The sequence below is a fragment of the Burkholderia sp. BCC1988 genome (assembly GCF_905339895.1).
Classification (GTDB): Bacteria; Pseudomonadota; Gammaproteobacteria; order Burkholderiales; family Burkholderiaceae; genus Burkholderia.
This window is the reverse complement of the sequence record NZ_CAJPHA010000033.1, coordinates 1-57,083: the sequence shown is the minus strand read 5'-3', so window position 1 is coordinate 57,083 and position 57,083 is coordinate 1. Positions and strand designations below refer to the sequence as shown.

General features: G+C 65.1%; 49 protein-coding genes and 1 pseudogene (1 of these 50 running past the window's edge). 23 read left to right on the top strand and 27 right to left on the bottom strand.

What is annotated here, in order from left to right:
- Positions 1–30, bottom strand: the beginning of a protein-coding gene (locus U4012_RS32850) for a TRAP transporter substrate-binding protein (protein ID WP_321803815.1). 957 nt of this gene lie to the left of the window's left edge; the window shows 30 of its 987 coding nt (coding positions 1–30); the start codon lies at positions 28–30; the stop codon falls past the left edge of the window.
- Between the two features lie 558 nt (positions 31–588).
- On the opposite strand from U4012_RS32850, the gene U4012_RS32845 reads away from it, so the two are divergent.
- Entirely contained in the window at positions 589–783 is a 195-nt protein-coding gene (locus U4012_RS32845; protein WP_124489389.1) for a hypothetical protein, read from the top strand.
- Between the two features lie 142 nt (positions 784–925).
- Here the strand turns inward: U4012_RS32845 and U4012_RS32840 are convergent, their stop codons facing one another.
- From U4012_RS32840 to U4012_RS32830, 3 genes are all read right to left on the bottom strand, one after another.
- Entirely contained in the window at positions 926–1,606 is a 681-nt protein-coding gene (locus tag U4012_RS32840; protein WP_044847167.1) for a GntR family transcriptional regulator, read from the bottom strand.
- Between the two features lie 243 nt (positions 1,607–1,849).
- On the bottom strand, positions 1,850–2,557 hold the full coding sequence (locus tag U4012_RS32835; protein WP_321803812.1) for a pirin family protein: 708 nt from the start codon (positions 2,555–2,557) through the stop codon (positions 1,850–1,852).
- An 83-nt stretch (positions 2,558–2,640) separates the two neighbouring features.
- Positions 2,641–3,405 (bottom strand): SDR family NAD(P)-dependent oxidoreductase, encoded by a 765-nt coding sequence (locus U4012_RS32830; protein WP_321803810.1) that lies wholly within the window; start codon positions 3,403–3,405, stop codon positions 2,641–2,643.
- Between the two features lie 139 nt (positions 3,406–3,544).
- On the opposite strand from U4012_RS32830, the gene U4012_RS32825 reads away from it, so the two are divergent.
- The 7 genes from U4012_RS32825 to U4012_RS32795 all read left to right on the top strand — a co-directional run bounded on the left by U4012_RS32825 (position 3,545) and on the right by U4012_RS32795 (position 10,555).
- Positions 3,545–4,462, top strand: a complete 918-nt coding sequence (locus U4012_RS32825) for a LysR family transcriptional regulator (protein WP_044847164.1) — start codon at positions 3,545–3,547, stop codon at positions 4,460–4,462.
- Positions 4,463–4,675: 213 nt separating this feature from the next.
- Positions 4,676–5,080 carry a nuclear transport factor 2 family protein gene (locus U4012_RS32820; RefSeq protein WP_321803807.1) on the top strand — a complete coding sequence of 135 codons (405 nt, stop codon included), beginning with the start codon at positions 4,676–4,678 and terminating at the stop codon, positions 5,078–5,080.
- A gap of 122 nt (positions 5,081–5,202) precedes the next feature.
- Positions 5,203–6,126 carry a recombination-associated protein RdgC gene (locus U4012_RS32815; RefSeq protein ID WP_044847162.1) on the top strand — a complete coding sequence of 308 codons (924 nt, stop codon included), beginning with the start codon at positions 5,203–5,205 and terminating at the stop codon, positions 6,124–6,126.
- Between the two features lie 285 nt (positions 6,127–6,411).
- Entirely contained in the window at positions 6,412–7,137 is a 726-nt protein-coding gene (locus U4012_RS32810; RefSeq protein ID WP_321803805.1) for a hypothetical protein, read from the top strand.
- Positions 7,130–7,429 carry a hypothetical protein gene (locus U4012_RS32805; RefSeq protein ID WP_321803803.1) on the top strand — a complete coding sequence of 100 codons (300 nt, stop codon included), beginning with the start codon at positions 7,130–7,132 and terminating at the stop codon, positions 7,427–7,429. Before U4012_RS32810 ends, U4012_RS32805 begins: the two co-directional genes overlap by 8 nt.
- The gene (locus U4012_RS32800; protein ID WP_321803800.1) at positions 7,419–9,260 is read left to right on the top strand and encodes an AAA family ATPase; all 1,842 of its coding nucleotides are present in this window, start codon (positions 7,419–7,421) and stop codon (positions 9,258–9,260) included. The genes U4012_RS32805 and U4012_RS32800 overlap by 11 nt, the downstream gene beginning before the upstream one ends.
- Before the next feature lie 5 nt (positions 9,261–9,265).
- Positions 9,266–10,555: an McrC family protein gene (locus U4012_RS32795; RefSeq protein ID WP_321803798.1), complete on the top strand. Its 1,290-nt coding sequence runs from the start codon at positions 9,266–9,268 to the stop codon at positions 10,553–10,555.
- A gap of 349 nt (positions 10,556–10,904) precedes the next feature.
- Here the strand turns inward: U4012_RS32795 and U4012_RS32790 are convergent, their stop codons facing one another.
- The 3 genes from U4012_RS32790 to U4012_RS32780 all read right to left on the bottom strand — a co-directional run bounded on the left by U4012_RS32790 (position 10,905) and on the right by U4012_RS32780 (position 15,916).
- The gene (locus tag U4012_RS32790) at positions 10,905–14,105 is read right to left on the bottom strand and encodes a hypothetical protein (protein ID WP_321803796.1); all 3,201 of its coding nucleotides are present in this window, start codon (positions 14,103–14,105) and stop codon (positions 10,905–10,907) included.
- Between the two features lie 121 nt (positions 14,106–14,226).
- Positions 14,227–14,823: a hypothetical protein gene (locus tag U4012_RS32785; RefSeq protein ID WP_321803794.1), complete on the bottom strand. Its 597-nt coding sequence runs from the start codon at positions 14,821–14,823 to the stop codon at positions 14,227–14,229.
- Between the two features lie 691 nt (positions 14,824–15,514).
- Positions 15,515–15,916 carry a hypothetical protein gene (locus tag U4012_RS32780; protein WP_124489393.1) on the bottom strand — a complete coding sequence of 134 codons (402 nt, stop codon included), beginning with the start codon at positions 15,914–15,916 and terminating at the stop codon, positions 15,515–15,517.
- A gap of 462 nt (positions 15,917–16,378) precedes the next feature.
- Between U4012_RS32780 and U4012_RS32775 the strand changes: the two genes are divergently transcribed.
- Positions 16,379–17,749 (top strand): MFS transporter, encoded by a 1,371-nt coding sequence (locus tag U4012_RS32775; RefSeq protein WP_321803793.1) that lies wholly within the window; start codon positions 16,379–16,381, stop codon positions 17,747–17,749.
- 157 nt (positions 17,750–17,906) lie between these two features.
- Here U4012_RS32775 and U4012_RS32770 read toward each other — a convergent pair whose 3' ends face one another.
- Both U4012_RS32770 and abaF read right to left on the bottom strand, forming a co-directional pair.
- The gene (locus U4012_RS32770) at positions 17,907–20,666 is read right to left on the bottom strand and encodes a UPF0182 family protein (protein WP_321803791.1); all 2,760 of its coding nucleotides are present in this window, start codon (positions 20,664–20,666) and stop codon (positions 17,907–17,909) included.
- Between the two features lie 367 nt (positions 20,667–21,033).
- On the bottom strand, positions 21,034–22,413 hold the full coding sequence (abaF, locus tag U4012_RS32765; RefSeq protein WP_124572023.1) for a fosfomycin efflux MFS transporter AbaF: 1,380 nt from the start codon (positions 22,411–22,413) through the stop codon (positions 21,034–21,036).
- Between the two features lie 589 nt (positions 22,414–23,002).
- Here abaF and U4012_RS32760 point away from each other — a divergent pair.
- Entirely contained in the window at positions 23,003–23,944 is a 942-nt protein-coding gene (locus U4012_RS32760; RefSeq protein WP_124523839.1) for a dihydrodipicolinate synthase family protein, read from the top strand.
- A 125-nt stretch (positions 23,945–24,069) separates the two neighbouring features.
- Here the strand turns inward: U4012_RS32760 and U4012_RS32755 are convergent, their stop codons facing one another.
- The 4 genes from U4012_RS32755 to U4012_RS32740 form a co-directional block, all read right to left on the bottom strand.
- The gene (locus U4012_RS32755; protein ID WP_321803787.1) at positions 24,070–25,443 is read right to left on the bottom strand and encodes an MFS transporter; all 1,374 of its coding nucleotides are present in this window, start codon (positions 25,441–25,443) and stop codon (positions 24,070–24,072) included.
- 240 nt (positions 25,444–25,683) lie between these two features.
- A complete protein-coding gene (locus U4012_RS32750) occupies positions 25,684–26,025 on the bottom strand; it encodes an NIPSNAP family protein (protein WP_044847155.1) in 342 nt (113 codons plus the stop codon).
- Between the two features lie 14 nt (positions 26,026–26,039).
- Entirely contained in the window at positions 26,040–27,851 is a 1,812-nt protein-coding gene (locus tag U4012_RS32745) for an FAD-dependent oxidoreductase (protein WP_321803833.1), read from the bottom strand.
- An 84-nt stretch (positions 27,852–27,935) separates the two neighbouring features.
- Positions 27,936–28,772, bottom strand: coding sequence for an SDR family NAD(P)-dependent oxidoreductase (locus U4012_RS32740; protein ID WP_415750426.1), 837 nt, complete (start codon positions 28,770–28,772; stop codon positions 27,936–27,938).
- Between the two features lie 183 nt (positions 28,773–28,955).
- Here U4012_RS32740 and U4012_RS32735 point away from each other — a divergent pair, with 183 nt between their 5' ends.
- Entirely contained in the window at positions 28,956–29,855 is a 900-nt protein-coding gene (locus U4012_RS32735; protein WP_321803785.1) for a helix-turn-helix domain-containing protein, read from the top strand.
- Positions 29,856–29,936: 81 nt separating this feature from the next.
- Here U4012_RS32735 and U4012_RS32730 read toward each other — a convergent pair whose 3' ends face one another.
- The 3 genes from U4012_RS32730 to U4012_RS32720 form a co-directional block, all read right to left on the bottom strand.
- Entirely contained in the window at positions 29,937–31,109 is a 1,173-nt protein-coding gene (locus tag U4012_RS32730; RefSeq protein ID WP_044847152.1) for a 4-hydroxybenzoate 3-monooxygenase, read from the bottom strand.
- 145 nt (positions 31,110–31,254) lie between these two features.
- Positions 31,255–31,509 (bottom strand): hypothetical protein, encoded by a 255-nt coding sequence (locus tag U4012_RS32725; RefSeq protein ID WP_044847151.1) that lies wholly within the window; start codon positions 31,507–31,509, stop codon positions 31,255–31,257.
- 718 nt (positions 31,510–32,227) lie between these two features.
- Complete coding sequence (locus U4012_RS32720) at positions 32,228–32,962, bottom strand: TetR/AcrR family transcriptional regulator (protein WP_321803781.1); 735 nt, start codon at positions 32,960–32,962, stop codon at positions 32,228–32,230.
- A 52-nt stretch (positions 32,963–33,014) separates the two neighbouring features.
- Between U4012_RS32720 and shc the strand changes: the two genes are divergently transcribed.
- Complete coding sequence (shc, locus tag U4012_RS32715; protein ID WP_321803779.1) at positions 33,015–35,075, top strand: squalene--hopene cyclase; 2,061 nt, start codon at positions 33,015–33,017, stop codon at positions 35,073–35,075.
- 433 nt (positions 35,076–35,508) lie between these two features.
- On the opposite strand, the gene U4012_RS32710 is transcribed toward shc, so the two are convergent.
- Positions 35,509–35,745 carry a hypothetical protein gene (locus U4012_RS32710; RefSeq protein WP_321803776.1) on the bottom strand — a complete coding sequence of 79 codons (237 nt, stop codon included), beginning with the start codon at positions 35,743–35,745 and terminating at the stop codon, positions 35,509–35,511.
- Positions 35,746–36,138: 393 nt separating this feature from the next.
- On the opposite strand from U4012_RS32710, the gene U4012_RS32705 reads away from it, so the two are divergent.
- Positions 36,139–36,438: an H-NS family nucleoid-associated regulatory protein gene (locus U4012_RS32705; protein ID WP_044847198.1), complete on the top strand. Its 300-nt coding sequence runs from the start codon at positions 36,139–36,141 to the stop codon at positions 36,436–36,438.
- A 293-nt stretch (positions 36,439–36,731) separates the two neighbouring features.
- Here the strand turns inward: U4012_RS32705 and U4012_RS32700 are convergent, their stop codons facing one another.
- Positions 36,732–37,646, bottom strand: a complete 915-nt coding sequence (locus U4012_RS32700; RefSeq protein WP_321803774.1) for a LysR substrate-binding domain-containing protein — start codon at positions 37,644–37,646, stop codon at positions 36,732–36,734.
- 149 nt (positions 37,647–37,795) lie between these two features.
- On the opposite strand from U4012_RS32700, the gene U4012_RS32695 reads away from it, so the two are divergent.
- The 5 genes from U4012_RS32695 to U4012_RS32675 all read left to right on the top strand — a co-directional run bounded on the left by U4012_RS32695 (position 37,796) and on the right by U4012_RS32675 (position 42,560).
- Positions 37,796–38,920, top strand: a complete 1,125-nt coding sequence (locus U4012_RS32695; protein ID WP_321803772.1) for an FAD-dependent oxidoreductase — start codon at positions 37,796–37,798, stop codon at positions 38,918–38,920.
- Positions 38,913–39,212 (top strand): (2Fe-2S)-binding protein, encoded by a 300-nt coding sequence (locus U4012_RS32690; protein WP_124668320.1) that lies wholly within the window; start codon positions 38,913–38,915, stop codon positions 39,210–39,212. The genes U4012_RS32695 and U4012_RS32690 overlap by 8 nt, the downstream gene beginning before the upstream one ends.
- Entirely contained in the window at positions 39,209–40,645 is a 1,437-nt protein-coding gene (locus tag U4012_RS32685) for an NAD(P)/FAD-dependent oxidoreductase (RefSeq protein ID WP_321803769.1), read from the top strand. The genes U4012_RS32690 and U4012_RS32685 overlap by 4 nt, the downstream gene beginning before the upstream one ends.
- 49 nt (positions 40,646–40,694) lie before the next feature.
- Positions 40,695–41,483, top strand: coding sequence for an ABC transporter substrate-binding protein (locus U4012_RS32680; protein WP_044847144.1), 789 nt, complete (start codon positions 40,695–40,697; stop codon positions 41,481–41,483).
- Between the two features lie 135 nt (positions 41,484–41,618).
- Entirely contained in the window at positions 41,619–42,560 is a 942-nt protein-coding gene (locus tag U4012_RS32675; RefSeq protein WP_044847143.1) for a LysR family transcriptional regulator, read from the top strand.
- Here the strand turns inward: U4012_RS32675 and U4012_RS32670 are convergent.
- Both U4012_RS32670 and U4012_RS32665 read right to left on the bottom strand, forming a co-directional pair.
- Complete coding sequence (locus U4012_RS32670; protein WP_257773282.1) at positions 42,553–42,867, bottom strand: NIPSNAP family protein; 315 nt, start codon at positions 42,865–42,867, stop codon at positions 42,553–42,555. The two genes, U4012_RS32675 and U4012_RS32670, sit on opposite strands and share 8 nt — an antisense overlap.
- Before the next feature lie 68 nt (positions 42,868–42,935).
- Positions 42,936–44,099: an iron-containing alcohol dehydrogenase gene (locus U4012_RS32665; RefSeq protein WP_321803764.1), complete on the bottom strand. Its 1,164-nt coding sequence runs from the start codon at positions 44,097–44,099 to the stop codon at positions 42,936–42,938.
- 225 nt (positions 44,100–44,324) lie between these two features.
- Between U4012_RS32665 and U4012_RS32660 the strand changes: the two genes are divergently transcribed.
- Positions 44,325–45,638 (top strand): MFS transporter, encoded by a 1,314-nt coding sequence (locus tag U4012_RS32660; protein ID WP_321803762.1) that lies wholly within the window; start codon positions 44,325–44,327, stop codon positions 45,636–45,638.
- An 85-nt stretch (positions 45,639–45,723) separates the two neighbouring features.
- A pseudogene (locus U4012_RS32655) lies at positions 45,724–45,935 on the top strand (transposase); the annotation flags it as partial.
- Between the two features lie 107 nt (positions 45,936–46,042).
- Here the strand turns inward: U4012_RS32655 and U4012_RS32650 are convergent.
- Positions 46,043–46,942 carry a LysR family transcriptional regulator gene (locus U4012_RS32650; RefSeq protein WP_321803829.1) on the bottom strand — a complete coding sequence of 300 codons (900 nt, stop codon included), beginning with the start codon at positions 46,940–46,942 and terminating at the stop codon, positions 46,043–46,045.
- A 91-nt stretch (positions 46,943–47,033) separates the two neighbouring features.
- Here U4012_RS32650 and U4012_RS32645 point away from each other — a divergent pair, with 91 nt between their 5' ends.
- Positions 47,034–47,975: an EamA family transporter gene (locus U4012_RS32645; protein WP_415750312.1), complete on the top strand. Its 942-nt coding sequence runs from the start codon at positions 47,034–47,036 to the stop codon at positions 47,973–47,975.
- 312 nt (positions 47,976–48,287) lie between these two features.
- Positions 48,288–48,734 carry a DUF6196 family protein gene (locus U4012_RS32640; RefSeq protein ID WP_044847195.1) on the top strand — a complete coding sequence of 149 codons (447 nt, stop codon included), beginning with the start codon at positions 48,288–48,290 and terminating at the stop codon, positions 48,732–48,734.
- A 424-nt stretch (positions 48,735–49,158) separates the two neighbouring features.
- Here the strand turns inward: U4012_RS32640 and U4012_RS32630 are convergent, their stop codons facing one another.
- Positions 49,159–50,178 (bottom strand): aldo/keto reductase, encoded by a 1,020-nt coding sequence (locus U4012_RS32630; RefSeq protein WP_321803758.1) that lies wholly within the window; start codon positions 50,176–50,178, stop codon positions 49,159–49,161.
- A 100-nt stretch (positions 50,179–50,278) separates the two neighbouring features.
- Between U4012_RS32630 and U4012_RS32625 the strand changes: the two genes are divergently transcribed.
- Entirely contained in the window at positions 50,279–51,187 is a 909-nt protein-coding gene (locus U4012_RS32625; RefSeq protein WP_321803756.1) for a LysR family transcriptional regulator, read from the top strand.
- 420 nt (positions 51,188–51,607) lie between these two features.
- Here the strand turns inward: U4012_RS32625 and U4012_RS32620 are convergent, their stop codons facing one another.
- The 5 genes from U4012_RS32620 to U4012_RS32600 form a co-directional block, all read right to left on the bottom strand.
- Entirely contained in the window at positions 51,608–53,191 is a 1,584-nt protein-coding gene (locus U4012_RS32620) for an aldehyde dehydrogenase (NADP(+)) (protein ID WP_321803754.1), read from the bottom strand.
- Between the two features lie 231 nt (positions 53,192–53,422).
- The gene (locus tag U4012_RS32615; RefSeq protein ID WP_321803752.1) at positions 53,423–54,211 is read right to left on the bottom strand and encodes an SDR family oxidoreductase; all 789 of its coding nucleotides are present in this window, start codon (positions 54,209–54,211) and stop codon (positions 53,423–53,425) included.
- Positions 54,212–54,713: 502 nt separating this feature from the next.
- Positions 54,714–55,127, bottom strand: a complete 414-nt coding sequence (locus U4012_RS32610; protein WP_321803750.1) for an SRPBCC family protein — start codon at positions 55,125–55,127, stop codon at positions 54,714–54,716.
- A gap of 17 nt (positions 55,128–55,144) precedes the next feature.
- A complete protein-coding gene (locus U4012_RS32605) occupies positions 55,145–56,164 on the bottom strand; it encodes an aldo/keto reductase (RefSeq protein ID WP_321803748.1) in 1,020 nt (339 codons plus the stop codon).
- 383 nt (positions 56,165–56,547) lie between these two features.
- Positions 56,548–56,994, bottom strand: a complete 447-nt coding sequence (locus U4012_RS32600) for a DoxX family protein (protein WP_321803746.1) — start codon at positions 56,992–56,994, stop codon at positions 56,548–56,550.
- Positions 56,995–57,083: the final 89 nt, after the last annotated feature.

Genomic DNA, 57,083 nt, shown 5'->3' with positions numbered 1-57,083 from the left:
GGTACGGGAGCGGGTGAATCGGTGCTTCATCGTCAGTCTCCTTGATGGTTGTTCGTCGTCTGGCGGCGATCCGGGCGGCTTGCGCATCAGTCGGGGCACGGCCTTCGCTGAATCGCAGTCATACGTTGTATGACGTGTGGAAGCGAATGTACGTCGGTTAATCGTTTAACTCACTTGGTGCATACCCTATAGGCGCTTCTGTAGCGGGTTTTCGGCGAGGCAAAGGGAAAAGCCTTCTCTGTTCAGCGCGTCGCCGGCGAAACGTTTTCCGGAGATGAGGCTGCGTTTGACCCGGCGCGGTGACGTGTCGTTTTCCGGAGCCGGATACTCTCTTTCGTTTCTATTTCTACAGTCATAGGATGACTGACTGCCTTCGGCGACGGCTGGCTCGAGGCGGGCGCCGTCGTTGTAATGACGACGTGACGATGCCGTTGCCCCCGCGGTCATGCGGGGCGTCGCGTCATCGTTGCCGGCGTGCCTGCTCACGCGTGCTGGCGGCACCGCGCGTCGACCACGGCGCATGCCGTCGCGGCAGGCACGCGCGATGCGCGCTTGCCGCGACATCGGAAACACGCAAGGAGGTGTGCGATGCAGACGACCAGAACGCCGGCGGGACAGCGTCAGGACACGCCGTTGAATCCGGGCGACGAAGGGCCGCCCGATGCACCGGGCGTCGGCGAGGATCTATGCGGCGTGTGCCGCGGCACCGGGATGGTCGAAGGACAGCCATGCGCGGTGTGCGGCGGGACGGGCAAGGTATTGCAAGGGATCGGCGGCGGCTAGACGGTCAAACGGAAGCGATACGTGCAGGCCGCCTTCGGCGCCGTGGGGCGCCCGGACGAGCCACGGATCGCATGCGACCGCGCTGCAACGCCGCGATTGACCGGAATCGGGTATCCGCGCGGCGCGCGGCGCGCGAACGACCTCAACGCCCGAGCCGCCGGTCCCGCAGAAACGCATTCAACTCGCCGCCCGCATGCTCGATGTGACGCTTGAGCAGCGACGCCGCCGCGCGCGCATCGCCCTTGCGGCACAGCGCGACGAGCTCCGCGTGCTCGGATTCGGCCACGTCACGCGCGGCCTCGGACAGCGACAACTGCACGCGCGTGTAGCGGTCGGTCTGCTGCAGCAGCGACGCGACGATCGCCGCCGTCTTCGGCTGGTCGGCGCGCGACAGCAGCAGATGATGCAGCTCGGTGTTCAGTTCGCCCCAGCGGCCGGACTGGCTCGCGTGCAGGACTGCGCTGTATTCGTCGAGGATCGCATCGAGCCGCGCGAAATCCTCGGCGGTCAGCTTCGGAATCGACTTTTTCAGCAGCACGGGCTCCAGCAGCGCGCGCAATTCGAACAGTTCGGTGATGTCCTCCGGCGACAGCTCCGACACGATCGCGCCCTTGTGCGGCAGGATCTTCACGAGCCCTTCGCTCTCGAGCTGCACGAGCGCTTCGCGCAGCGGGATCCGGCTAATGCCGAGCTCGGTCGCCAGCGCATCCTGGCGAAGCTGGTAGCCGTCGACGTATTCCCCCGTCAGGATGCGGCGGCGCAGTTCATTCGCTGCGGCTTCGGCGCGCGTGGCGTAGACAAGAGCGGGGCGTTTCTCGTTCATGTTGCGGTTCGGACTGGGGATGGCGGTCAGGCAAGCGCCGACGCGGCGCTGGATATTGCATACTTTCTACGATATTAGCAGAGCGGCCTTGCGGGCGAGCGTCGGCGGTCGCCGCCACAGGCGACGTCGGCATCGACGTCAGGTGTTCCCGCAATACGGCCACCGGACGCTCAGCGGCGCGCTTTCTCGAAGTCGGCACGGCAATGAACCAGGCTGCGGCCGCGCGCTGATCGAGCATGCGCGCTAGCACAAGCGCTCGACGATCATGACGTCCGTGTCGTCCCGCGCCCGCAACATGAGCCACGTTTCATCGCGAACGGCAACACCGTCGCGTTGCGCCAGCCTGATCGGCCCTACGTCCAGCCGGCCATGATCGACAACCAGATAAGCGGAACCGGGCATCGGCAACGCGTGCCGCAACGCCGTGCCTTCACGCAGCGTCGCGATACGCACGCGTGCATCGGCATGAATGGGCAACGCGCCGGCGCGGACATCCTCCGGATCGCCGCTCGCCAGCGTCACGAATCGGCCCTCGCGACATCCGGACGAACAGACACGCGTCGCACAGCGCGGTGTACCGCCAGGTGTGCGCGGACGCAGCCGGATCTGGAACTGCCGCGCGGGCATATTCTCGTCGTTGCGCTCGGCGTGATGGATCGCCGTGCCGGCACTCGTCACGTGGACGGAATCGGCGACCAGACGCACGCGATTGCCCGCGTCGTCTTCATGCGTGATGGCGCCCGACCGCACCCACGTGACGATCTCGACGTCGCGGTGGGCATGCGGGCCAAGGCCCGAGTGCGGCGCGAACTCGACGTCGCTCAACATGTAGAGCGGACCGAGCGGCGCATCGTCGGCGCGCCCGGATTCGCCGATGCGGAAATGCTGGCGAATGTCGACACGGCCGCGCCGGATTGCGCCAAGCACAAGAAAAGGCCGATGTTCAATCATGACGGAGCCCGGTTCGAGTACGCCGGGCGCGGATCGCGATCGTCGCAGACGGCGTCTTCCGCACCCGCGCGCCGTGGCTGCGCTCAGATCTGCTGCTGGCCGCCATCGACGAACAATTCGATGCCGTTCACGAAGCTCGCGTCGTCCGAGGCCAGGAACAGCGCCGCGCTCGCGATCTCGCCAGGCTCGCCGAGGCGCCCCATCGGGATCTGGGCAGCCAGATAATCGGCGAGGCCCTGGCGCTGCGCGGCATCGTCACCGGCGAGATCGAGCAGGCCAGGCGTGCGGGTCGCGCCCGGGCTGATCGTGTTCACGCGGATGCCGCGTTCCTTGAGATCGAGAATCCAGCTGCGTGCAAAGGCCCGCACCGCTGCCTTCGAAGCCGAGTACACGCTGAACGCCGCGGTGCCCGCGCTGCCCGCCGTCGAGCCGGCGAGAATCACCGAGGCACGCTCGGCAAGCAGCGGCAGCGCTTTTTGTACCGTGAACAGCACGCCCTTCACGTTGCGCTCGAAGGTGTCGTCGTAGTGTGCTTCGGTGATGCTGCCAAGCGGCAGCATCGAGCCGCCGCCGGCGTTCACGAACAGCACGTCGAGGCGGCCCTGTTCTTCCTTGATCTGCGCATACAGCGCGTCGAGCTCATCGAGCTTGGTGGAATCCGAACGTACGCCGGTCGCCTTGCCGCCGGCTTCGCGAATGCCCTTCACGGCGGCATCGAGTTCTGCCTGTCGGCGGCCCGTCAGATAGACGTGCGCACCTTCTGCCGCGAAGCGTTCGGCGGTGGCGAGACCGATGCCGCTGGTTGCGCCGGTGACGAGTGCGATCTTGTTGTCGAGTTTGCGTGCCATGGTATTGCTCCTTTCGTTGGGTCGGTGTGGGGTTTCGTTGCATCGCGTACTGCGATGTGAGGAGAATATCGACGGCCTCATCTTTTCGAAATAGAATTGATTGCAAACAAACGTTGCATAAATGAAAAGATGAGGAAAGATGGCTCAACTACCCGATTTCGAGGGGCTCGCGATGTTCGCGAAGGTGGCCGAGCACGGTTCGTTTGCCGCCGCGGCGCGCGCGACCGGCGTGTCGGTCGCGACCGTCTCGCGCGGCGTGGCCCGCCTGGAGGACCGGCTGGGCGCGCGGCTGTTCAATCGCACGTCGCGTCAGCTCTCGCTCACCGAGTTCGGCCGCACGATCAGCGAGCAAGCCGGCGAGATCTATCGCCAGGCCGAGGAGGCGGAAAGCTCGGCACGCGAAATGTCGGTGCGGCCACGCGGGCTGGTGCGTCTGGCCGTGCCGATGTCGTACGGGCTGCGCTGGGTCGCGCCGCTGCTGCCGGGCTTCTTTCGCGCGTATCCGGAAGTGTCGATCGACCTGCATCTGTCGGATGCGTCGGTCGATCTGGTCGCCGACGGGTTCGACGCCGCGCTGCGGATCGCCGCGCTTCCGGATTCGTCGCTGGTCGCGCGGCGGCTGTGCGCGGTGACGCAATTCGTGGTGGCGTCGCCGGAATATCTGACGCGTGAAGGACGGCCCGCCCATCCGCGCGAACTCGCGGATCGTCCTTGTCTCTCGTACGCATACCGCGCGCGTAGCGCCGTATGGCGCTTCACGAACGACGCAGGCGAAGAAGAGCCGGTGATGCCGGCGGGCCCGCTGCGCGTGACGAACGCCGATGCGCTGTTGCCCACGCTGCTCGCCGGACTGGCGATTGCCGAACTGCCCGAGTTCATCGCCGGCGATTACCTGGCCGACGGTCGTCTCGAAGCGATCCTGACCGACTGGTCGCTGACGAAGGGCGGCATTTACTTCGTCACGCCCTCGGCGCGCGCGCGGCCCGCGAAAGTCGCGGCGCTGTCGGATTATCTTGCCGAGCACCTTTCCGAGCCGACCTGGCGATGGCCGAAATGATGTGTCGGCGCGGTTGATCGGCCGGCGCCCATCATTGCATTCATGCAACGATGGTTTTCAAACGATTCTGTTTCGCAAATATTGTCCGGACCGTATTCTCCTTTCCACCGGCTGCACGACATCACGCCGCAAGCCGCCATGCAGCAGGTGGCGACTGCGTTGACGACGCGCCTGCAATGAATCGCTTCCATTCACGCTTTTATCGAGCCGATCATGAACAACGCCAAACAACTGCTTTTCGCTTACCTCGAATCGATTCGCGATCCACGCGCGGCTGGCGCACTGTTTGCCGACGACGGTGTACTGGAACTGCCGTATCTCAAGTCACTGGGTATCGACGCACGCGCGCAGGGGCCCGGTGCGATCGAAGCCTTCATTGCCTCGCTGCTCGCGAAAGTGCCGGATTTTGCGTTCAGCAATGTGCGGCTGCTGATCGAAACGCCCGAGCAGGTATTCGCCGAATATGAAGTCGAAGCGCTCGTTCCATCGACGGGGAAAATCTATCGCCAGTTGTACGCAGGGCGGCTGGTGGCGCGCGACGGCAAAATCCTGCTGTTGCGCGAAGCACTGGATACGATGGCCGCGGCACACGCATTCTCGGCGGCGCAATCCGCTTGAAGCGATGACGATGAAAGGCCGCTCGAGCAATCGAAGCGGCCTGCCGATGTTGCATCCCGACCGGCGCTTCTGGCCGGTAGACGTCACCGTCATATAGAATGACGCGCTTTGCCCGCACGCCTATGTGGTTCAAGAATCTTCAGCTTCATCGTCTTCCGGCACCGTGGGCCGTTACCCCCGATCAGATGGAAGCATGGCTGGCGCCCCACGCGTTTCAGCCGGGCACCAGCGTCGAAATGCAGCGCTCGGGATGGGCGTCGCCGCGTGACGACGGCGCGCTCGTGTATTCGATCAACCGGCAGATGCTGCTGACGTTTCGCGCCGAAAAGAAGCTGCTCCCGGCGTCGGTCGTCAATCAGGTGACCAAGGCCCGGGCGCTTGAGGTCGAGGAGCAGCAGGGTTTCAAGGTCGGGCGAAAACAGCTGCGCGAACTCAAGGAGCAGGTGACCGACGAACTGCTGCCGCGCGCGTTCACCATTCGCCGCGATACCCGCGTGTGGATCGATACGGTGAACGGCTGGCTCGTCATCGATGCGGCCGCACAGGCACTTGCCGACGACGTTCGCGGCCTGCTCGTCAAATCGATCGATCAATTGCCGCTCGCCGGCGTCCAGGTGGCGCTGTCGCCGGTCGCCGCGATGACGGACTGGCTGCTGTCCGGCGAGGCGCCGGGCGGATTCACCGTGGACCAGGACGCCGAGTTGCGCTCGAGCGGCGAAGGTGGCGCCACGGTGCGATACGTCGGCCACGCGCTGGAAGCGAACGACATGCGCCGGCACATCGAGGCCGGCAAACAATGCATGCGCCTCGCGATGACCTGGAATGACCGCATCTCCTTCGTGCTGACGCCGTCGCTGACGATCAAGCGTGTCACGCCGCTCGACGTGATCAAGGAGGCGTCGGATCCCACCGCGCAGAACGACGACGAACGCTTCGACTCGGATGTCACGCTGATGACGGGTGAATTGGCGCGGATGTTGACCGATCTCGTCGATATCCTGGGTGGCGAGCGGCAAGACTCGGTTCAAATCGCGGCAGCAGCCTGAACCTCGTCGGCTGTCGAGGATCGTCGCCGCGCGACGGCGCGACGGCGCGGCTTCGCGCTGACGCGACCTGTCGGGGAGGACCGTCGCAGCTCTGGCGGCGGGGTGCGGCGGCGGGGTGCTGCTGCGCGCTCGCGGCCCTGAACCATCATTCATTTCGGCGCGACGCGACATCAGCGTGTATCGATGCAGGTCACGCAGGGTTTGCCTGAACCTCCAAGAAACGTTCAAGTTTCTTCCGGACCTGCCGTAGACTATTACGGTTTCAATCGCTGATCCTAGAGGCGCATGTTCCTGAAACACAGTCATCCGATGAGATTTACCGAAACAAGAAATTTGCTGGTGCAGGCGATCACCACGCTCGGCGCCCCCTCGAAAGAGAAGGCAGGCTATTTCAGATTTCAGCGTTTGATTGACGCCTCGTCGACTACTACGCTGGCCGTATATGGCGAGAACATCGGCAACAATCTTGTCGAGCTTGCTTTCAACATCGATGCGTTTGCCTCCGCGCTGAAACTCGAACCCGGACAAGCGCGCGAGTGGGTGGCGGCTCAACGGGCCGCGACGAATCGCGAAGTGCACGAGAATCCGCGCTGGAAATATGCACGCGTTGGAATCGGCAACGAAGCGGAACTCGCCGCGTTCCTGGCTGCCTGGCGAGCGCTGGCGACATCGACCAGAGTCCCCGCCGCGCGAAAGCAGCCGCCCTCCGAGGGATTCACGTCGGTGCCGTACTATGTCGAAGCCGACGGATCGAAGACATTCTTTCTTCCGGACTTGATGCGGACCAAGGGGTATCAGGTCGGCACGAAGAATCGCGAACGGTATTTCGTCGATTACTGGGATGCGCTCGCCTTTCTCAAGGACATGTACAAACCGGCATTTCGGCGCCGGAATGGGAATGGCATTGCGGGCATCGTCACGTGTGACCACGGTAACGCCGAGGAAGTCAGCATCAGCTATCTGCAGCGCCTGCTTGCTGCGGTCGGGAAGAAGGGGGCGCGTCATGGCTGAAGCGTTCGTACGCGTCCCATTCCATGTCGAGAAAGAGACCGGGAAGAAAACCTTCTTTCTGCCCGAGTGTCGGCTCTCGAAAGGCTATGAGATCGGCGCACGCGACAAGGACAAGGAGAGCGGAATTCAGGATTACTGGACCGCGCTCGACAAACTGCTGACGATGGAGCGACCTCGCTTCAGGCGTCAGAACAAGAATGGCAAGCCAGGCACCGTGACGTGTGAGCCTGGCGATATCGAGGAAGTCAGCCGATCATTCATCGAGTCTGAGCGAGCAAAACATGGCGGCTGAGGCAGCGATTTCACTTTGGAACGCGGCGACCGATCTGCTCGACGCGAACTTCCATTTCCGTTCAACAGATCGTGCGAATCATCTCCGCCGGTCATACCGCACGGATGCCAATGCGCCTTCACTGGACGTATGGCTGACCGACGACATGCTCCTGATCGAGTCGCCTGTCGCGGTGCCTGAGCTTGCAGCACATCTTGCACCGTCGGAACCGGAATCTACGGGACGTCTCCGATACCGCATCGAACGCATCGCCGACCTGGCATCAGCCGTCTCACACATGACCGGCGCGCCTCCGGCCCCAGGTGAGCAAGCGCCCGACGCCGTCGCGGACGAGTCATCTACAGACAACATCATGAACACGCCAACCAACACGATTCTTTACGGACCTCCCGGCACGGGCAAGACCTATCGAACCGCCGAGATTGCGGTGGCGATCTGTGACGGAAAGGTGGATAGCGACCGCCAAGCGCTCATGAGCCGCTATGAAGAGCTTCGCAGTGAGGGGCGCATCAGCTTTGTCACCTTTCATCAGTCATACGGCTACGAGGATTTCGTGGAAGGACTGCGTCCGGAGGCGGCGAAAGATGGCAGCGTGTCTTATGAGATTCGTCCGGGCCTATTCCGAAAGGTCGCCGATGCGGCGAAGCGCAATACGGTAGTGCAGACCGGTCTGCGAGGCGCGCCACTCGCGGAGCGCAAGATCTACAAGATGTCACTCGGTGCCGCCGGCTCGGTAAAGGGCAACGCGATCTTCCAGGCGTGTATCGAGAAAGGCTATGTGCTGCTCGGCTGGGGCGAGGACATCGATTTTACCGATTGCGAGACCGAGAGCGATATCCGCAAGAGGGTGCAGGACGAAAGGCCCCACGACGAGCGTGTCGCGTCGCATACGCGTTTCGTCAATGCGTTCAAGAACGAGGTGAAATCGGGCGACATCATCATCGTGTCGAAAGGCAACAGCGCATTTCGTGCAATCGGCGAAGTTACGGGCGAATATGAATATCTCGAAGCGCCCATTGCCGGGCAGAATCAGATGCGCAACGTGCGCTGGCTGGCCGTGTTCGAAAAGGAGCACAACGTGAATGAGATCTACGATCGCTCGTTCACGATGCAGACGCTCTATCGGCTCAATTCGAGCTTCCTCAAGGCCGGTGCTTTGAGTGAACTCCTGAAAGCACAACAGCAAGCCGTTAATCTGCCGTTCGTATTGGTCATCGACGAAATCAACCGAGCCAATATCTCGAAAGTGTTTGGTGAATTGATAACGTTGCTGGAACCCGATAAGCGTGAAGGCGCGTCGAATCCGCTGACCGTCAAGCTGCCTTACTCGGGGCTGGACTTCAGCGTGCCGTCGAATCTTCACGTGATCGGCACAATGAACACGGCGGACCGCTCAATCGCCCTGCTCGACACGGCGCTGCGACGACGCTTCGAGTTCGAGGAACTACAGCCTGACTGTTTGAAGCTAAAGGCAATCGACGTCTCCGGCGTGAACCTTGGAGAGATGCTTGCGGCACTCAACGAGCGCGTGGAGTTCCTCTACGACCGGGATCATACGATCGGTCATGCCTACCTTCTCGGCGTGCATGACCTGCCCGGTCTGGACCGCGTGTTCCGGAGAAAGATTATTCCCCTGCTGCAGGAATACTTCTACGAAGACTGGGCAAAGGTCATGCTCGTGCTCAACGACACTGCGGGTGGGTTCATTCAAGCAGACAAATGGATTCCGAAAGGCCTGTCCGACGGCATCGACGGCCTGGAGGCACGCATACGTTATCAAGTCAATCCGAATCCGTTCGAGTTACAGTCGTATCTCAACATCTACCGGTAAGCGCAGTGGCCATCGTCTCGGTTCGTGAGCACGGGAAGCTCGCCGTCGGCACGCCACGCTCGGATCTGCCGGTGGTATCGGCCGCTATCGCGACGGATATCACGGCGATCAAGAAAGTGTACGGCTTCGAGGTGTTCAAGTACGTCAACGCGACGACGATTGCGGCACAGCAGTATGTCGGCGTCCTGCAGACGGGTACCGAGATTGTGGAGGTTCTGCCGAAGATCGCTGGCGATGACGATCACGTGCGTCGTAATCTGGTGGGCATGTTGAGTGTTGCGCTGGATCTCGACATCGGAGAAGGCGAGATTGCACGGGTGGGTAAGCAAACTCAGGGAGTGCTGGAAATGCTCATCCGCCTGTATTGTGACAAACTTTTCGAGCAAGTCCGCCGCGGGCTCGGGAGGCGCTACGAGACGCTCGAGGAGAATCTCTGCGTGATGCGGGGGCGTTTGTCGATTCCCGCGCAGATCCAGAAGAATGCGGCCAATCCCGAGCGCCTTTATTGTCACTTCGACGAATTCCATGAAGACAATCCGCTCAACGTGATTCTGAAGGCATCGGTTCGCTTCCTGCTCAAGCGTTCGCGCTCGTTCAGCAATCAGCAACGGCTTTCGGAATTGCTGCTGGCCCTTAAGGGCGTGAGCGATTGCGCACCCGCATCGCTGCCGTGGCCACGTGTGAATTTCGACCGACTCAATGAACGATATAAGCCGTGCTATCGGCTTGCGGAATTGTTTCTGCGCCGCGCATCTCCGGACGTCACGGCGGGGGGGACTCACGGCTTTTCGCTGTTCTTTGACATGAACCTGCTGTTCGAGGAGTACATCGGACGCGTCGCGTTGCGGGTTCTCGCAAGGCACGGACTTCGTGGGCGCCTGCAAGGCCCACGTAGATTCCTGGCATACGATACTGCGACAGATAAGGCCGCATTCGCAATGAAACCCGATCTCGTTGCGATGATGGATTTGGAGCCGCGTATCATCCTCGACACCAAATGGAAGCGACTCTCCCCCGAGGAGTCGAAGGAGGGTGTCGCTCAGGCGGACTTGTATCAGATGTACGCCTACGCCAGTTGCTACGGCTGCGGGAACGTCGTGCTCGTCTATCCTCACGACTCCCCCTTGGGTGAATGCGCTGGGGTGCGCCGAATGTTTCGACTCAACACCTCTAGACGCGGGACGCAACCGGCGGAGTCGACCACGCTTAGCATTGCCACAGTCGACCTGACAGACCTGAGACTCGTTTCGTCGCAACTCGAGCGCATCTTTGCGCCCATGCATAAGCTCTTTTGAAGAATCGCCATCCGAATGGCGGCGGCCCATCCGAGTATGACAACGGGGAACTCGTCATCAGCCGATCGCCCTGCGCGTGGAGTTCTTTCAAAAATAATATCCAGGACGCCTGCATGCAACCCGCCGCCGCATCTGCAACTGTCACCCCAGTGATGCAGCAGTACCTGCGCCCTATCTGACAAGGCTCGGCGCATAAAGCTACGCCAAGACCTATACCCACCCTTTTGGGGACGGCAGTTACCGACGGTGGATTCAACCGGTCGCTACAACAGCGTGATGGAATCGTTCAGCCGGTGTATCGAAGTTTAGTGTCTTGCGTGGACGTTCGTTGAGCCGTCGGGCGATGGCTTCAAGCTTGTTCGGGCCGGAGACCCCGAAGTTTCAGAAACATGTTTTCCAAGTCATGTGGGCCGACGTCGGCGGCCATTTTCACGCCCAGCGTCCGCTTCATAAGATGGAGCCCGCCCATGAACTGTGGCTGCTGCCCGGGCACCATCAGCATCGGCATCAGCAGATATGTGCCGGCCTTTTCGTAGAGATCTAGGAATCTCGTGAGATTGACATCGTCGGGAGGCTCCATGGTAAGCGAGCGCGACGCGACCATGGCAATCCGCGATTCTCCCGGATTCGCCGGAATTTTCGAGGTCACGACCATACCATAGTGCGTCGGATGCTCAGCGGAGAATCGTCGAATGATGCCGATGTGGATTTCTTCCTCCTTGTCCACCGTTCCGAACCGCTCGCGCCATCGCTCAAAGATCTTCGCCGCAGCTTCCCGATTATTAAACATCAACGCCAAGAAAGGCGGCGCCTTAGGGTCAACGACTCCGTAGGCGGCGCCTATCCAGCCTGCACGATCCCAGAGGTGCACGTCGATGACCGAATGTACTTTCACATCGCGGTGGTCGGTCATCTTACGAAAATCCGACTTGTCGCGAGGTTCATTTGTGGCCGGAGTAGACGTTATGCTTGGCGAAAGTTCGCGATCCACCGCCGGTCTGTCAGGCCTCGCGTCGAACCGCTTCGGTGAATGCTTATCCCAAGAGGCCAGGCGCGAAACGCCGCCGAAGATACGCTGGCGGCTAAAGCACAGGGACCCAATCATCGCAGCGCGATCCAACGCCGCGTCTGTCTTGAACAGGCGAGATGCCGCGTCTTCAGAATTCTTCATGCGGCAGGTCGCCGAAAAGATGGTGGCTGCGATCTCCAGCAACATATTGAGAAAGTCACCATATACCGACGGTGATCCAGGAAACACCCCCATGGGCCATCGGACCGTCGCCCTCATTCGATCCATGTTTACCGTCACCTCGAAGCGAGTGATGTTCGCCTCGACAACAGAGACATCGAAACGCTCGACATGTGCGAAGGCATCCAGTTCGAACGCTGTCGCGAAGAACGCCTCGACCGTCCCGACAATAGCTTCAGCAACGGTGACACCGGTGTCAGTAGGCTCGTGCGTCACGTTGACCTGTACGCCAAGAACCGACGTAGCGAACAGCTGGTTGTTCTGGTCGTTGAAGATGGCGGGTCTCCAGCACGCGTCGCCCGCGGGCTGGCCCGCCAATTGGTTGAAGAAGCTTGCGATGTTTTGGGCGGATTCGCTTTCTGGAATCCATCCTTCGTCTCGCAGCAAATCCTCGTAACCCAGCATGTAAAGCAGCGTGAACCGGCTGTGGACCAGGTCCAGCCCTCGCAGAATGTCGGGAATCATCTCCAGCCGCGGCACTTCCGTGGAGGAAAGATTCGCCAGCTGACAGGCAAGCATCAAGTCGAAGTCTTGCAACTGCTCAACGGCGCGCCTCGACGACTCGTCGTTGTGGGGCAAAGAGTTCAGGCAGCCCCTCGCGACTTGAATAATTTCCAACACTTCAGGAAAGTGCTTTAGCTCGACTGCCTGCCATGCCAAAGTCATCAGCGTAGGGAATATGGTTGCGGGAAGTTCGCCGCTTTCGTCGGCTTCGATGAACAAGGTCGCAGCCGCCGACGTGCAACTCGCGCGCGCCGCCCAAAGCAAGCCAGCGCTTCGGTAAGCGACTGCGAGCAGAATCTGCGCATGGACCAAGTCATCGACATGCTCCTTCTTACTAAGCAGACGGGCTGCTTTGCCAAGAAGCCGAATCATCTCCATGTTCTCGTCGAAATCGAGCTGATCAGCGCGCTTGAGCAGAACCAACGCTCCTTGGCTTTCTCCCGTGCGCATGGCCACGAACTCTGAAGCTTGGTCTACGAGATCTCGGTACCCCCGGTCCTTGCCAGCCACCTGACCGAACACCTCAATCAGATTGGTAAGGCGGTTGGCGTCGAACTCCCCCAGGCCATTGGCCTTGGCGAGAATATCCCCGAACTGAGGCCACAACGCGGCAAGCCGCTCTGGCTCACCGGCCATCAGGGTCTCATTGACCTGGATAGTTAGAAGCGAAGTCCTTGCTTCGAGGGCATTGTTCGGACGGCTGCTGTCACTCGACAGTTCCTTGAGCCTTGAGGAAAGCCGGGCGATTCGCGGCTGTAGTCCGGCTTGCTCCGCCGTTAGGTGTCCATGGATGACAGCATTGAATAGCAGTTGCGCCAAGTTGCACAACATCTCGATGTTCTTCGCGTGCTCGCTGGTAATGACCAGAGCTTCGAAACCGTCGTAGCCATTGACGATCGCATTGATGTCGTCGAACCACCAGAATGCCGTCCAGAGCATCTCATAGCGTGCGGTGAGCTGCTGCCGATGTGTCCCCCCGTCGTCCGCGAGGCGAATGGCCCGAAGGAGCTTGCCATCGACGTCAGTCCGCGGCAGCTCCAGCGCTCGTGCCAGCTTGGCCGCCACGAGCGCTTCGGTTGCTCGCTGGATCTCCATCCCGGCAAATGCGGAAGGGTCCGCCAATTCTTTCTCGATATCTGCCAACTGCTGCTTGCGGGAATAGTCAGACGGACCAAGCTCAAGGTCATTACTCTTATCACCGATCCCAAGATAGTTGTACGCGAGGTCGCGGCGGTCCTTGTTGATAACCTCATCGATGATCCAGGTGCGATCGTGAATCGTAACTTGAACGCCGTGCTGGCTGGAAAGCTCGTCTTCCACGCGGGCTCGATCCTTTGCGCGTGCAGCTCTTGACGTGACGAAGAAGACTTTCTTGTAACCGCGATTCGTGGCCATGATGCCGGCCACGTCCGATCGTACCTTGTCTGCCCATGCTTTCTTCGCACTGAAGGCGAAAGCCCATCGCTCGCTGCCACTGTTAGCCAATCCGATATACGCGAGCTTACCGATCTCATCGGATACCGGCGTGGTCTCAGTATCGGCCTTGCTGTCACCTCCGCCCTCTGGGCCCGTTGCGGGCCTCAAGTTAGGACAGATCGTCCGTTCGCAAAGCTTGCGGCAGAACAGCTCAAAGTCATGTGTTTGATTGCGCTCGGTAATGGTGTCTAGGTGATGAGATAGGACCTCGGCCTTAAGCTGCTGTTTGATCCGTGAGGTCGAATCTGAATAGAGCTCAGGGCGAACTTGGCGCATAAATTGTGATGGCGAGACAACCATTTCCTGAGCCTTCTTCTGCATTCTGTTGCTCCTTTTGCGACGGGTTTTTCTGCCGATGCCCTACTGGGAATTTCTGAGACGACCTACACTCATCTGCCGGAAGGAAAATAGTTGGTGACATCCCCAAGGTGTACAGACACGATTAGGGCGCCCTCATCATTCGATGTGTGGAAGTTGCGTAGGCCCCGTGTTCCTTCAACGCCTTCAGCGCGGCGGAAACATCGGAAATGCCGGCGGCGATGCTGAGGTGTAGCTTCCCCTCGAGCAGACTCCCCTCGACACGCTTCCAGTAGACCCAGTCGCCATCGTGCTCGTGTGTTAGCTTCTGCTCCGATTTTTCAAATGTCACGCCGACGAATCGCATATCGGTGGAGAGACGCCATATGTGGAACTCGACAGCGTCGCGATGGCGATACTTCGATGCACGAGAAAACGGCGCGCCCGACAGCGGTATATTGTCGCGCACCCATACATAGCCAGACGCCTCCATGACCTGCCTAGTCATGGCTCCGGCCATTTGCTTGAATCGGTCACGGTGCGGATAGTTCTCGATGAATTGGTCACCGAACTCATCAAGAAGGTCGTCTGCCACGGCTTCCAACGCAGGGCGACCGAGGTCGGACGCCGTCTTCATTTTGGTTTTCGAGTTCTCGCGGTTCAAAAACGCCCAGAGTCTGATGCTCTCCGGTCGCTCCGAGATGTCAGTGAAGGAGCGTGGGTTGAAGGCCGGGATGGTCATGGTGATCTCCGTTCAAGAATGACCATAGCCTACCAGCCGTATTAGATGGCGTCAAATTCGACGCCATCTAATACGGCGTGACCGTTTGACCTTTAGGCTTTCGGAACGTGGACTAACGGCAGCGGCTGCTTCACAAATGCGTGTCTGCGATTTCCAAGTGCTAGCCCGGACGTCTAGTCTCGCTGTGAGCCAGTCACTGAAGCTCATGAACTGAGCAGTTGCTCCGGGCCGGCGCTCATCAGCTTACGAACATGGGGTCAACCGTCCTAGATTGCCACCGTCAGGGACCCGCCTCGTTGCTAACATAAGTTCAGCGATGTCCCAACGTCCGTAAAGCCGAGTGTTCGCATCCGCATGCTGCGATGCCCGTCGTTCGCGACCTCGAAAGTCTGAATGACAAAAAACAGCCCATAGCAGTCTCCCCACTGTCGGTCGCTGGACGTCAGTAAAGGCCGACGACGGAGTGTTCGCCGTCGACAATCGGATGGCCGGTTACCGCGTGGAGCCAACGCCCGAACGGCCCACCGACGACGCATGTGAAGCGCGATTTGTGGCCGCCCCCCTGACGCTGGGCGCATGTAACGGTCGCGAGTTCCCGCTGTCCATGCGCAGCCTCCCGCTCGCAAAGCATAGCCTCACCAGGGAGCCCCTTCCCGTTCGGCCCGGCGGGTTCGGAAAGTCAGCGGACAAGCTATCCGAACACCCGGGCCCATACCGCCCGAAGGCGTCGCGCGCGGTCTTCGAACAGATATGAGGCTGCCAGCGTCAAGAGACCTGAAATCGCACCCGTCACGATGTGCTCGACATAGGGGATACGGTAGTGACTCGTGTGCGAGTAGGCGTCGCCCAACGTCGTCAGGACGCCGACGATCACCGCATTGCCGTATCGATGCGCGTAGAGTTTCGCCGCGGGCGTGAAAGTCAGCAGTACAGCCAGGAGTCCGGTAAACAGACCGGTATGAAATGCAATCGACCAGTGGGCGAGGCTCATGATGTTGCCCCAGCTCCCCGGCATGCAGGTCATGCACGCACTGGTCGGCTGCCAGAAGCGCTGGATGAACAGTCTGACGCGCTGCTTCCACTCGGTTGACATGACGCACTCCCCTCAATGCCGTCGTCACGGCCGACGCCACCATACGTATCGTTGAAGCAGCTTCCAAATCCTTTGACGAGCCTGCCGCCCTCGTCGCGGACGGGTTGGCTATGCGCCGTGGAGGCCGAGCCATAACCTGGACATGGTGGGAATACTACTCCACGATTCGACGGCCGCCGTTTCGACCGGCACCGCGCCGGTGCCTTCTCACGAAACCGGGAATCGCTGCGGATCGCGTACTGCAAATACGCGCATCTTCAATGGACGGAAATCACCGAGCCATCGTGCACCCGCGCGTTCATCGACATGCATGCGCGCGCGGGCGGTTGATCTGGCTATATATCAGGACTTCTTATTGAAAATCTTGAGCGCCCTGCAGTCCATTCGTGGCCTGCGCTTGCTGAAACCTGTCGCCGGGCGTATGGTTTATTTCTCTATCGCCCTTTTCCGGGAGATACCAAAATGGCTGCCATGCAATCCGCGGCCACGCCCCTCTCCGACGAGGAAGCCCGGCGCCAGTTGCGCCGCGCCGTCATCGCCAGCACGATTGGCACCACGATCGAATGGTATGACTTTTTCCTCTACAGCACGGTCACCGGCCTGGTCTTCGCAAAGCTGTATTTCCCCCAATCCCATCCACTCGTCGGCACGCTTCAGGCGTTCCTGATCTATGCCGTCGGCTTTGTCGCGCGGCCGGTCGGCGCGGCGATCTTCGGCCACTACGGCGATCGCATCGGCCGCAAGGCCACGCTGATCGTGACCCTGTTGCTGATGGGGCTCGCGACGTTCGCCGTGGCCTTCGTTCCGACCTACGCGACGATCGGCATCTGGGGCGCCGTTCTCCTCACGGTGCTGCGCTTCATCCAAGGTGTCGGCGTCGGCGGCGAATGGGGCGGCTCGGTCCTGATGTCGATGGAGTGGGCGCGCACCAATGCGCATCGCGGCTTCGTCGCGTCGTGGCCGCAGTTCGGCGTGCCGGCGGGATTGTTCCTCGCCAACCTCGCCGTGCTGGCCATGAGCTGGTTGTCCGGCAGCAGTTTTCTCACGTGGGGCTGGCGCGTGCCGTTTGTCCTCAGCATCCTGCTGGTCGCGATCGGGCTTTATATCCGCCTGAACATTCTCGAGACGCCGATCTTCGCGAAACTGCTGGCCGAGCGCCGGATCGAGAAGGCGCCGATGCTCGAAGTGCTGCGCAAGCAGCCGAGGGATATCGTGCTGTCGGCGTTTGCGCGGATGGCCGAACAGGCGCCGTTCTATATCTTCACGGCGTTCGTGTTCACGTACGGGATCACGGCGCTGGGCGTCACGCGAGAACTGCTGCTGACGGCGGTGCTGGTGGCGTCCGTGGTCGAATTCGTCACCATTCCGCTGTTCGGCCACGTGTCGGACCTGATCGGGCGGCGGCGGATGTACATGATCGGTGCGGTTTCCGTCGGTATATTCGGATTCCTCTACTTCGCGATGGTCGACAGCCGGAATCCGGCGTGGATCTTCGCGGCCATCGTGCTGTCGCTGGTCCCGCATTCGATGATGTACGGACCGCAGGCGGCATTGATCGCCGAGTCGTTTACCGGGCGGTTGCGGTATAGCGGTGCGTCGATGGGTTATCAGCTCGCTTCGGTCATTGCGGGCGGCCCGGCACCGCTGATCGCGACCGCGCTGTTTGCCTACTACCATTCGGGGTATGCGATCGCAGTGTACGTGCTGATATGTGCGGTGCTGAGCCTGGTCGCCGCATCGAAGCTCGGCGACTACACGAACAAGGATATTTCGCGGGAATACGACGACGCGCGAAGTCTGGAGGATCATGGGCACGCGCCGCCACTGACCTGACGGATTGGCCGGTTCGCTCGATGCATGGGACGACGAGCCGGCTGCCGGCCCGCTTTCCGCGCGCGGTCCCGGTTCAGGCCAACGCGCGCGCCCGGAACGACACGACAACTGCGTGACCGCGGTCGATCACGCCCACGCCCGCTCAGCCGCGCCTCACTCACGGCTTGTGATCCGCGCGAGCGGCGCCCAGCGCTTCGAGCAACGGTCGGAGCGCATCGAGTTCCGCGCCGAAGCCGGCCCAATCCCCCGCCTTCAGCCGCTCGATCGCACGATCGTAATGGGCCAGCGCGTCGCGGGCGCGCGTATCCGCCGCGCCGCCGGCCGGCGCCGCCACCGGCCCCGGCCTCGTCTCCTTGAAGAGCGCCGCGAGCGCCTCGCTCAGGTTTTCCTCCATCACGACGCGATCGCCATAGGCCGCGATCACCCGTTTCAGCTCGGGCAACTGGCCGGACGACGCGCGCAGATAGAGCGGCGACACGTAGAGAATCGAGTGCTCGATCGGAACGACCACGAGATGTCCGCGGATCACGCGCGAGCCCATCTGGTTCCACAGCGAGATCTGCTGCGAGATTTCCGTGCTCTGCTGGATGCGCGCCTCGATCTGGTACGGCCCGTAGATCAGCTTTTCCTTGGGGAACGCGTAGACGATCAGCTTGCCGTACCCGGGCGGATCGCAACGCGCGGCCAGCCACGCGATCATGTTCTCGCGCTGGCTCGGCACCATCGGCAGCATGAGCACGAAGCCGGCCTGCGCATCGCCGGGCAGCCGCATGATCGTGTAGTACGGCGCCATCTGCCGGTTCGCGGCGTCGCCCCCGTCGATATCGCCGAGCGCACGAGGAAACTGCCAGAGGTCCTCGCGGTTATAGAACACTTCCGGTGCATCCATGTGATAAGCGCGGTAGAGGTTCGCCTGGATCAGGAACAGATCCTCGGGGTAGCGGATGTGCCGTTGAAGATCCTGCGGCATCGCGTCGAGCGGCTTGAACATGCCGGGGTAGATGCGCGCGTAAGTCCGCACCAGCGGATCGGAAGGATCGCTGATGTAGAAGTCGACCGTGCCGTTGTACGCGTCGACCACCACCTTGACCGCGTTGCGAATGTAGTTGGCGCCATCGCCGGTGCCGGGCGGCGCATACGGAAACCACTGGCTGGTCGTATAGGCGTCCTGCATCCAGAACAGGCGTCCGTTGCTTGCCACGACATAGGGGTCGTGGTCGAGCGCGAGAAACGGTGCAATCGTGCGGATCCGGTCCCGGATGTTGCGGTGAAAGAGAATCCTGCTCTCGTTCGTGATGTAGTGCGTCAGCAGGATGTTGGGATCGCCGAACTGCCATGCGAACAGGCTGCGCCGCACCGCGCCGCCGATCGCGACACCATCGCGCCCGCTGTACGACGTGTAGACGTTGCTGTCCCCCTTCGGGTAGTCGAATTCGGGCACGCTGCCCTTCACGATCACATAGCCCTGCCCGCCTTCGCCGAAGTAGATGCGCGGTTCGTCGATCGCCGGTCCGCCATCGGCGACGGGCGGAATGTCGTGCAGATAGAGCGACGGCAAGCCTTCCGTGGATTTCTCCGTGACCGGCGACATCACGATGCCGTTGCCGTGGGTGAACAGCAGATGCAGGTTCACCCAGGTTCGGGCGTTCTCCGGCAGCATCGACTGCTCCAGTTCGCGCGCCGACAGCATGACCTGCCGGTAGCCGGAGTCGAGACGGTAGCGATCGATATCCACGGAAAAGAACTTGTAGTAAGTCCTGATCTCCTGCAACTGCGCATAGGTATCCATCAGCGGCTGCACATCCCACAGGCGGATATTGTCGACGGTCGCGCGATTGGCCTGCAGCGACGCGATGTTCAGGCCCTGCTCGGCCGCGAACGGCTTGACCTCGATCCGCGCGAGACCGTAAGCCTGCCTCGTCAATGCGATGTTGTGCTGGATATAGGGCGTCTCGAGCTGCAGCTCGCTCGGCTTGACGTAGAAGCGCTGGAACAGCGCGGGATAGACGATGCCGAGCGCGAACGAAGTGCCGAACACGAGCAGCATCGCGGCGGCCGGCAACCGATAGCCGGGCCGGCGCAGGTTGACCAGCATCGCAACGGCCGACGCAACGGCGAGGCCGACGAGCAGCCACAGCACCGGCAGCATCACGTGGACATCCGTATAACCGGCGCCGACCACGACCCCGTTGTTGTCGTAGAGCAGCAGAAAGCGTTCGAGCCACCAGGACCAGGCTTTCAGCAGGAAGAACAGTGCCAGTAGCGCCGACCCGTGAACCGCGGCGGCCGACGAAAGCCCCTTCGGCGGGCGCAGCATGATGTCGCCGCGCAGCCAGTAGACGCCGCCCGCGACGATCGCGCAGCAGACGACCAGTTGCAGCAGCAGGTTCTTCAGCACGATCCAGACGGGCAGCGCGAACAGATAGAAACCGATGTCCTTGCCGAAGATCGGATCGCGCCCGCCGAACGGCACCCGCTGCAGGAAGCGAAGCGCGACATCCCAGCTCGACATCGCACCGGCGGCGATCGCAAGCCCGAGAATGACCGCACCCGCGGCGATGACCGCGCGCCAGGGAATGCGCGACGCGACCTCCCCCGCCAGCGCCCGCAGGACATCCTCCGCACGCGTCGACGAAGCGTCCGCTACCTGCCAGACATCGACGGGCCTGGCATGACGATGCGCGAGCCACCCCGACGCGCCGATCGCGGCCGCCGACACGGCGAACACCGCGACGAACAGCAGCACCCTCGCGGACAGGATCGTCCAGAAGACGCCGGCATAGCCGATCGACGCGAACCAGAGCCAGTCGACCAGGAGACCGGTGACGCGCCCGACGACGATCAGGCAGGCGATGACGATCGCAGCCGCGATCCCGTAGCGTCTCAGGCGTGGGACGGACGTTGCTTGCGAGCGCATCGAGGCTCCTTTGCCGGGCCGTCATGGGTGGCCGGCCGCGGCCGGACCGGGCGTGCCGACGATCAGGCAGTGAGCATCGCGGCCGGCCGCATGTCTGAATGCTACGCCCGTTGCCGACGCGTCGCCATCCGACGGCATGCGCGACATCACCGGGAACGAACGAACGCGGTGCAGTGCACCGCGGCAGATTCGATCCCCCCTCGACAAGCACCCGTCGATGGCCGCTGCCGAGCGCAATCAGTGACGACCGTAGTGAACCGAACGCCGGCCGTCTTCCCCGCGCTCCCCGGCAATCCTCGATGAACCACGAAAAAAGCCACCCTCGCGGGTGGCTTCCGTGCGTGCAATCAGTCGTTGATCACCCGCCTCACGCGTGCGTGCGCCGACTCGCCTCCGCATCGACCTCGCGCAGCGACTTGCCGCGCGTTTCCTTCGCAAGCCCGACGCACACGATCGAGATCAGCGCGGCCGCGACGAGATACAACGCGATCGGCGTCGACGAGTGATAGCGCTCGAGCAGCGACAGCCCGATCAGCGGCGCAAGCGAGCCGGCCATCAGCGGCGCGACCTGGTAGCACAGCGACAGCGCGGTATAGCGCACGTTGGTCGGGAACATCTCGGTCATCAGCGCCGAATACGGCGAGTACGTCATCGATTCGATGAACAGGCCGAGCACGATCGCGGCCATGATGATCCAGTCGTTGCCGGTATCCATCATCGGGAACGCGACGAAGCCCCAGCCGGCGGTCAGCACGGCGCCCGTCAGATACACGGGCTTGCGCCCGACGAGATCCGACATCAGCCCCATCAGCGGGATGAAGAAGAAGTGAATCGCGTTGGCGGCGAACATCAGTTTCAGGATCCGCGTGGTGTCGAAGCCGACGACCAGCTTCAGGTAAGTCAGCGAGAACGTGACGACCATGTAATACAGGATGTTCTCGGCGAACCGCGCGCCGATGCCGATCAGCACCTGCCGCCAGTGATACTTGAGCACGTGGCCCACGCCGAGCTGCTTTTCCTGCTTCTGCGCGCGGCGCGCCTGCGCTTCCTTGAAGATCGGCGCATCGTCGACCTTGCGGCGAATCCAGAAACCGATCAGCACGACCACCGCCGAGAACCAGAACGCCGCGCGCCAGCCCCACGCCAGGAAGTCGGCCTCGGACAGCGAGCTCGACAGCACCAGCAGGATGATGGTCGCGACGAGGTTACCGGCCGGCACGCCGGCCTGCGGCCAGCTGGCCCAGAAGCCGCGGCGGTTGTCCGGGCTGTGTTCGCTGACCAGCAGGATCGCGCCGCCCCACTCGCCGCCGAACGCGAAGCCCTGGATCAGGCGCAGCGACACCAGCAGCACCGGCGCCCAGTAGCCGATCGCATCGAAGGTCGGCAGGCACCCCATCAGGAAGGTCGTGACGCCGACCACGATCAGGCTCACCTGCAGCAGATACTTGCGGCCGAACTTGTCGCCGTAGTAACCGAACACCAGCCCGCCGATCGGGCGCGCGGCGAATCCCACCGCATACAGCGCGAACGCGGCGAGCAGGCCGTCGATCGGGTTGCCGGTCTTCTTGAAGAAGTGCGTGCCGAACACCAGCGCCGACGCCGTTCCATACAGGAAGAACTCGTACCACTCCGCCACCGAGCCGACCATCGACGCCGCGACGACCCGCTTCAATTCCCGCTTCGACGCCGTGTCCGGCACGGCTGCTGCACTACCGGGCGAGACTGCCTCGCCGACCTGACTTGTCATCTCCGTATCTCCTCTCGTTGTCTTCCATTTCCCTTGGCGGGCCGGGTTCGCGCGTAAGCACGTCGAAAGATTTTATACAATATCCAATACACAATCCACGCAATCTCAAAAAGGTTTCGGCAGAAATGCGACATGCGGGGCGGCATCCGGCCGTCAGGTTCCGAGCCTGCGAGAGCGATTTTTCTGATCAGAGGAAAGTACGGCGGCGGCCCGTCTATGGGGTGCCAATCACGGCCCGCGGGCCGACGGGCGGGGCGTGGCGTGAATTTTCCGGCGTCGACGGGATCGTCCGTCGCCCCCGCCCAAAGCCGCTGCGGCGCGGTTCGCCACCCTCCCCGAGGCTCCGGCACGACGACCTTCGTCACGCCCTTTTTATTTTATATTGTATAAAATATTCGAAGTGGCTAGAATGACTTCCGTCGATGGCTGACTCTCGGGCGAAACCGGAGGCAACGTTTCGGCACCGAGGCAAACAAGAGGCGGCCAGCCGCCGTCCGGATCGCATGCAGCACCGACGAGACGGCGAGCGCGCGTACAGCCCACGTTGCCAGCAATGGCAGTTGACCCTATCTGAATGTGAGGAAACGAGATGAGCGACAACATTTTTACCGGCACCATTCCGGCCCTGATGACGCCGTGCACCGCTGACCGTCAGCCGGATTTCGACGCGCTGGTGAAGAAGGGCAAGGAACTGATTGCACTCGGCATGCGCGCGGTGGTGTACTGCGGCTCGATGGGCGACTGGCCGCTGCTGACCGAAGCGCAGCGCCAGGAAGGCGTCGCGCGCCTGGTCGAAGCCGGCGTCCCGACGATCGTCGGCACCGGCGCGGTGAACTCGAAGGAAGCCGTGTCGCACGCCGCGCATGCCGCGAAGGTCGGCGCGCACGGCCTGATGGTGATCCCGCGCGTGCTGTCGCGCGGCGCATCGCCGGCGGCCCAGAAGGCGCACTTCGCCGCGATCCTGAACGCCGCGCCGAACCTGCCGGCCGTGATCTACAACAGCCCGTACTACGGCTTCGCGACCCGCGCCGACCTGTTCTTCGAACTGCGTCGCCAGCACCCGAACCTGATCGGCTTCAAGGAATTCGGCGGCGCCGCCGACATGCGCTACGCAGCCGAGAACATCACGTCGCAGGACGACAGCGTCACGCTGATGGCCGGCGTCGACACGCAGGTCTTCCACGGCTTCGTGAACTGCGGCGCCGCAGGCGCGATCACCGGTATCGGCAACGCGCTGCCGCGTGAAGTGCTGCAACTGGTCGACCTGTGCAAGAAGGCCGCGCAAGGCGACGCAGTGGCGCGCGTGCGTGCGAAGGAACTGGAAGCAGCGCTGGCCGTGCTGTCGTCGTTCGACGAAGGCTGCGATCTGGTCCTGTTCTACAAGCACCTGATGGTGCTGAACGGCGACAAGGAATACACGCTGCACTTCAACGAAACCGACGCCCTGAGCGACGCGCAGCGCAACTACGCGGAAGCGCAGTACACGCTGTTCCGCAACTGGTATGCGAACTGGTCGAAGAGCATCGCGTAAGCGCGTACGCACGAAACCGTTCGATACGCAGCCATGAACCGGCTGCGTGACGAAAACGAAAAGCCACGGAGCATTCCGTGGCTTTTTTCATTCGCGCGCTGCGCCGCAGTCGCGCATCTGCCGAATCAGTGCTGCTGCACGGCCGCCCCGCTCGCGCGCTCCTGTTCCGTGATCTCCGTGCGGCAATGGCCGATCATGTACAACGCACCGGCCGCGGCGAGCGCCGGCACCGCCAGCAGGCTGAACACGTCGCCGAAGTGCCAGCCGAGCCCCATCAGCAGCGCGCCGGCGAATGCGCCGGCCACGCCGCCGATTCGTCCGATGCCGAGCATCCATGCCACGCCCGTCGCGCGGCAGCGCGTCGGATACAGGCTCGCCGCATAGGCCGACATCGACGTCACCGCGCTCGTCACCACGGTGCCGCACAGGAAAATCAGCGTGCCGAGCCATGCGGCATGCCCGATCGTGCGGCTCGCCACGAGCACCAGCAGCGCCGCCACGCCATACGCGCAGACGATCGTCCGGTTCGGATTGAAGCGGTCCATCAGCCATCCGGCGCCGAGGTTGCCGAGCACGCCGCCGAGCGGGAACAGCGACGTCATCAGCGCGCCGCCTTCGGCGCTGAAGCCCGCGTCGCGAAGCAGCGTCGGCATCCAGTTGGTCAGCAGGTAATAGATCAGCAGTCCCATGAAATAGGCCGCCCACAGCATCAGCGTGCGCGAACGGAACTGCGCGGATACGACCTGCGCGAGCGCGGACGCCCCGCCCGTTTGCGCTCGCGCGCCGGCGGCCACGAACGTGCAGTCGTCGAAGCGCTCGCGCGGTGCGATCCGCGCGAGGATGCGCGCGATGCGCGCATGCGTGCCCGGTCGCGCCGCGAGATACTGCGCGGACTCGGGCAGCAGCATCACGAGCGCGACCGCCAGCGCGAGCGGCCCGATGCCGCCCGCGGTCAGCACGCTTTGCCAGCCGAACTGCGGAATCAGCCATGCGGACGTGACGCCTCCCACCGCAAGCCCGCACGAGAAACCGCAGAACATCGCGTTGACGGCCACACCGCGGATCCGGGCCGGCGCGTACTCCGACATCAGCGTGACGGCGTTCGGCATCGCCGCGCCCAGGCCGAGCCCGGTCAGGAAGCGGAATGCAGTCAACGCTTCGATCGACTGTGCATGCGCGGACACCATGCTCCATGCGCCGAAACACGCGACCGACAGCACGAGCACGGTCTTGCGGCCGAGCCGGTCCGCGCACGGGCCGGCGGCGAGTGCGCCGATGCCGAGCCCGGCCAGCGCCGCGCTCATCACCGGGCCGAGCGCGCTGCGCGCGATGCCCCAGTCGTGCGTCAGCGCAGGTGCGATGAAGCCGATCGCGGCCGTGTCGTAGCCGTCGGCGGCCACGACCAGGAAGCACAGGATCAGGATCAGCCACTGACAGGGGGAAAAGCGCTCTGCGTCGATGAACGACTGCACGTCGAGCGTACGCGGGGGGGTTTTCATCGTATGTCTCCTTCGGTCCGGTCGCACGACGGTGCCGATGCACCGCCCGCGCGCGGACCTGTTCATGGTCATGGTTTCGTCGTGAACCCGGCGCCCTTGCAGGCCGGCGAGCGCGACGCGGCAGCCCGTGGCGGCGAACCGCATCGCGCATGGCCGGCCGATGCCGTCCGCGCCGCGCGTGACGATCGCCCCGCGCGCGGGGTGTCGTCCGTGTCGGGTCCGGGTTTCATCGTCATCGGCTCAGCGCGTCAGGTACGCGAGACTCGCGAACTCGACGCGGCGGATGATGCGGCTCTCCTGCGCGACGATCAGGTGGCCGGACGCCTGCAGATACGCGGGCCAGTCCGGATCGGCATCGCGCGCGGTGCGCCGCGCGTCGTAGTCGGCGATGCTGTCGTAGCCCCACAGATGGACGACCTGGTTCAACGCGCCGATGTCGCTCATGTAGAAGCCGACGGGCGCGCCGAGATACTTGACCTGGATCGGCATCGCGAGCCGGTCGAAGATCTCGATGAACTCCGCCATGCCGCGCGGGCGAATCGTGTAGATGCGATGGTCGATGAAGGATTTAGCGGTAGTCATGGTCGGCTCCGGGTTCAGGCGGTCGCGCGCGCGGCGGCGGGTGGTGTCGGCTCGGCGGCGGATTGTGTCGGCTCGGCAAGATCGAGTCGGTCACGAAGGTCGGTCTGGTCGCCAAGATCGGCAAGCCCCGCGATATGGCGTGCGCTCAGATAGCCGAACGTCATGATCGGCCCGAGCGTGATCCCCGCGCCCGGATAGTTGCCGCCCATGATGCTGGCGCGATCGTTGCCGACCGCATACAGCCCGGCGATCGGCCGGTCGTCGGCGGCGAGCACCTGGCCGACCACGTTGGTCCGGATGCCGTCGAAGGTGCCGAGGTCGCCCATCACGACCTTCAGCGCGTAATACGGCCCGTCGCCGAGCGGCGCCACGCACGGATTCGGACGATGGTCGGCGTCGCCGAGATAACGGTTGAACGACGTCGTGCCGCGGCCGAATTCGGGATCCTCGCCGCGCGCGGCTTCGCGGTTGTAGCGCCGCACGGTCGCTTCCAGATTCGCCGCATCGATGCCGGCGCGCTGCGCGAGTTCGGCCAGCGTGCGCCCCTGCACGAGATAGCCGTTGCGCAGCAGCGGCCCGAGCGGCACGGGTGCGGGTTTCGCGAAGCCGAGCCCGTATTTGCGGATCGTCGCGTGATCGCACACGAGCCACATCGCCGTCTCGGTCTCGCCTTGGCATGCTGCGATCATCGCGGCGCCGACGTCGTGATACGAATTCGATTCATTCGTGAAACGCGTGCCGCGGCGGGTCACGCCGATGACGCCCGGCTTGTAGCGATCGAGCAGATGCGGAAACACACCGAAGCGGCCGTCGCCGAGCGGCACGCGCGAGACGGGCATCCATGCGGCCGGTTGCGGATAGCGGATCTCGACGCGGCCGCCCACGCGCTCGGCGAGCGTCGCGCCGTCGCCGGTGTTGCCGGCCGGCACCGGCGATACATGCTCGCCGCCGCGCGCAACGTGCGGATAAGCACGCGCGATGCGCGCGACGTCGTGCGAGAAGCCGCCGCTCGCGAGCACGACCGCGCGGCGCGCGGTGATGCGATACGTCGCGCCGTCGGCCCCGACCGTCGCGCCGGCGATGCGTGCGCCGTCCGCGACGAGTTCGCGTGCGGGCGTGTTCGTCAGGATCGGAATGCCGAGATCCAGCGCGGACTTCGCGAGGCGCGCGGCGAGCGCGTTGCCGCTCGTGATCTGCACGCCGCGCCGGTACAGCGCGAGATCCTTCAGATGCGCGGCAAGCCGCTTCGTCACGTACCACGCCGACCGAAGCGAGCGTGTCGCGTTGAAGAAGTGCTTCAGGTCCGCGTTCGACGAATTGAACATCATCCCGATGAACGTGATCGTCTTCAGCGGCGGACGCAGGCGCTCGAGATCGCGCCCGAGCCCGCGCGCATCGTACGGCGCGGCGACGACCGAGCGGCCGATGTCGACGCCGCCGGGCATGTCCGGGTGATAGTCGGGATACAGCGTCGGCACGAATTTCACGTCCGTCTCGCGCTCGAAGAAGTCGAGCATGCGCGGGCCGTGCTCGAGAAACGCGTCGATCGCCGCATCGTCGTAGAACGCGCCCGTCTCGCCGCGCAGATACGTGCGGGCCGCTTCGCGCGTATCCTGCACGCCGTTTGCGCGTGCATGGCGATTGCCGGGGATCCACAGCACGCCGCCTGAAAACGCGGTCGTGCCGCCGAAACATGCTTCCTTCTCGACCACGATCACGTCGAGCCCCGCCTTGCGCGCGGTAATGGCGGTGGACAGGCCGCCCGCTCCCGATCCGATCACGAGCAGATCGCACGTGACGTGCTTCGAACGCTGCTGATCGTTCATCATGTCTTCCTCCATCTCTTGAATAACTGTGCGTCGCCGGGCTCGCGCTGCGCGTTGTGCGTGCAGCACGGCAAGGCCGCCGATTCAGCGTGCGCCGGCACCGGCGTCGTAGCCCGGCCGCGGCACGAGGTCCATCAGCATCGCGTCGAGGCCGCCGTCGACCACCAGCTCCGCGCCATTCACGTATGCCGCACGCGGGCTCGCGAGAAACGCGACGACGTTCGCGATGTCGTCGGGCCGGCCGATGCGGCGGCTCGCGGTCATCGCGCTGCGGCGTGCCTCGATGTCGCCGCTCGCATAGAACGACTCGGACAGCGGCGTGCGGATCATTCCCGGGCACACGGTATTGCTGCGGATGCCGCGCGGCCCCCACTCCGCCGCCAGTTGCCGCGCGAGCATCGCGACCGCCGCCTTGCTCGCGCTGTAGGCGCCGCTGTACGTCTGCGGGTGGCGCGCCGCGATCGACGCGACATGCACCAGCGCACCCGAGCCGCGCGCGAGCATCGCGCGCCCGAACGCTTGCGAACACAACATGTAGCCGGTGAGATTGACCTGCAGCATCGCGTTCCATGCGTCGAGGCCGATGCTCTCGATGCCGCCGGCACGCAACAGGCCGGCGTTGTTCACGAGCACGTCGGCGGGACCGAGGTCACGCTCCACGCGTTCGGCGGCCTGCGTCACGCTGGCGGCGTCGCCGATATCGCAGCCGATCGCGACGACGTCGCCGCCGGCCGCGCGCAGCCGCTCGGCGATCGCGATGGTGCCGTCCGCGTCGCGGTCGAGCAGCGCGACCCGCGCGCCGGCCGCCACGAACGTTTCGACGATCGACGCGCCGATGCCGCCCGCGGCCCCCGTCACGACGCAAACCTGCCCGTCAAGACGAAGCCAGTCCTGCTGTTGATTGTTCGCTTGCGATATCATTAGGTATCCTCTTGAAATGAGCTTGAGAGATCCGGCTCGATCCGGCACACGCTGCCCGAACGTCGCGCGCTGCGTCAGTGGCAAGCGCTACGTCGATGGGAAAAGTATAGAAGCGCGCATCGCGCGAAAATTGGACAAACGCCGCAAGCAACAGGACAATTTGTACACAGGAGGCCGTGCGGCATGAGGAGAATCCCTAACTACGATCTGTATGGCGAATCGGCGCGTCCGCCCTGGTACGACGCGTTCAACTTCGAATGGATACCGGAGCGCAGCCAGCCGAACGACTGGCATATCGCCGCGCACCGTCACGACGCGCTATTGCAGATTTTGTACATCCGCGGCGGGCAGGGGCATGTCGTGATCGAGAGCGGGAAGCACACGTTCGCGCCGCCGTGCCTCGTGGTGCTGCCCGCGCAGACGGTCCATGCGTTCGAGTTCTCGCCGCAGATCGACGGCCTCGTGATCACGGTCGTGCAGCGCGCGCTCGAAACGCTGGTCAAGACCGCCGCGCCCGGCGCGCTGTCGATCCTGCAACGCGCGGCGGTGATTCCGGTCAGGGAGCCGGACGCGAGCGCGTCGATGCTGATGCCGCTGTTCGCGTTGCTCGAACAGGAATTCCGCAGCACCTCACGCGGACGCGGCGCGGCCGGGATGGCGTTGCTGGTGGCGTTGGTCGTGCATGTCGCGCGCCTGAGCGATCTCGCGGCCGCGCCGTCGCATGCCGGCACCGATCGGCGCGCCACGTTGCTGCGGCGGTTTCGCGAACTGATCGACACGCATTTTCGCGAGCATCGGCCGGTGGAATTCTATGCGGACCGGCTCGGCGTGACGGCCGCGCAGCTTGCGCGCGTGTGCCGGGAGGAGTTGGGCATCTCGACGACGGCGGTCGTCAACGCGCATCTGATTCGCGAAGCGCAGCGCGATCTGGTTTATTCGAATCTGAGCGTGAAGCAGATCGCGCACGAGATGGGGTTTGCGGACAGCGCGTATTTCAGCCGCTATTTCCGCAAGCAGACCGGCCTGACGCCGGGCGAGTTCAGGGAAACGGCCCATCGCGACCTGATGCCGGGCCGCTCGTAAACGGGCCGAGCGGTGCGGGCGGCGCAGGCGATCGCGGCTCCCGAAAGCCGCGACCGCAACAGCCGGCTCGGTCGCCGCGCGTCAGACCGCGACCGCGCCGACGTAATTTTCGGCCATCGCCATCGCCGCCGGGCGCGACGTCGTCACGTGCTCGAGTTCGGCCACCTGCAAACGCTGCTCGAACGGCGACGCGTCGTCGAGACGATGCATCATGCGCGTCATCCAGTACGAGAAGTGTTCGGCGCGCCAGATCCGGCGCAGCGCGGTTTCGCTGTACGCGTCGAGCAGGTCGGTGCGCGCTTCGTCGTAGAACGCCTGCAGCGCGGACGTCAGGATGCGCACGTCCGACACCGCGAGGTTGAGGCCCTTCGCGCCGGTCGGCGGCACGATGTGCGCGGCGTCGCCAGCAAGGAACAGGCGGCCGTGCTGCATCGTGGTCGACACGAAGCTGCGCATGCCGACGATGTTCTTCTGGAAAATCCGCCCTTCCACGACCTGCCGGCCATCGGCGGAGTCAACGCGCGCGTGCATCTCGGCCCAGATGCGATCGTCGGACCATTGGTCGACCGAATCCTTCGGGTCGCACTGGAAATACATGCGCTGCACGTTCGGCGAGCGCGTGCTGACGAGCGCGAAGCCGCGTTCGTGGCGCGCATAGATCAGCTCGTCCGACGACGGCGGCGCCTCGACGAGAATGCCGAACCAGCCGAACGGAAACACGCGCTCGTAGTCCTGCCGCAAGGCGGCGGGGATCATCGTGCGCGACACGCCCTGCGAGCCGTCGCAGCCGATCACGAAGTCGCAGTCGAGCGTCTGTTCGACGCCGTCGTGCACGAAACGGATCGACGGCGCATCGGTCTCGATGCCGGCAATCGTCGTCCCGGACACGTTGAAGTACAGCGCGCCGCCGGCCGCCACGCGCGCGGCCACGAGATCCTTCAGCACCTCGTGCTGCGCATAGACGGTGATCGCCTTGCCGGTCAGCTCAGTCAAATCGATGCGGCGGCGCTTGCCTTCGAATGCCAGTTCGAACCCGTGATGCAGCGCGCCTTCCGCCTTCATCCGGTCGCCGACCCCCGATTCGGTCAGCACGTCCATCGTGCCCTGTTCGAGCACGCCGGCGCGGATGGTGGATTCGATCTGTTCGCGGCTGCGCGACTCGAGCACGACCGACTCGATACCGCGCAGATGAAGAAGATGGGAAAGCAGCAGGCCCGCGGGCCCGGCGCCGATGATGCCGACTTGCGTACGCATGAATGTCTCCGGTTGGGATTGATTTTGCGCAAGTGTGGCGGCGATGCGCGCTATCCCGCAACGCGATATCCGGAATATGGACTATCTCGATAATGGATAAAGGCGGACGCGCGCGGCACGTCCCGGGCCGCGCGCGTCCATCCGCTCAGGGCTTCGCCGGCGCCGGCCGCGACTCCATCCCGTCGATCTTCGCGAGCAGCGCATTGCCGAGCTTCGTCAGATGGCGTGGCATGCCGGGGATCGCCAGCAGCGCCTCGATCCGCTCGCGCCAGTAACTCGGGTGACTCACGCGCATCGCAACCGGCATCACCGCCGCGCCGGTATCGGCATCGCTTTCCAGCAGCGCGACCATTCTCTCGATATGAGAGAGCTCGCGCTCCACATAGTCTCTCGTCAGCATGTGCTTGCCACTCCCCGAAACACAGCACCCGGCCTGTCTTCATCGGCGCGTCGCCGCATGGTCCTTTTGCTCGACGCGTCGTCCTCGTTTCGCTTCACGGTACGCGCGTCGTATGTCAGAAAAACACCCGGCAGCACGACGATTTTCTTCATATCGTCGGATCGATGTCGTGCCGCACGCATCACGTCCATGGCCCCTCTCTTCGTTGCCGATCGTAGACACTCTGCGTCGCGGCGGCATCCCCAAAATTGAGGATACCTGCCGACGTCGATCGCACCGCATCCGTGCGACACGCCGGCATGCCAGATCCGGCGAACGCGATGCGGCAACACGCGCAACGTAGCGCGTGCGGCAAACGGGGAACGGGGAACGGGGACGCGAGGATTTGCGCGGCCGACGAGTCTATCGCGGCGCTCTGCACGGCCGCCGTCGATCGCGAACATGGGACGTCGCGCTCGAGGCCCTCATGGCGCTCGCCGACGCGCGAGCGGCGAACTGCTTCGTGCGCGACGCGCGCACCGGCACCGGCGTCCGTTCTCGCTCACCCGCGCGGAACCGGCCGTCGCGACCGGCATTGCCGGCGGCCTGGCGCCGGCCGAGCACGCGGCATGCAACGGCGTACAGATTCGCACCGTGCGCAGCCAGAGCAAGGCAGTCTTCGCGAAGACGGGCGTGCGACGTATTGCCGATCTCGTCGCGCCGTTCGGCGACCGAATACTCAGCGGCGCCGGCCGCGCGCACCCTTGATCGTGCCGGTGCCCGCGGGCTCGGCCGCGGTCATCCGGTCGAGTTGCCGGACGATCTCCGCGCGCAGTTCCGCCGAAATCTCCACGCTGTCGAGCAGTTCCGAGATCCACAGCCCGTCGGCCGCGAGCCGGCAGATCATCAGCGTCGCCGCCCGTTCGAGCGGCACCGGATCCGGCCGCGTCCACTCGCGCATCGGCACCGACCAGCGCGCACGCGTCTCCTGCTCGGTGATCATCGACGCGACCAGCACGCGCAGCACGTCGGTGCTCGCGGCCGGCTGCGCGGTGTCGAGCACCGCATGCAGATACGCGCGCGCCGCCGCGCCGTCGCCGTGCGAATCGGCCGCGCGGCGTGCGGCCATCTGCGTCGCGAAGCGCCCGGTCGCCTGCCCGAACAGCGCGTCGAGCAAGCCCTGCTTGTTCGCGAAGTGATACTGCAGCGCACCTTTCGTCACGCCTGCGCGCTCGGCGACCGCGTCGAGCGTCAACGCGGCCACGCCGTGATGGGTCGCGATTTCCGACGCGGCTTCCAGCAGTTGCGCGCGCACCTGTTCCGGCGCCTTTTTACGCCGCACGCCGGCGACGGGCGCGGAACCGGGCGCAGAACCGGGCACAGCCGGTGCGCCGGACGCCTGCGGGCCGGCCGGTTCGGCCGTGTCGACGGGCTCGGGGATGTCGTGCAAAGCGGGTTCGGGGCGTTTCTTCATGGCGGCGATGTTAGCACCCGCGGTCTCGATATAAACATTCCGGCTGGATGGTATGATCCGCCGCATGAATAAACCCGCCCCCTCCTCCTGGTCCGCGCTCGACACCGCGATCGCCCGCGGCCGCGACGCGCTGATGCGTCTTCAGCAGCCCGACGGCAGTTGGTGTTTCGAACTCGAATCCGACGCGACGATCACCGCGGAATACATCCTGATGATGCATTTCATGGACAAGATCGACGACGCGCGTCAGGAGCAGATGGCGCGCTACCTGCGCGCGATCCAGCGGCTCGACACGCATGGCGGGTGGGATCTGTACGTCGACGGCGATCCGGACGTGTCGTGCAGCGTGAAGGCGTACTTCGCGCTGAAGGCCGCCGGTGACAGCGAGCAGGCGCCGCACATGGTCCGCGCGCGCGACGCGATCCTGAAGCTCGGCGGCGCGGCACGCGCGAACGTGTTCACGCGCATCCTGCTCGCGACCTTCGGCCAGGTGCCGTGGCGCGCGGCGCCGTTCATGCCGGTCGAATTCGTGCTATTCCCGAAGTGGGTGCCGATCTCGATGTACAAGGTCGCGTACTGGGCGCGCACGACGATGGTGCCGCTGCTCGTGCTGTGCTCGCTGAAGGCGCGTGCGCGCAACCCGCGCAACATCGCGATCCCCGAACTGTTCGTCACGCCGCCCGACCAGGAGCGTCACTACTTCCCGCCCGCGCGCGGGATGCGCCGCGCGTTCCTCGCGCTCGATCGCGTGGTGCGTCACGTGGAGCCGCTGCTGCCGAAACGCCTGCGGCAACGTGCGATCCGGCATGCGGAAGCGTGGTGCGCGGAGCGCATGAACGGCGAGGACGGGCTCGGCGGGATCTTTCCGCCGATCGTGTACAGCTACCAGATGATGGACGTGCTCGGCTACCCGGACGATCATCCGCTGCGCCGCGACTGCGAGAACGCGCTCGACAAGCTGCTGGTCACGCGGCCCGACGGCAGCGTGTACTGCCAGCCGTGCCTGTCGCCGGTATGGGACACCGCGTGGAGCACGATGGCGCTCGAGCAGGCGCGTGGCGTGGCCGCGCCCGACGCCGGCGAGCCGGCAGGCTCACTAAATGAACTCGACGCACGTATCGCCCGCGCATACGACTGGCTCGCCGAGCGCCAGGTGAACGACCTGCGCGGCGACTGGATCGAGAACGCGCCCGCCGACACGCAACCGGGCGGCTGGGCGTTCCAGTATGCGAACCCGTACTACCCCGACATCGACGACACCGCGGTCGTCACCGCGATGCTCGACCGCCGTGGCCGCACGCACCGCAACGCGGACGGCTCGCACCCGTATGCGGCGCGCGTCGCACGCGCACTCGACTGGATGCGCGGGCTGCAATCACGCAACGGCGGCTTCGCGGCGTTCGACGCCGACTGCGACCGCATGTACCTGAACGCGATCCCGTTCGCCGATCACGGCGCGCTGCTCGATCCGCCGACCGAGGATGTATCGGGCCGCGTGCTGCTGTGCTTCGGTGTCACGAAGCGCGCGGCCGACCGCGCGTCGCTCGCGCGCGCGATCGACTACGTGAAGCGCACGCAGCAGCCCGACGGCAGTTGGTGGGGCCGCTGGGGCACGAACTACATCTACGGCACGTGGAGCGTGCTGGCCGGGCTCGCGCTCGCGGGCGAAGACCCCGCGCAGCCGTACATCGCCCGCGCGCTGGCCTGGCTGCGCGCGCGTCAGCACGCGGACGGCGGCTGGGGCGAGACGAACGACAGCTACATCGACCCGGCGCTTGCCGGCACCAATGCGGGCGAAAGCACGTCGAACTTCACCGCGTGGGCGCTGCTCGCGCAGATGGCGTTCGGCGACTGCGAATCCGACTCGGTGAAACGCGGCATTGCGTATCTGCAATCGGTGCAGCAGGACGACGGCTTCTGGTGGCACCGCTCGCACAATGCGCCGGGCTTTCCGCGCATCTTCTACCTGAAGTATCACGGCTATACCGCGTACTTCCCGCTGTGGGCGCTTGCGCGCTATCGGCGTCTGGCCGGCGCTGCACTGGCCGGTACGTCTTCGTCCAGCGGGGCCGGCGTGTCGGCTTCTCGCACCACGGATACCGCGCTTGCCTGAGCGTGTTTGTGTGCGTGTGCGTGTGCATTAGCACGAGCGCAAGCACGAGTCCGAACTCGACCGGCAACGCGTACGATCGTCCCTCCCGCGCGCGGGAGGTGCCGCGTGCTCCTCGCGCTCGATCGCGTGACGCGCCGAGTACATGTACGGCGAGGACGGGCTCGGCGGAAGCTTTCCGCCGATCGCGTCCTGCTACCTGATGTAGGGTATGCCCGCCCTCTCGGACGATCATCGGCCGCAACGTGGCTGCGAAAACGCACGGGAAAAGCGGTTGATCACGCGGTCTGACAGCGAGGTAATCGATCGCCGGCGGAAGATAAGATCCTCGTACGGAGCGTTTTCGCCGCACCCTGCCTTAAACGCTCCGACTCGATCCGGAATTCCAGAGCAAATCTCGCAATTTCGTCAATCACCGTTGTGGACGCTGTCTGGTCTACGATTTCAGGCTGCTGCGCTGCCGCCATACGCTGAATAACCGCAAGCCTCGCTTCATCTGAAAGATGTCGCAAATTTGCGCTCGTCTGTTTTCTTCCCAACCCGGCGTCGTGGTCACCACAAGAACCTCGAGCGCGAAATCCGGGCCCCGTTCGTAAAGCAATTTCGCCAACAGAGCACGAAAGCCCGCCGTTCGAGTAAGCGCAGCCGCCCCGCTGCCTTTGGCGGAGTTCATAAAGCAGGTGTCCTCTTTAGATCATCTTTCGTTTCGCGACGTTATTGCCGGCTTTCCGTTGCCATTCGGTAACTATGTTGTAGCCTTCTGGTCCTGCTCCGCTTTTGGTGACATTCATGATCGATCTGCTTGTCGTGACGATGGCGTGAATTGCTCGCCGAGCATGATGACAAACGGATTCATCGCCGATTTCCAGTCGTAGGCAGTGCGATCGGCAGCGAAACTCACATCATATGAAAATAGAATTCGATTGCCGGACAGTTCCTCGCGCCGAAGGCAAGGGAGATCCAAAGTTCAATTTGCTTTAAACTTGGCGAATTAGGCATAGCCAATCATTATCATTTCGGCAAAAAGCCGCATATCATGTTTGCAGTACAACCCGCGGAGGAAAGCATGGCTACATACAAGGAACTGAAGGCTCAAATGGACGCACTGGCGGAGAAAGCGGAAACCGCCCGTCTCACCGAGCTCCAGGCTGTAATCGAAGACATCCGTACCAAGGTCGCGGAGTACGGAATTACCGAAAAAGACATCTTCGGTGTTCGTCGGGATCGAGCGGCGGCAAAAAAGCCGGCGACCGTGAATGCGAAGTATCGCGATCCCAAGACTGGCGCAACCTGGTCGGGCCGTGGCCGCGCGCCCGCATGGATCAAGGATGCCAAGAACCGGAATCGATTCCTGATTCAGGAATGAATCATTCCGGATAACGCCGCGGCTCGATCAGCGGCAACACGCTCATCGAGCGCCGATCATGTGCTTCGGCAATGCACGTCATCGCGTCGATGAAGCCGCTCGCAAGGAGCGCTGAAGCGAGCGTAGTGGCACCCTACGCTCGCTTGTGTGCTCGCCCGAGCAACCGCAACGCGCGAACACTCCGCTACGTGTGGGCAAACACCCGCCTGCATTGCGATATGGGCCACGCATGATCGACGGGTAACGCCCAATCGGTGCGGCGCAATCGCGATCCGTTCCCCCGCTCTCCCCGCTCATGCGTCGCGCCGATCCCGCATCCACGCAAACGCCTCCCGCAGGTCCGTGCAGAACGCGTCGCCGATCATCGACAGCGGCTGCGACGCGGACGTCACCAGGTAAAAGTGATCGGGCACGGCCGGCTCGAACGGTTTGACGGCCACGCGATGGCCCGCATACGCGGCCGTGACCGGATCGATCAGCGCGACGCCCGCACCATTCGCGACGAACGCGACGATCGTCTGCGACAACTGCGCCTCGATCGACAGCACGCGCGACACGCCGGCCTCGACGAACACGCGGTCGATCGCGCTGCGCGCCTCGAAGCTCGGCGGAAACGAAATGAACGATTCGTCGCGCAGGTCGGCCGGCTGCACCACGCGCTTGCGCGCGAGCCGATGCCCGCGCGGCACGATGCAGCACATCGCGCTTTCCGCGAGCCGCTCGCCGCGCACCGCCGGATGCGGCACCGGCTCGGCGATCAGCCCGACGTCGCATTGCCCCGACGCAACCTTGTCGACGACCGTCGACGCGCTGTGCGCAAGCAGCGTGATGTCGACACCCGGATGCGCAACCGCGAAGCGGGTGACGAGTTCCGGCAGCAGGTCGAGTGCGACCGCCGGCGAGCCGGCCACGCGCAGCGTGCCGCGCCGCATCGCGCGGATCTGCTCGGCGGCCTGCGCGACGCGATCGAGCCCGACGAATGCGCGCTCGACTTCCTCGTACAGCACGCGCGCCTGCGCGGTCGGCGTGAAGCGCCCCTGCTGGCGCTCGAACAGCACGAAGCCGACGCGATCCTCGAGGTCGGCGATCAGCCGGCTCACGGCCGGCTGCGAGATATGCAGATCGCGCGCCGCGCGCGTGACGGTATGACGCTGCATCACCGCGCGGAATGCTTCGATCTGACGAATCCTGAGTGAAGGCGTGGTCATAACACTGGATTATGGATCGTTGATCAAGCTGTATTGGACAGTCTATTTTGCCTGGCCGAACATCGATTCAGCAACGTCATACACGCAAGGAACCGCGCCACCATGCCCCATAACACGCACACATCGACCCGATGCCGCCGGAGCCGCACATGACCGTGCGCGGCTTCGACGTCGTCGTGGCCGGCGGCGGCCTCGTCGGCATGGCGCTCGCGTGGGGCATCGCGCGCCTCGGCAAGCGCGTCGCCGTATGCGACGGCGACGACATCGCGTTTCGCGCGGCACGCGGCAACTTCGGGCTGGTGTGGGTGCAGGGCAAGGGCGGACGCTGCCTGCCCTACGCGCGCTGGTCGCGCGAATCGTCCGCGCGCTGGGGCGCGTTCGCCGCGCAGCTGCGGCGCGAGACCGGCGTGGACTGCGGGTTCGAACGCCCGGGCGGCATCGAACTGTTCGAGCAGGACGCCGAGCTGGCCAGCGCGACCGATCTGCTCGCGTCGCTGCATCGCCAGGATGCGGCGCTGTCGTACGAAGTGCTCGATCCGGCCGCGCTGCGCAAGCGGATTCCCGCCGCGTCGCCGGCTCTGGCCGGCGCGCTGTGGTCGCCGAACGACGGTCATGCGAATCCGCTCTACACGCTGCGCGCGATGCTGCAGGCGTTCGTGCAGCGCGGCGGCGTCTATCTGCCGCGCAACGCGGTCGACGAGATTCGTCCGCGCGCCGGACACTTCGAGATCGACACGCGCGAAGGCCGCCTCGAGGCCGGGCGCGTCGTGCTCGCGGCCGGCCTCGACAACGCGCGGCTCGCGCCGATGGTCGGCCTGCACGCGCCGATCTCGCCGCTGCGCGGCCAGATCATGGTCACCGAGCGGCTTGCACCGTTTCTCGACTATCCGACGCTGGTCGTCCGGCAAACGCCGGAAGGCTCGGTGCTGCTCGGCGACTCGGCGGAAGACGTCGGCTTCGACGACGGCCAGACGCGCCCCGCGATGGTCGATATCGCGCGCCGCGCCCGCGCCGCGTTCCCGGCGCTCGCGCAGGCGCGCGTCGTGCGCGCGTGGGGCGCGCTGCGCATCATGACGCCCGACGGCCTGCCCGTCTACGAAGCGTCGGCCACGCATCCCGGCGCGTTCGTCGCGATCTGCCACAGCGGCGTGACGCTCGCGGCCGCGCATGCCGATCTCGTCGCGCCGTGGATCGCGGGCGACGCCGCGCCCGCCGACCTGTCCGCCTTCAACACCGCGCGCTTCGCCGCGCCCACGGCTACCCGGCATGTTTGATTCCATCGTCCCCGCCGCCGCGACGCGCGAACGCGTGCGCATCCACATCGACGGCGCGCCGCACGACGTGCCCGCCCATTACAGCGTCGCGGCCGCGCTGCTCGCCGCCGGCACCCTCGCCTGCCGCGCGAGCGCCGTGAGCGGCGCGCCGCGCGGCCCGTTCTGCATGATGGGCGTGTGCTTCGACTGCCTCGTCGAAGTCGACGGCGTGCCGAACGTGCAAGGCTGCATGACGCCCGTGCACGACGGCATGCAGGTGCGTGCGATGCACGGCAAGGCGAGGCTCGCATGACGCGCCGCCAGTGTGACCTGCTGATCGTCGGCGCCGGGCCGGCCGGCATGGCGGCAGCGGCGGCCGCGCGCACGGCCGGGCTGTCGGTCGTCGTCGCCGACGAGGGCCGCGCGCCCGGCGGCCAGATCTATCGCAACGTCGCCGACGCGCCCGCGGATCTCGCGCGCTGGCTCGGCAAGGATTACGCGGCCGGCCGGCCGCTCGTCGACGGCCTGCTCGCGAGCGGCGCGCTGTATCTGCCGCGCAGCACGGTGTGGCAGGTCGCGTTCGAACCGGAGCCGGTCGCGATGCTCACGCAGAGCGGTCCATCCGGCGGCACGCTCGACATCGGCGCACGCGCGGTGCTGATCGCGACCGGCGCGCAGGAGCGCCCGTGGCCGGCGCGCGGCTGGACGCTGCCGGGCGTGATGGGCGTCGGCGCCGCGCAGACCTTGCTGAAATCGGCGGGGCTCGCGCCGTCGGCCGACACCGTGCTCGCGGGCAGCGGCCCGCTGCTGTGGCTGTTCGCCGCGCAGTTGCTGAATGCGGGCCGGCGCGTGCGCGCGCTGGTCGACACGACGCCGCGCGATGCGTGGCGCCGCGCGCTCCCGCATGCGCTGCCGGCGCTGCGCGGCGCCGATTACCTGCTCAAGGGCTGGCGCATGCTGCGCGCGGTGAGTAACGCAGGCATTCCCGTCCATCGCGGCGCAACCGATATCGGTATCGACGGCGACGGCCGCGCGGAACGCATCCGCTTTCGCGACGCGAACGGCATCGTGCAATCGCTCGATACGTCGCTCGTGCTGCTGCATCAAGGCGTGATTCCATCGACGCAACTCGCCCGCTCGCTCGGCTGCGCGCATGAATGGGACGAACACGCGGCATGCTGGCGGCCGACCTGCGATGCACGCGGCCGCAGCAGCGTCGCGCAGGTATGGATCGCCGGCGACGGTGCGGGCATCGGCGGCGCGCAAGCCGCGGCCCGCGCGGGCGAAGTGTCGGCGCTCGACATCGCGGCCGCGCTCGGCGCACTCGATCGTCGCCGGCAAGCCGAACGCGAGCGCCCGGCGCTGCGGGCGTGGCGCCGTCATCTCGCGGTGCGCCCGCTGCTCGATGCGTTGTACACGCCGCCGGCCGCGCTGCGCCGCCCCGACGGCGACACGATCGTCTGCCGCTGCGAGGAGGTCACGGCCGGCGAGATCCGCGCGCTCGCGGCGCTCGGCTGCCAGGGGCCGAACCAGATGAAGGCGTTCACGCGCTGCGGGATGGGCCCGTGCCAGGGACGCTGGTGCGGCACGACGGTCGGCGAACTGATTGCCGATGTACAGCAGCGCGGCGTCGGCGATGTGGGCCATTACCGGATCCGCGCGCCGATCAAACCGGTCACCGTCGGCGAGATGGCCGACACCCTCGAACTGTCGAACGATTTCCGGCGCGGCGAATTCCCGAGCTGAAGCGCGGCCCGCGCACACCCACGCTTGCCCACACGAACGGAGCCTGACCATGAAGAACAAGACGCGCATCACGATCCTGCTGTCCGCGGCCGCGATGGCCTTCGCGACACTCGCCTCGGCGAAGGAATGGACGACGATCCGCATCGGCGTCGACCCGACCTACCCGCCGTTCGAATCGACCGCGACCGACGGCAGCGTGCAGGGCTTCGACATCGATCTCGGCAACGCACTGTGCGCGAAGCTCAACGCGAAATGCGTGTGGGTGTCGAGCAGCTTCGACGGGCTGATTCCCGGGCTGCAGGCGCGCAAGTTCGACGTGATCCTGTCGTCGATGGCCGCGACCGAACAGCGCCGCCAGCAAATCGACTTCACCGATCGCCTGTACCGCAACCAGACGCGCCTGATCGCGCGCACCGGCTCCGGGCTGCTGCCCGACGCGGCGAAGCTCGCCGGCAAGCGGGTCGCGGTCGAACAGGGGACGATCCAGGAAACCTACGCGCGCGAAAAATGGGCGGCGGCGAAGGTCGAGGTGGTGCCGTATCCGAGCTACGACCAGGCCTATGCGGATCTCGTGACCGGCCGCGTGGACGGCGTGCTGATGGATGCGGTGCAGGGCCAGCTCGGCTTCCTGGCGACGCCGCGCGGCAAGGGCTTCTCGTTCGCGGGCGGAGTCGTGTTCGACCCGAAGATCATGGGCAACGGCGATGCGGCCGGCGTGCGCAAGGCCGATGCGGATCTGCGCGACGCACTGAATCGCGCGATCGCTCAGATCCGCGGCGACGGCACGTACAACCGGATCCAGTCGAAATACTTCGACTTCGACATGTACGGGAATTGACGACGGACATCACGGGCCGCGGCGCGTGCGGGGCCGGTTCGCCGCACGCGCGCTGACCAGTTCTGCATTAGCGATCCTCAAGATCGTTTTCGGCCCGGCAGGGCTATAATCGCCGCTTTCGGTTTGGTCGTCGCCATGAAACCGCTGGCCGTTCCCTCTCTCGCGAACATCGCGTCGCGCCTTCGCCTGAAGCAGCTCAAGCTGCTGATCGCGCTCGAAAACCATGGCTCGCTGCACAAGGCCGCCGAAGAAATCGCGATCTCGCAGCCCGGCGCGACCAAGGTGCTGCGCGAGATCGAGGACATCCTCGGCATGCCGCTGTTCGAGCGGCAGCCGAAAGGCCTCGTCGCGAACGACCTCGGCCGCTGCGTCACGCGCTATGCGCGCCTCATCTACAGCGACCTCGAACACCTGCATACCGAAGTGCTCGCGATCACGCAGGGGCATGGCGGCCATCTGGCCGTCGGCGTGATCATGGGCGCGGTGCCGCTGCTCACGCGCGCGCTGACCGACCTGCGCCGGCGCCAGCCGCACCTGTCGGTCGAGATCGTCGAAGGCACCAGCGCGAGCCTGCTCGCCCTGATCGACGACGGCCGCATCGATCTCGCGATCTGCCGCAACGGCAACAACCGGCGCCCGGAAGCCTACGACTCTATCCCGCTGCAGTCCGAACCGCTCGCGGTCGTGACCGCGCGCACGCATGCGCTGGCCGAACGCGACGCGCTGACGCTGCGCGATCTCGCCGACGCGGAATGGGTCGCGTATCCGGTCAACACGCCGATGCGGCTCGCGCTCGAACGTGCGCTCGCGGATGCCGGCATCGAGGTGCCGAGTTATCCGATCGAGACGGCGTCGACGTTCGCGACGCTGACGCTGCTACAGGCGAACCCGGAACTGGTCGCGGTGATTCCGCGCGAAGTCGCCGAGTTCGGCGAACGCTTCGGCCTCGTTGCGTGCCTGCCGGTCGCGATCCCCGCGCTCGACGAGCCGTTCGGCGTGGTGGCCCGCACCTTCGCGCACCTGACACCCGGTGCGCGCATGCTCGTCGAGACGCTACAGCAGCCGCTGCCTACTTGATCGGCGAGAACGCGGCCGGACGCAGCAGCTTCGACTCCATCCTTTCCAGCATCGGGAACGCCTTCGGCACGAACTTCTCGAGCCAGTCCGGATCCTCGTACAGCGCGGTGCGCCGCTTGATGCGGTCGTCGAGGCTGTCGTACGCCCAGATGTGGACGACCTGGTTCAGCTCGCCGATTTCCGTGTACCACCAGCCGACTAGCGTCGCGTAGCGGGAAATCACCGGCAGGCCTTCCTTCTCGAAGTGCCGCAGGTATTCGTTCATCTTGCCGATCTGGACCGTGTAGGTCCGCATTTCGTAATACATGACTGCTCCTGGTTGAATCGAATCGGGGAATCGTGGAATCGGAGGCGCGCGCATGAAGCGCCGCGCAATCAGATCTCGCCGGCGTATGCGGCGCGGATGATCGCTTCGACGTCGCGCGCGGTCGTCAGGCGCGGATTGACGAGCACGTTGCCGCTGCGCATCGAGTCGGCCACCATCTGCGGCAGGTGCGCGAGATCGACGCCGAGTTCGCGGATGTTCGAAGGAATCGCGAGCGCGCGATTGAGTTCGACGATCTGCTCGACCAGCGCACGCGCGGCCGTTTCCGCATCGAGGCCGGCCACGTCGCCGCCGAGCGCTTCCGCGATGTCGCGGAACAGCGCCGGGCACGCCGGGCGGTTGAAGTCGATCACGTACGGCAGCAGCGCCGCGTTCGCGATGCCGTGGGCAATGTTGAACACGCCGCCCATCGTGTGCGAGATCGCATGCACGTTGCCGAGCTTCGACTGCGAGAACGCGACGCCGGCGAGGAACGAGCCGAGCAGCATGTCTTCACGCGCGGCGAGGTCGGAGCCGACGTAGAACGCGGTGCGCAGGCTGCGCCCGATCAGGCGGATCGCGCCGAGCGCGAGCGATTGGCTGACCGGGTTCGCCTGCTTCGACACGTACGATTCGATCGCGTGGGTCAGCGCGTCCATCCCGGTGGCCGCCGTGATCGGCGCGGGCAGCTTCAGCGTGAGTTCCGCATCGAGAATCGCGAGCTTCGGGAAAATCTTGTGGCTGACGATCACGGTCTTGAACAGCGTTTCCTGGTTCGTGAACACCGTCGATGCCGTGCACTCGCTGCCGGTTCCCGACGTGGTCGGGATCGCGAAGATCGGCAGCGGTTCGTCGGGAATCCTGTTGTAGCCCTCGTAATCGAGGATCGTGCCGCCGTTGGTCGCCATCGCGGCCACGCCCTTCGCGGTGTCGATGCTGCTGCCGCCGCCGACGCCGATCACCGCGGTGCAGCGATGCTCCTTCAGGAACGTCAGCGCGCTGTCGAGCACCGCGGTGCTCGGGTTCGCCTCGACACCCGAGAAGATTGCGTACGCAACGTCCGCGTCGCGCAGCGACGCGAAAAATCCTTCGAGCACGCCGCTCTTGATCAGGCCTTCGTCGGTCACGACCAGCAGCTTGCCGTCGAACAGCGGCTTCAGCAGTTCGCCGGCCTGGCGCGCGAGGCCGTTGCCGAATTTCAGCGTGGTGGGAAAGAAGTATTGGAATGGGTTCATGGTGCTTTCTCCGTGTGAAGTCTCCGCACCAGACACTACAAGCGGCCGATCGCCGCCGGTAATGAAAAAACCGGATCGCCCGATAACGGCCGCTTATTCCCCCGCACGCCGCGCCGTTTGGTTATCACGCGATCACGAAGCGTCATTAGGCAAGACGCGGCGGCCGCCCTACAGTCGCTGCACGGAACGCGTCATCGCACCGCAACCATAACGACGGAGACAACCATGCCCCTCTCGCATTCCCCTGCCGCATCGGCCGCATCGGCGCCGCTCGACGCGGCGGCCCGGCCGACCAGCGTCCGCTGGCGCATCTTCCTGCTCATGCTGCTGCTCGTCGCGATCAACTACATCGACCGCGCGTCGCTGTCGGTCGCGATGCCGCTGATCGCGCCGCAATTCAACCTGTCGCCCGCGCTCGAAGGGCTGATGCTCAGCGCGTTCTTCTGGTCGTACGCGCTGATGCAGATCCCGGTCGGCGTGATGCTCGACCGTTATCACACGCGCGGCATCATCGCGACCGCGACGCTCGCGTGGGGCGCGTTCCAGGCGCTCGGTGCGGCCTCGCACAACTGGTTGCTGCTGATGCTCACGCGCATGGGCCTCGGCTTCTCCGAATCGCCGGTGTTTCCGGCCGGCGCGAAGCTGATCGGCTCGTGGCTCACGCCGCACGAGCGCGGCCGCGGCGCCGTGCTGGTCGACGGCGGCGCACCGCTCGGCAGCGCGCTCGGCGCGATCCTGATCTCCGCGCTGATCGCGTGGTTCGGCTCGTGGCGCATCGCATTCGTGATCGCCGGTATCGGCACGATGCTGGTGGGCGTGCTCGTGTGGCGCTATATCCGCAACCATCCGTCCGAGCATCCGGGCGTCAACGCGGCCGAGCTCGAGCACATCACGCGCGCGAACCCGCCGGCACCGGCCGCGGCCGAACGCGTGCCGCTGCGCGAACTCGTGAAGGATCGTTCGGTGCTCGCGATGTTCGCCGGCTACAGCTGCATCCTCGCGGTGTTCTACGGGCTGCTCACGTGGATGCCGAGCTACCTGCACAAGACCTACGGCTTCAACATCGCGACGACGGGCGGCGCAACGTTCGTCATCTTCATGTCGGGCTTCGTCGGCGAACTGATCGGCGGGACCATCGGCGACCGCTGGAAAGCGTCGGGGGCATCGCCGAACCTCGTGATGCGCACGATGTTCAGCGGCTCGTCGCTGATCGCCGCCGCGTGCATCCTGGCCGCCGCGTACATCGCGAACGCCAATGCGGTCGTGCTGCTGCTCAGCATCGCGATGTTCTTCATCCGCTTCTGCGGGATGTACTGGAGCCTGCCCGCGATCGTCGGCGGCCCCGAGCGCGCGGGCGTGCTCGGCGGCACGATGAACTTCTGCGGCAGCATGGTCGGCGTGGTGGTGCCGATCCTGATCGGGCTGATCGTCCAGTGGTCGGGCTCGTACTTCCTCGCGCTGCTGTTCTTCGTCGCGATGGCCGTGCTGATCGCGGTGTTCTCCAGCCTGATCGACTACCGGCCGCGCACGCACGGCTAGGAAGCTCCGACAAAATGAACTGATGCGGCTGCTCACCTGCCGCACGCGCCGTTCACCTCTTCGTTGTTTCGCTGACGAGGAGGTCATGGCAACACCGATACTCGATGGCGAACTGTGGTCACTGATCCAACCGCTGCTGCAACCACCGAAACCACGTCGCGCGCGATACCCGGGGTGCTGACCAGCATTCTGTTCGTGCCGCAGTCCGGCATTTCCTGGAAGTTGCTTCCGCAGGAAACGGGCTGCGGCTCGGGCATGAGCTGCTGGCGCAGACTGCGCGACTGGCAACAGCCTGGCTGCACAACTTCGGGCGACTGCACATCCGGTTCGAGCGCCTCGCGGCGATCCACGAAGCGTTCATGAAGATCGCCGCTTGCATCATCTGCTGGCGACGGCTTCCAAACTCATTGTGTGAGCACTTCCTGGAGCGTTGCGGCATCGCGCAACTCGCGAAGGAGAAAGCGCTGCAAGGCCTGTACCGCCGACATGCGATCGCTGCCATCCGCATGGCTGAACAAGCCGAATTCCGCCGATGGCGGGTGCGGCAATCCGGTGGCAGCCGGATCGAGCGCGCGCATCGAATCGCGCCGGACGTTCCATTCGAGCAGGACCGTGACCCCCAGCCCTGCCTCGACTGCGGATTGAATGGCGGCCAGGCTCGTGCTCGTGCAGATGACTTTCCATGCGACCCGAGCATCGCGCAATGACGCATACAGCCTGTCTTGCCACGGACACGCACCGCCGAATGCGACGAACGGCAATGGAGCGTGGCGGACATCTCCGTCATACGCAAGGCCAGCCGCCCAGAACAGCGGATGCCGCCACCGCACGAGCGGTTCCGCATGGATGAACGTCGGGTCGATGATCGCGAAATCGAGCGAGCCATTCATGAAATCCTGCGACAGCGCCTTGCTCGAATCGACGACGATCTCCACGGCGACATTCGGGAACGAAGCGCCAAAATCACGCAGCGTGTGCGGCAGATGGCCAACAGCGATGTCCTCGAGGAGGCCGAGCCGGACCGTCCCTGAGATCTCACCTGCATTCAGCGCAGCGCGCGCCGCGATCCCGATGTCGAGCATGCGCTGCGCGTAAGGCAGCAGCACGCTGCCCGCCGCGGTCGGCTTGATGCCGCGTGGCGAACGTTCGAGCAGGCGCTGCCCGACCGATTCTTCCAGCCGGCGCAATGCCATGCTGACGGCGGCCTGCGTGCGATGCAGCGCCTGCGCCGCCTCGCTCACGCTACCGGTTTCGACCACGATCAGAAAGGTGCGCAACAAGCCGCTGTCGAGATCCCGAGCCATAAATATTCTTGAAGCGCCCATAAAAAATTCGAGCTTATACCAAACGAACATGCGTGGTTAACATCGCCGCATCGCCATCATGGAGCACTGCATGAACGAAGAAACCGGAAGCATCCGGGCCGGCCGGCACACGACCGCTTCCACACCGGTTGCGCGCGACGCGTTCACGGCGAATGCGGCGTTTGGCGCGTCGCGGACACGACGCTTCCAGGCGGCTCTGGCACCCGGGTTCGCCGTGGTGTCGATGTGCAGCGTCCAGCTCGGCGCTGCGCTGTCGCGGCCCGCGATGATCGAGTACGGAACGTTCAGCACGACCTGGCTGCGCCTGTGTTTCGCCGCCTTCGCGCTGGCCGTGATCGTGCGCCCGCCCGTCCGGCGCTATTCCCGGCAGCGCTGGATCGCCGCCATCGCGCTCGGCTGCGCGATGGCCTGCATGACATTGTGCTTCTTCGAGGCGGTCAAGCGCGTGCCGCTCGGGCTCGCCGTCGCGATCAATTTCTTGGGGCCGCTGTGCGTCGCGACCATCGGCGTACGCAAGATCCGGATGCTCGCGTGGCCCGCGCTCGCCCTGGCAGGAATCGTGCTGCTCGCGCGCCAGGACGACATGTGGATCGTGCCCGTTGCGGCGCTCGTATTCCCGCTCGGCTCGGCGCTCGGATGGGCCGCCTACATCCTGATGATGAAGCGCGTGGGGTCGCTGTTCGATGGTCTGCAAGGCCTGTCCACGTCGCTGATCGTCGCGGCGCTCGTGACCGCGCCATTCGGCCTCACAGAAAGCGGCGGGCATTTTCCGGCCGGGCAATTGATCGACGCTGCCGGTCTCGCCGTGCTCGTCCCGCTCTTGCCTTATGTTCTGGAGATGATTGCGTTACGGCGCATGACGGCGTCGGCGTTTGGCATCCTGATGAGCGTCGAGCCTGCGATTGCCTCGGCAATCGGATTTGCGGTACTCGGCCAGCCCATGACCCTGCTGCAAAGTATCGGCACGTTGTTTGTCATCGGTGCCAGCGCAGGCGCCGTGATGCAGCAGTAGCCGGCTCCACAAGGCTTGGCTGGCATGCGCTTCGTCGCCTCGCCATCGGAGTCGGAGTCGGAATGACAAGACAGGCGCTGGCCGCGATCGACGATTCGAGTGCAGGGTGATGTTGAGCGACCTGTTTGTCCGCCAAACGCCTGCTCCGGGCAGCTCCAGGGTCTGTTTACATTTGTGCGGGTTGTCGGGTCATCCGGTCCGCTCGGTTCGGGCGACTATTCGCCGGTGATTGCGTCACATGCTGGTAGGATGAAGTTCGTTTCTGCTTGCATTGATGATCTGACCTGTAACCGCCTCATTCTCGGAGTAGACATGGTTGATATTTCACGTGAGACCGTCGAACAAACTGAGCGTCGCCTTCGACGAGTCATCACCGAGGCACGCCTACGGATTTACTCCGGCACGTACACGTTCATTGAATTTCCGCTGGATCAATTCCCAAGCGCTGTGCGGGCCGACGCACTTGCCTTGGTGCGAGACGACAACGTGTGGAGTCAGCTTGTGCCGAGTGACGGTTCACACCAGGAACAGTTCGGCATCTTTCGATTCCACTTCCCGGCAGGGGCAGACAATAGTGGCTTCGTTGGCTGGCTGGCTACCCATCTCAAGAATCGATTTGGCACCGGCGTATTTGTGACGTGCGGACAGAATCATGCGGATGGCGGTATCTTCGATTACTGGGGCGTACCCGAGACGCTGGCAGACGAGGTGATCGAGGAAGTCAAGCGGCTTGTTCAGGGGCAGAGCGATCATCGATAAAGCTCATCCGATACGGCACGCGGCTATAGCGACGCTTGGTTTTTCTGTTCGAGCGAAGCGGGATGACTGCTTTCGCACGCGGAGAGTGGATACTCGTCACAAAGGCGTTCGAGTCGTACCTTTGTCAGCGATGACCGCAACGGCACGCAAGTGCTAAACCAGTCATTCGCGCACGAAATATCGCAGCGGTTGGATCAGTGACCGCAATTCGCCATCGAGTATCGGTTTTGCCGTGCTCTCGTCGTCAGCGAAACAACGAAGTGGTGAGCAGAGCGTGCGACAGGTTGGCAGCCCCATCCGTTCATTTTGTTAGAGATTCTAATTGAACGGCCAAGCGCGCGCCCGAACGGTGCGCCGCACCGCACCGTCCCGACGATGCCCGCTTGCGCGGGCATTTTTTATCGACTCGCGTCGACCGGCCCGATCAGCGATCGATCGGCAGCGGCGCGTTCGCGGCGACGAGCCCCTGCTCGCGCATCTCGCGCCAGAAGTCGGCGGGAATCGTCGCGTTCAGCGCGTCGACATCTTCCGCGATGCGCGCCGGACGGCTCGCACCGGGAATCACCGACGCGACCGCGGGATGCGCGAGCACGAACTGCAGCGCGGCCGCCTTGACCGGCACGTCGTAGCGTGCGGCGATCGCCTTGATGCGTTCGACCTTCGCGACGATTTCCGGCGAAGCCTTCTGGTATTCGAAGTGCGCGCCGCCGACCAGCACGCCCGAACTGTACGGCCCCCCGACGACGATCCCGACGCCTAGCGCGGCTGCCACCGGCATCACGCGCTGCAGCGCGCGCTCGTGATCGAGCAACGTATAGCGGCCGGCCAGCAGCATGCCGTCCGGCTGCGGTTCGGCGAGGTCGAGCACGAGCTCGATCGGCTCGACGCGGTTCACGCCAAGGCCCCACGCGCCGATCACGCCCTCTTCGCGCAGCTTGCCCAGCACGCGGAACGCGCCCTTGCGCGCGACCTCGAACTGCGCGAGCCATTCGTCGCCGTAGATGTCCTGCGCGATGTCGTGCACCCATACGATGTCGAGGCGATCGGTACGCAGGCGCTTCAGGCTGCCCTCGATCGAGCGCAGCGTCGCGTCGGCCGTGTAGTCGCTGACGAGCCGGTTCGCGCGGCCATGCGCGAAGATTCCGGTCTTCTCGCCGTAGTCGCGCGCGCTCGCGTCTTCCATTTCGTCGAGCACGACGCGGCCTACCTTCGTGCTGATCACGTAGTCGTCGCGCCGATGGCCGGCGAGCACGTCGCCCAGACGCGACTCGGCCAGCCCCGCGCCGTACGACGGCGCGGTGTCGAAGTAGCGGATCCCGCGCGCCCACGCGGCTTCGACGGTCGCGGCGGCTTCGTCGTCGGGGATGTCGCGGAACATGTTGCCGAGCGGGGCGGCGCCGAAACCGAGCGTGTTGTCGGCCGGCAGCGTGGCTTTGAGACGCATGCATTTCTCCACAGGTCACGGAAAGTGCGTCCAGTCTAGGTTGCATGGTTATGTCTGTCCAAGACATAATTCATCAAACTTGAGTCCCACGAGGTCTTATATGCTCGACATCCGTCAGCTTCAATATTTCATCGCGGTCGCGGAGGAAGAACACGTCGGCCGCGCCGCCGAACGGCTGCACATTTCGCAGTCGCCGCTCAGCCGCCAGATCGCGCAACTCGAGGAAAAGCTCGGGCTGACGCTGTTCGAACGCAGCCAGCAGCGCATTCGTCTGACGCGCGACGGCCGCACGTTCCTCAGCGAGACGCAGGCGTTCCTGCGCCATGCGCACCGGCTGGAATCGCTCGCGCGCCGGCTCGGCCGCGGCGACGAAGGCGGGCTCTGCATCGGCTACCTGGAAACGGCCACGCACTCGGGCGTGCTGCCGCGCGCGCTGAAGACGTTGCGCGCGGACCGCCCGGCCGTCCACATCGCGCTGTACAACTACACGTCCGCCGCGCAGCTCGAAGGCCTGCGCGAGCGCAGTCTCGACATCGCGCTCGTGACCGAGCCGCCCGCGCCCGACGATCCGGAACTCGAATCGATGCGCGTGCTGAACGATCCGATGCTGCTCGCGCTGCCCGAAGGCCATCCGCTCGCGAAGAAGAAGACGCTCGCGGCCGACGACCTCGCGACGCAGCCGTGGATCGGGGTCACGCAGCAGGAAAGCGCGCCGCGTCACGGCGCGTTCGTCGCCGCGTGCGCGAAGGCCGGTTTCTCGCCGGATATTTCCGTCGAGGCGAGCGAGCCGCTCGCGGCGCTCGGGCTCGTCGCCGCCGGGCTCGGCGTGACGATGATCCAGCAGAGCCTGCGTCACCAGGTGCCGGAAGGCGTCGTGCTGCGCGAGCTGCCGTGGTTCAGCTATCGCACGCCGCTGTGGGCCGCGTGGCACAAGGTCAACTTGCGGCCGCTGGTCGGCGTGTTCCGCGAGATTCTGACCGGCGAGGATGTGGTCGCGACGGTCGAGTGACGTGACGGGGGCGCGTGGTGTGCTCGCGCCGCGCGCGGCGTCGTTGCCCGCACATCGAATGGCGCGGCCGTGTTGCCGTGTTGCCGTGTTGCCGTGTTGCCGTGTTGCCGTGTTGCCGTGTCGCCGTGTCGCCGTGTCGCCGTGTCGCCGTGTCGCCGTGTCGCCGTGTCGCCGTGTCGCCGTGTCGCCGTGTCGCCGTGTCGCCGTGTCGCCGTGTCGCCGTGTCGCCGTGTCGCCGTGTCGCCGTGCCTCAACATGAAGACTCGCGATCCGGATCGACGCAATCGCCGGCAAAGACAGGGAATCCGTCATGCCGTCCGCATCCCCCCACACGATTCCGGCTGAAATCGATCGAGCCGGCATCGGTCCGCATGCGATTGCATGCGCGACACCGGATGCCGGCTTCCCCCCGCTCGCGCGTCAGTTCGCGAGCGTGACCTTCCCGTCCATCAGCCGGTTGATCGCCAGCGGATTCGAGGTCTTCAGCGCATCGGGCAGCAGCGCCTCCGGCATGTCCTGATAGCAGACCGGCCGCAGGAAACGACGGATCGCGAGACTGCCGACCGACGTCGTACGCCCGTCCGCGGTGGCCGGATACGGGCCGCCGTGCACCATCGCATGCGCGACTTCCACGCCGGTGCCGAAACCGTTGACGAGCACGCGGCCCGCGCGCCGCTCCAGCGCCGGCAGGAACGTGCGCGCGGCGGCGTAGTCGGCTTCGTCGATATGGAGCGCCGTCGTCAACTGCCCTTCCAGCGACTCGATCAGATCGAGCATCGTGTCGAGGTCCGGACAGCGGACGATCAGCGACGCCGCGCCGAACATCTCCTCATGCAGCGCCTTCGACTCGCGGAACGCGTCCGCGCTCGTCGAGAACAGCGCGCCCTGCCCCTGGTTCGCGCCGGCCGGCGCATGCGCGCGCGCGACGGTGCGCACCTGCGGATGCTGCGCGAGCGCGGCCACCGAACGCTCGAAGGCCTGATGAATGCCCGGCGTGAGCATCGTCGCCGCCGCGGCCTGGGCGAGCCGCTCCGCCGCCGCGGCGGTAAAGCGCTCGAGTGCCGGCCCGTCCACGGCAAGGATCAACCCCGGATTCGTGCAGAACTGCCCGGCGCCGAGCGTCAGCGACTGCACGAACTGCTGCGCGATCGCGTCGCCGCGCGCGTCGAGTGCGTTCGGGAACAGCAGCACCGGATTGATGCTGCTCATTTCCGCGTACACGGGGATCGGCTCGGGCCGCGCGTTCGCAAGCGCGATCAGCGCGGTGCCGGCATGGCGCGAACCGGTGAAGCCGACCGCCTTGATGCGCCGATCGCGCACTAGCCCCTGCCCGATCTCGAGGCCGGTGTCGAACAGTAGCGAGAACGTGCCTTCCGGCATCCCGCACGTCTTCACCGCCCGCTGCACGGCGATCCCGACCAGTTCCGACGTGCCCGGATGCGCCGGGTGCGCTTTCACGATCACCGGGCAGCCGGCCGCGAGCGCGGACGCCGTATCGCCGCCCGCGACCGAGAATGCCAGCGGGAAATTGCTCGCGCCGAACACCGCGACCGGCCCGAGGCCGATATGACGCAGGCGCAGGTCGGGACGCGGCGCCGGTTGGCGTGCCGGCTGCGCCGGATCGATGCGCGCGTCGAGGTAGTCGCCCGCGCGCACCACGTCGGCGAACATCCGCAGCTGGCCGACCGTTCGGCCGCGCTCGCCTTCGACGCGGGCGCGCGGCAGGCCCGTTTCCGCGACGCAGCGCTCGACCAGTTCGTCGCCGAGCGCGAGGATGTTCGCCGCGATCGTCTCGAGGAACGTCGCGCGCGCGTCGGGTTGCGTTTCGCGATACGTGTCGAACGCGGCCCAGGCGAGCGCGCATGCTTCATCGAGATCGACGCTGCTCGCGCCGCCGAAGGCCGGCGCCATGCGTTCGCCGCTGGATGCGTTGACCGCGTATGTGTCGCCGTTCGTGCCGCGCCGTGCGCGCGAGCCGATCAGCAGGTTGCCTGCGAGTGTCATGTTCGTTTCCTCTGTAGATGGATCGGGTGCGAACGCCGTGCGATCACGGGCTCGCATAGGTGTTGTGTGTTGTTTGTCGTGCCGGCGCGCCTGTCGCGTCGCCGTGAATGGGCCGGGCTGTTCGAATCCGTGCGGCGGGGCGCTCGATGCCGGGCTCGCATCACCCGGCCCCGACAACGGTGCATTGCCGTCGAGCCGCATCGTCGGTGCGTCGGTGGCCGCCTCGAACGATCAGAACGTACCCGGATACGCGCCGCCGTCGAGCAGTACGTTCTGGCCCGTCAGGTAGCCCGCGTGCGCGCTGCACAGGAACGCGCACACCGCGCCGAACTCGTCGGCCGAGCCGAAGCGCCCGGCCGGCACGGCCTGCCGCTTCGCTTCGCGCATCGCTTCGTAATCCTTGCCTTCCGCCTTCGCCGACGCATCCGTCGCCTTCTTCAGGCGATCGGTGTCGAACAGCCCCGGCAACAGGTTGTTGATCGTCACGTTGCGCGTCGCGATGCGCTTTTGCCGCGCGATGCCCGCGACGAAGCCGGTCAGGCCCGTGCGCGCGCCGTTCGACAGGCCGAGCACGTCGATCGGCGCCTTCACCGCGCTCGACGTGATGTTGACGATGCGGCCGAAGCCACGCTCGGTCATCCCGTCGACGGTCGCCTTGATCAGCTCGATCGCGGTCAGCATGTTCGCGTCGAGCGCGGCGATCCAGTCGTCGCGCGTCCATTCGCGGAAGTCGCCCGGCGGCGGGCCGCCCGCGTTGTTCACGAGGATGTCGACGTGCGGCGCGGCCGCGAGCGCCGCCGCGCGGCCCGCGCTCGTCGTGATGTCGCCGGCCACCGCGATCACCGTGACGGCAGGATTGAGCGCGCGCAGTTCGCGGGCGGTCGCGTCGAGCGCGTCGCTGCCGCGCGCGGTGATCACGACGTTCACGCCCTCGGCGACGAGCGCCTGCGCGCACCCCTTGCCGAGCCCCTTGCTCGCTGCGCAAACCAGCGCCCAGCGGCCTTCGATGTTCAGGTTCATCTGCGTTCTTCCTGGAATGCCGTGCGCGCCGCCCGGTGCCGCCGCGTGCGCCGGCCGGCACGCTCACGCGCCGGCGCTGCCGTGCGCGCAGCGCGTGCCGGCGGCGCACCGACTGACGCGCACGTCCGAAATGCGCCGGAAAGCCGCGCAATGGGCCAGCATACGGAGTCCGCCCCCGCGCGACAATTGACAGGATGTGATACCGGTATAACCGCGCGTTATCGGTCGTTGCCCCGCCGCCGCATGCGGGCGCGTTCCGCGTCCATCGCATGCCGCCGCGGCGGCCGGATGACGAACGGTGCGACCGCAACGCCGACGACGGCTCGGCACGTTCATACGACGATTGACGATGCGCGCGCGGTGGCGCCGGTGCCGCGCGTCGTCACGGATGAAAACCCGCCACGACGCACGGCGCTGGCGGGTGCCGACACGACCGGCACCCGTTCACCGCGCGCGACATCGTCACACCGTCACGCGATAGCGCCGCTACGCCACGACACCGTCACGCCGCGAACCGCTTCGCCAGTTCGGCAAGACCGTCCTCGTAGATACCGCGGAAGAGGCGGATCGCTTCGTCGTCGGTCGCGCCATCCGGCGTGAACGTGCCCGACCACTCGACCGTCGCCGCGTTCGCGCCGTTCTCGCGCACGCGCAGCGTGGAGCGATAGTTCACGACCGGGAACGGCGCTTCGAGGATCGCGTACGTGTAGCTGCGTGCCGCGTCGTCGAAGGCGACCAGCCGCTCGACGATCGCGTCGCCGTCCGGGTTCGCGAGGCTGCGCACGCGACCGCCTTCGCTCAGCTCGCTCGCCGGGATGTACGACAGCCAGTCGGGCAGCGACCCGAAGCCGCCGATCAGTGTCCAGACCGTGTCGGCCGAAGCCGCGATCTCGATGCTTGCATTGGCCTGTGCCATGTCATCACCTTTCAGGATCAACGATCGGTCGGCAGCGGCGCATTGGCCGCAATCAGACCTTGTTCACGCATTTCGCGCCAGAAGTCGGCCGGAATCACCACGTTCAGCGCAGCCTGGTCTTCCGCGATCCGCTCCGGACGGCTCGCGCCCGGAATCACCGCGACGGTGGCCGGATGCGACATCGAGAACTGCAGCGCGGCGGCCTTGATCGGCACGTCGTAGCGCGCGGCGATCGCCTTGATGCGCTCGACCTTCGCGAGGATTTCCGGCGAAGCCTTCTGGTATTCGAAGTGCGTGCCGCCTGCGAGTACGCCCGAGCTGTACGGGCCGCCGACGACGATCCCGACGTCCTGCGCGGCAGCCGCCGGCATCACGCGTTGCAGCGCGCGCTCGTGATCGAGCAGCGTGTAGCGGCCGGCGAGCAGCATGCCGTCCGGTTGCGGTTCGGACAGGTCGAGCACGAGTTCGATCGGCTCGACGCGGTTCACGCCGAGGCCCCACGCCTTGATCACGCCTTCTTCGCGCAGCTTGCTCAGCACGCGGAATGCGCCCTTGCGCGCGACTTCGAACTGCGCGAGCCATTCGTCGCCGTAGAAGTCCTGAGCGATGTCGTGCACCCAGACGATGTCGAGGCGGTCGGTGCGCAGACGCTTCAGGCTGTCCTCGATCGAACGCAGCGTCGCATCGGCCGTGTAGTCGTTGACGATGCGGTTCGGCCGGCCGTGTTCGAACAGGCCGCCCTTCTCGCCGAGATCGCGCGCCGACACGTCCTCGACTTCGTCGAGGATCACGCGGCCGACCTTGGTGCTCAGTACGTATTCGTCACGCGGGTGATTCGCCAGCGCGTCGCCGAGGCGGATTTCCGCGAGGCCGGCGCCGTAGAACGGGGCCGAATCGAAATAACGGATGCCGTGTTGCCATGCCGCTTCGACGGTGGCCGCGGCTTCCGCGTCGGGGATGTTGCGGAACATGTTGCCGAGCGGGGCAGTACCGAAACCAAGGATCTTGTTACCGGGCAGCTTGTCTTTGAGACTCATCATTTTCTCCAGGGGTGAGGGAAAGCGAGTTCAGTCTAGGCAGACGGGTTAAGTCTGTCCAAGACGGAATTCGACACAGTTGAGTCCCTGGAGGTCTAAAACGTGGTCTGAAGGGGTGGGCGGATATCGCGTCCGGAGGGTCCGTTCGCGCGGCGGCCCCGCCCGACAAGGCTGGCGACGGAATCAGCTGCCGATTCGTGATTTCAGATCAAAAGTGATTTCGCCGGTGAGCACGATCGGCAACGCCGCGCGTGCCCCCAATTGCCGCACGCCTGCAACGCGTCGCGCAAAGGAATCCCCGTTGCGCCTCTTTCGAAGGCGCAACGGGGAAAAGCCGCCTGGTGATGGAATCTGCGTTCCGTCGCAATGCGCGGCTCATGCCCTCAGGCGCGACCGTCCCCTTGCGTATCCCGGGCATCGCCCAGCATCGTGACGAGGACGAGCGCTGCAATCAGGCCCAAGTGCTCGAAGAAACCGTTGAGCGCCATGAAGCGCGCTGCGCCCGTCTGGTTCCAGAAGTCGTTCGCCACCAGCATCGCGACGACGGTCAGCACGCCGAGGCTGCCGGCGCCGAGCCACGTGAAGCGGCGAAACACCACGCACAGCGAACCGCCGATCTCGACGACAACCGCCAGTGCAGCCCATAGCGCAGGCGGATGCAGGCCGAAATGCGCCTGCTCCGCGACCGCGCCGTCGAAGTCGAGCGCCTTCGCGACGCCGCCGATCAGAAAGGCGGAAACGAGTGCGAGCCGGACCAGCGCGCCGACCCACGGCTGCGCGAGCAGGACACGGATCCACGCGGGGCTGTGCCGGCCGATCGTCGTCGACATGTCAGACCGCCCAGCAGGAGCAACCGAACGCGCCCCAGAAGCCCTTCGCGTCCGACGTCGGCAATGCGCTGCCCCACGCACTCGCGTGC

What these genes read in the sequence shown, in the direction of transcription:
- U4012_RS32845 (WP_124489389.1), top strand. Translation starts at nt 589, where the DNA reads ATGCAGACGACCAGAACGCCGGCGGGACAGCGTCAGGACACGCCGTTG.
- U4012_RS32840 (WP_044847167.1), bottom strand. Translation starts at nt 1,606, where the DNA reads ATGAACGAGAAACGCCCCGCTCTTGTCTACGCCACGCGCGCCGAAGCC.
- U4012_RS32835 (WP_321803812.1), bottom strand. Translation starts at nt 2,557, where the DNA reads ATGATTGAACATCGGCCTTTTCTTGTGCTTGGCGCAATCCGGCGCGGC.
- U4012_RS32830 (WP_321803810.1), bottom strand. Translation starts at nt 3,405, where the DNA reads ATGGCACGCAAACTCGACAACAAGATCGCACTCGTCACCGGCGCAACC.
- U4012_RS32825 (WP_044847164.1), top strand. Translation starts at nt 3,545, where the DNA reads ATGGCTCAACTACCCGATTTCGAGGGGCTCGCGATGTTCGCGAAGGTG.
- U4012_RS32820 (WP_321803807.1), top strand. Translation starts at nt 4,676, where the DNA reads ATGAACAACGCCAAACAACTGCTTTTCGCTTACCTCGAATCGATTCGC.
- U4012_RS32815 (WP_044847162.1), top strand. Translation starts at nt 5,203, where the DNA reads ATGTGGTTCAAGAATCTTCAGCTTCATCGTCTTCCGGCACCGTGGGCC.
- U4012_RS32810 (WP_321803805.1), top strand. Translation starts at nt 6,412, where the DNA reads ATGTTCCTGAAACACAGTCATCCGATGAGATTTACCGAAACAAGAAAT.
- U4012_RS32805 (WP_321803803.1), top strand. Translation starts at nt 7,130, where the DNA reads ATGGCTGAAGCGTTCGTACGCGTCCCATTCCATGTCGAGAAAGAGACC.
- U4012_RS32800 (WP_321803800.1), top strand. Translation starts at nt 7,419, where the DNA reads ATGGCGGCTGAGGCAGCGATTTCACTTTGGAACGCGGCGACCGATCTG.
- U4012_RS32790 (WP_321803796.1), bottom strand. Translation starts at nt 14,105, where the DNA reads ATGCAGAAGAAGGCTCAGGAAATGGTTGTCTCGCCATCACAATTTATG.
- U4012_RS32785 (WP_321803794.1), bottom strand. Translation starts at nt 14,823, where the DNA reads ATGACCATCCCGGCCTTCAACCCACGCTCCTTCACTGACATCTCGGAG.
- U4012_RS32780 (WP_124489393.1), bottom strand. Translation starts at nt 15,916, where the DNA reads ATGTCAACCGAGTGGAAGCAGCGCGTCAGACTGTTCATCCAGCGCTTC.
- U4012_RS32775 (WP_321803793.1), top strand. Translation starts at nt 16,379, where the DNA reads ATGGCTGCCATGCAATCCGCGGCCACGCCCCTCTCCGACGAGGAAGCC.
- U4012_RS32770 (WP_321803791.1), bottom strand. Translation starts at nt 20,666, where the DNA reads ATGCGCTCGCAAGCAACGTCCGTCCCACGCCTGAGACGCTACGGGATC.
- abaF (WP_124572023.1), bottom strand. Translation starts at nt 22,413, where the DNA reads ATGACAAGTCAGGTCGGCGAGGCAGTCTCGCCCGGTAGTGCAGCAGCC.
- U4012_RS32760 (WP_124523839.1), top strand. Translation starts at nt 23,003, where the DNA reads ATGAGCGACAACATTTTTACCGGCACCATTCCGGCCCTGATGACGCCG.
- U4012_RS32755 (WP_321803787.1), bottom strand. Translation starts at nt 25,443, where the DNA reads ATGAAAACCCCCCCGCGTACGCTCGACGTGCAGTCGTTCATCGACGCA.
- U4012_RS32750 (WP_044847155.1), bottom strand. Translation starts at nt 26,025, where the DNA reads ATGACTACCGCTAAATCCTTCATCGACCATCGCATCTACACGATTCGC.
- U4012_RS32745 (WP_321803833.1), bottom strand. Translation starts at nt 27,851, where the DNA reads ATGAACGATCAGCAGCGTTCGAAGCACGTCACGTGCGATCTGCTCGTG.
- U4012_RS32740 (WP_415750426.1), bottom strand. Translation starts at nt 28,772, where the DNA reads ATGATATCGCAAGCGAACAATCAACAGCAGGACTGGCTTCGTCTTGAC.
- U4012_RS32735 (WP_321803785.1), top strand. Translation starts at nt 28,956, where the DNA reads ATGAGGAGAATCCCTAACTACGATCTGTATGGCGAATCGGCGCGTCCG.
- U4012_RS32730 (WP_044847152.1), bottom strand. Translation starts at nt 31,109, where the DNA reads ATGCGTACGCAAGTCGGCATCATCGGCGCCGGGCCCGCGGGCCTGCTG.
- U4012_RS32725 (WP_044847151.1), bottom strand. Translation starts at nt 31,509, where the DNA reads ATGCTGACGAGAGACTATGTGGAGCGCGAGCTCTCTCATATCGAGAGA.
- U4012_RS32720 (WP_321803781.1), bottom strand. Translation starts at nt 32,962, where the DNA reads ATGAAGAAACGCCCCGAACCCGCTTTGCACGACATCCCCGAGCCCGTC.
- shc (WP_321803779.1), top strand. Translation starts at nt 33,015, where the DNA reads ATGATCCGCCGCATGAATAAACCCGCCCCCTCCTCCTGGTCCGCGCTC.
- U4012_RS32710 (WP_321803776.1), bottom strand. Translation starts at nt 35,745, where the DNA reads ATGAACTCCGCCAAAGGCAGCGGGGCGGCTGCGCTTACTCGAACGGCG.
- U4012_RS32705 (WP_044847198.1), top strand. Translation starts at nt 36,139, where the DNA reads ATGGCTACATACAAGGAACTGAAGGCTCAAATGGACGCACTGGCGGAG.
- U4012_RS32700 (WP_321803774.1), bottom strand. Translation starts at nt 37,646, where the DNA reads ATGACCACGCCTTCACTCAGGATTCGTCAGATCGAAGCATTCCGCGCG.
- U4012_RS32695 (WP_321803772.1), top strand. Translation starts at nt 37,796, where the DNA reads ATGACCGTGCGCGGCTTCGACGTCGTCGTGGCCGGCGGCGGCCTCGTC.
- U4012_RS32690 (WP_124668320.1), top strand. Translation starts at nt 38,913, where the DNA reads ATGTTTGATTCCATCGTCCCCGCCGCCGCGACGCGCGAACGCGTGCGC.
- U4012_RS32685 (WP_321803769.1), top strand. Translation starts at nt 39,209, where the DNA reads ATGACGCGCCGCCAGTGTGACCTGCTGATCGTCGGCGCCGGGCCGGCC.
- U4012_RS32680 (WP_044847144.1), top strand. Translation starts at nt 40,695, where the DNA reads ATGAAGAACAAGACGCGCATCACGATCCTGCTGTCCGCGGCCGCGATG.
- U4012_RS32675 (WP_044847143.1), top strand. Translation starts at nt 41,619, where the DNA reads ATGAAACCGCTGGCCGTTCCCTCTCTCGCGAACATCGCGTCGCGCCTT.
- U4012_RS32670 (WP_257773282.1), bottom strand. Translation starts at nt 42,867, where the DNA reads ATGTATTACGAAATGCGGACCTACACGGTCCAGATCGGCAAGATGAAC.
- U4012_RS32665 (WP_321803764.1), bottom strand. Translation starts at nt 44,099, where the DNA reads ATGAACCCATTCCAATACTTCTTTCCCACCACGCTGAAATTCGGCAAC.
- U4012_RS32660 (WP_321803762.1), top strand. Translation starts at nt 44,325, where the DNA reads ATGCCCCTCTCGCATTCCCCTGCCGCATCGGCCGCATCGGCGCCGCTC.
- U4012_RS32650 (WP_321803829.1), bottom strand. Translation starts at nt 46,942, where the DNA reads ATGGCTCGGGATCTCGACAGCGGCTTGTTGCGCACCTTTCTGATCGTG.
- U4012_RS32645 (WP_415750312.1), top strand. Translation starts at nt 47,034, where the DNA reads ATGAACGAAGAAACCGGAAGCATCCGGGCCGGCCGGCACACGACCGCT.
- U4012_RS32640 (WP_044847195.1), top strand. Translation starts at nt 48,288, where the DNA reads ATGGTTGATATTTCACGTGAGACCGTCGAACAAACTGAGCGTCGCCTT.
- U4012_RS32630 (WP_321803758.1), bottom strand. Translation starts at nt 50,178, where the DNA reads ATGCGTCTCAAAGCCACGCTGCCGGCCGACAACACGCTCGGTTTCGGC.
- U4012_RS32625 (WP_321803756.1), top strand. Translation starts at nt 50,279, where the DNA reads ATGCTCGACATCCGTCAGCTTCAATATTTCATCGCGGTCGCGGAGGAA.
- U4012_RS32620 (WP_321803754.1), bottom strand. Translation starts at nt 53,191, where the DNA reads ATGACACTCGCAGGCAACCTGCTGATCGGCTCGCGCGCACGGCGCGGC.
- U4012_RS32615 (WP_321803752.1), bottom strand. Translation starts at nt 54,211, where the DNA reads ATGAACCTGAACATCGAAGGCCGCTGGGCGCTGGTTTGCGCAGCGAGC.
- U4012_RS32610 (WP_321803750.1), bottom strand. Translation starts at nt 55,127, where the DNA reads ATGGCACAGGCCAATGCAAGCATCGAGATCGCGGCTTCGGCCGACACG.
- U4012_RS32605 (WP_321803748.1), bottom strand. Translation starts at nt 56,164, where the DNA reads ATGAGTCTCAAAGACAAGCTGCCCGGTAACAAGATCCTTGGTTTCGGT.
- U4012_RS32600 (WP_321803746.1), bottom strand. Translation starts at nt 56,994, where the DNA reads ATGTCGACGACGATCGGCCGGCACAGCCCCGCGTGGATCCGTGTCCTG.